This is a genomic window from Aeromonas sp. R7-5 (assembly GCF_040908015.1).
GTDB lineage: Bacteria > Pseudomonadota > Gammaproteobacteria > Enterobacterales > Aeromonadaceae > Aeromonas > Aeromonas caviae.
The window spans coordinates 223,983-280,104 of the sequence record NZ_JBFOCZ010000032.1; the positions used below are offsets into that span (position 1 = coordinate 223,983).

The window sequence follows — 56,122 nt, forward strand, 5'->3', positions numbered from 1 at the left end:
AGACTGCAGAGGAGGCATAGGGCGGGTCGGGTATTCATGATGACCTCACATTAGCTCTTTGTGCTGAAAACCGAATTCCAGCAGGGATGTTTCATTGACCGGGGCGAAGAGCCCATCCTTGCCTCTGACAGAGAGCGGGGGAGAGGGGTTGGCAAGGGGGGCATCGGGACGATAGCCCGCGCCGATGACGGCGAGGAGGATGCCGTTCCAGCTCTCCTTGAACTCCTTGAAGGTGATCACCCGGTTGCCGAGGGCCGGGTCTGCCAGATAGACGCGATCATGGCGATCGATGGCCCGCAGCACGGCAAAGTGCTGATAGCCGCGAATGTTGAGCAGGACGATGGTGGGTACCCTCACCTGGCGCAGTTTTTCATCGCCCAGTCGATACCCTCTGACCCGCATGCCGAGCATTTGCAGGTACTGCTTCATGTCGAGCATGGAGAAGCCGTAGTGCTTGACCTGCTCCGGGTCTGCCATGGCAAGCATGCCATCCATGACCCAGCGTTCATTGGTTGCATGGCCGTAGGCGTAGCGCAAGATGGTGGCGACGGCGGCGGCCCCGCAACTGAAATCCGTATGTTGGCGCTCGATGTTGGCGTACCGGCGCTCCAGAATGCTCTGTACCGGTTTGTTGAGATCCCCCAGCGCCGGGAGATGCTCCCCCAGTGGCACCGAGCCTGCCCAGACGGCAGGACAGCACAGCAACAGCAACAGCCAGCGCATTCAGACCTCCAGTGTCAGGGAAAAAGGGGGCACTGGGCCCCCTCGCATCGACTTACTTGGCAAACCCTGCGGCCAGCGAGAGATTGTTCGCTTGCAGGTTGTTGGTCCCCGAGGAGACGTTCACCCCGATGTTGCCCACGGCACCGTTGAAGGCGCCGCCATCGATGGTTGCCCGGTTGAAGGTTTCGCGGCTGGTGTAGGTGTTGACCACGGGAATATACCCGACGGCGTACCCACTGAGCTTGATGTCACCCTCTTCCTTGAACTCGAACTTGCCATCATCTTTCGGGTTGTTGTTGCCGTACCTGTCGTTGTCATTGTCGTGGTCATGTCCTTTCTTGACATCATGACCGGTACCGCCCCCCTCGTAATCGCCCCAAGCCTTGAGACCGAGGAACACACCCGCCTTGTCAACTGTCTTGGTTGCACTCAGGCTTTGGTTTTCGGTCATGTTCTTGGAGACGCTCTGGCTGTTGGCCACGGTGGCCACGGCCATGTTGCCGGTGGACACGGACGCTGCCATGTTGTTGGCCTGGACGTTACCCGAGCCCGAGGTCACGTTGACCCCGATGTTGCCTGCGGCATCCTTGAAGGCCCCATCGCCCACACCGGCCTTGTTCTGATGGCCGTGATTGGTCGTCCAGTTGTTGCTGGCGCTCTGGGTGGAGAAGACCTCGGCATCCGACGATCCGCCAGGGGCGCCATGTTGTTGTTGACCACGACCCATGATGAACTCGGCATCGACCTCGTCATAGGCGGCCAGGGAAGCGCTGTTGCCCTGTACGTTGGAGTCACCGGCTGCGACGTTGGCGCCGATGTTACCGGATGCACCCTTGAACGAGCCGTCGATCTTGCTCGTGTTCTCCGTTCTTGTATTGGCGGTGCCTATCATGGAACTGGACTGCTGGTTGTCCACGACGGCCATGCCGAGTTTGTTGACGTTGATGTAGCCGCCGACATTGACCCTGCCTTCGTATTCCACATCGACCTCTGCCTTGACCTTCTTGGTCAAGGTTGCCCCTGTCTCATCTCTGTCACCGCGGTAATCGGCGGATGCAGTGCCCGACATGGCCATGATGACCGCGGCGGCTAATGAGCTATAAATAAGTCCACGCATAATGAGTCTCTCCATTGAACTTTCAGCGGAAGATATGCCCATCGGCTGATACCCCCGGGCCTGGCTTCCTATCCCTGCGGCATCATGGGGATGCCGTTACTGCGCCAGCCAGGGGCAGGGAAACCATGTTGACTGACTGGTTTCCCTGTCCCGTGACCTGGTTCACCTGAATGACCCCCTTGCTGCCCGTGAGGGCGGTGTCATCCAGATAGATGCTGGTAGTGGTGTTGGCGGGGGGCTTTCCCCCTGGGGTCTTCGCGACGCTGGAGCTGAGATTGATGTCGGTCACGACACCCAGGCCGCTGTCATCGAGGGACAGGGCGAAGGCGTTCAGTTGCTGGTTGCCCTCACCCGCCCCCTGATTGATGCCGACCAGTCCCCGGTTCTGGCTCAGGGCCGAGCCCAGGATGGCGACGCTCTGGCTGCCGTTCAGATTGGTGGTGGATTGATTCAGCTGGCCAAATTGAATGACGGCAGGACCCGAAATGGCGATGGCTGCAAGATTGCCTTGCTGGTTGTTATTACCGGCAACCATATTGACGCCCATGGAACCACGAATATTGCTCAATGCCTGAGCACCGAGATCGACCCGGTTTTGTGCCAATGAGGGGGTGGCAAATGCCAGAAAAGGAAATGTTGCCAATGCAATATATGTCTTCATGTTCTGTCTCCATCTGCCAGGAGGGCTTATTGGAGAGAGCAACGACCATGCCAATTGGCAATGTTTTGATTTTTAACTGTTTTTTATTTGATATGATTGTTTTTATGTCTCAATGTTGAGAGCGACATATTATGTCGCCAAGTAAGCGCTTATTTATCAAAGGGTTTATTTTTTCTCACCGATATTTTTGCCGTCTCAATATTGTGGTGCCATCAGTCTAAAGGCGGGATGGTTTATAGTTATCATCGTCTGGCCATATTAAACGGCGCCATTTGATGATAAAGGGCGTTATCTGGATAAGTCGTCAGCGTCAGACTCCCTCGTGCAGTGGTGATAACAAGGAGTTGTCCCTATGACAGAAACGGCATTGTTGCTCATCAATTCATGTGCCGTACTGGAAAGCCTGCTGGAACAAGGCGAGTGGCAGGTGGAGCAGGCAAGCTCCCTGGTGGTGGCAGAGAAAAAACTGCAGGAAAAGGACTATCCCCTGGTGCTGGTGGTGATCGAGCATCAGCAGCACGAAGCCCTCTACAACCTGATAGCACAGCACTCCGGCGCCTTGTGGATCGGCCTCATCCAGCGGGACTGTCTCGCCAGCGAAGCCCTTCGCAATTTGCTGGCAGCCTGTTTTCATGATTTTCACACCTTTCCCCTGGACAGAGACAGGCTCTCCCACAGCCTGGGACATGCCCTGGGGATGGCGCGCCTCATCCGGCGACACCGCCCCCGACTGCAACCCCAGCTTCGTTTCATCCAGGGGGAGAGCGCCCCCATTCGCCAGTTGCGCGACCAGATCGTGCGGTTGCAGCATTGCCGCCTGCCCGTACTGGTGACGGGACCGAGCGGCACGGGCAAGGAGCTGGTGGCCCGGGAGCTGCACTACAGCACGTTCGGGGAGGAGAGCCCTTTCGTGGCGGTCAATTGCGGGGCCATGCCCCATCAGCTCATCCAGTCCGAGCTGTTCGGCCACGTCAAGGGGGCCTTCACCGGGGCACAGCACCACAAGATAGGCAAGATAGAGGCCGCCGATGGCGGCACCCTGTTTCTCGACGAGATAGGGGAGTTGCCACTGGAGGATCAGGCAACCCTGCTGCGCTTCTTGCAGGAGCAGTGCATAGAGGCGGTGGGCAGCCACCTGTCGCGTCGTGTGGATGTGCGGATCATCGCGGCCACCAATATCGATGTGGAACAGGCGGTGGCCAGCGGCGGCTTTCGCATGGATCTCTACTACCGGATCAACGTGGTGCGCCTGCGCACCCCGGCCTTGTGCGAGCGGGCGGAAGACATCCAGCTCCTTGCCGATGGCATTCTGGCGGAAGTGCGGGGCGGGCGGGTGCTCAGCTTCACCCGCAAGGCGCGCCAGGCCATGCAGTCCTATGGCTGGCCGGGGAATGTGAGGGAGCTGCGCAACCGGGTGCAGCGGGCGGCGGTCATGTGCAGCGGCCCCTTCATCGAAGCTGATGACATGGAGCTGACCAACATGGACAGCCTGCTGCTCGACGGCTCGCTCAAGGCGGTGCGCGAAGCGGCGGAGCGTCAGGCCTTGCAACGGACGCTGGCCCGCTTCCCCGATCAGCTCGAGGAGGTGGCCCGCACGCTCGACATCTCCCGGGCCACCCTCTATCGCCTGCTGGACAAGCACGATCTGCTGTGAGGGGACGGCAGTATCGCCCTGTCATGCAAAAAGCCCGGGCAGCAGGCCCGGGCTGCTTGTCTGGCCCCGTCGTGGGGGCTCGTGACTTCCGATGAGCTTCAGGCCATCTCCATGGCCAGGTGACAGAGTCGCCGCGCAGTCTCCTCCTCGCTCTTGACTATCTGATGCACGCCGCGCACGCGCAGATGATGCACCTCCTCGTGCTGGTGGGCACAGGCGGCGATGCGCATCAGGGCGCCGTATTCCTGCGCCCTGATGGCTATCTCACCGGCCAGCAGGCTGTCATCCAGGGTGATCAGCAGCCAGCTGGCGTTGGGCAGCGCCGCCGTCAGCAGATCCTGCTGGATGGGATGGCCCGCCAGACAGGTGATCCCCATGGCGCGCCAGGGGGCCAGCAGTCGCTCATCGGTGTCGATCACCACCATCTCCCTGCCTTGTTCATGCAACTGCAAGATGAGGTGCTGACCTATCTCGTCGGCGCCCACTACCACCACATGGCCCTGCAAGGGGCAGAGGTGAGGTGACTCATCGGTGCGTGGCTCGGGATGGCGCCTCAGCCAACGCTCCACCTGGTTGAAGACCAGCGGATTGAGCACAATGGAGAAACAGGCGCCGACCAGCACCAGATCCCGGGCGACCCCGGGGACCAGTTCGAGCATGACCCCGAGACCCATCAGGATGAAGGAGAACTCCCCCACCTGGGCCAGGCTGGCGGAGATGGTCAGCGCCGTGCGCTGGCTGTGGCCAAAGAGCCGCACGATGGCGAAGGCGGCCACCGATTTGCCGATCACGATGACGAACAGGGTGGCCAGCACGGCCAGGGGCTCGCGCAGCAGGATGACGGGGTCGAACAGCATGCCCACGGAGACGAAGAAGAGCACGGCGAAGGCGTCCTGCAGGGGCAGGGTGTCGTTGGCCGCCTTGTGGCTCAGATGGGAGCTGTTCATCACGACGCCGGCGAAGAAGGCGCCGAGGGCAAAGGAGACGCCAAACAGCTTGACGGCGCCAAAAGCGATGCCCAGGGAACAGGAGAGGACGGCCAGGGTGAACAGCTCGCGGGAGCCGGTGGCGGCGGTGCGGGCCAGCAGCCAGGGGATGAGGCGTCGCCCGCCGATGACCATCAGGGCGATGAAGGCAGCCACCTTGGCCAGGGTCAGGCCGATATCCGCCATCACCTGGGCCGGGGTCAGTGCCTCGCCCCCCTGCTGCAGGTTGGCGAGGATGGGGAGCAGTACCAGGGCCAGCACCATCACCAGATCCTCCACGATGAGCCAGCCGATGGCGATGCGTCCCTCGTTGGTGTCGAGCTGGCCACGACTCTCCAGGGCGCGCAGCAGCACCACGGTACTGGCGGTGGAGAGGGCCAGGCCAAACACCAGGCCGGCGGTCACGGTCCAGTCGAGCAGTTGGGAGAGGCCAAGGCCGAGCAGGGTTGCAAGGGTTATCTGGACGATGGCTCCCGGGATGGCGATGTGTTTCACCGACAGCAGGTCTTTTACGGAAAAGTGCAGCCCGACACCAAACATCAGCAGGATGACGCCGATTTCGGCCAGCTCGGGGGCGAGCCGCAGGTCGGCGACATAGCCCGGCGTAAAGGGGCCGCATACCACGCCGGCCGCGAGGTAGCCCACCATGGGGGAGATGCGCAGGCGGCTTGCCAGCATGCCGAAGAGGTAGGCCAGCACGAGGCCGCCCACCAGGGTGGTGATAAGGGGGAGTGAGTGGTCCATGTCGTCACCTCGCTAATGGCAGTCAGGGGCTACCAGATCACCCGAAGGCAAAGAGGGCAGCTGTCAATGAGCAGGGGGGCGAAAGAGACAGAAGTTAGCCGCATCAAGACATTTTCTTGAGGACAACAGATGCCGTTTCCATTGAAAAATAATGCATTTTTATGGCTTGGACAACATTATTCCAAGATTTAGAAGAATTTTGACGGGAAATGTCTGTAACGCATTGTTTTAAAGTGAAAGGCTGACTCCTGAATGCAATTTTTGGCAGGAAAAATCAATCTGCGATTGTTTTCTTCGCAGCGGTTCACCTTGCCGTCGGCGGCATGGAGGAGGCTGGCCTCCTCCATGGTGAACGAGGGTGCTGAAGGGGCATCACTCTCCCCTGGCGACACCCTCACGTCTGGGGTCTGCGGCCCCCAGCCAGCCGCCGGCATGGCGCTGGACGCCCTGCAGCCCGGAGGTCTGCTCGTTAAGCAGGACCTCGTGCCCTCTGGCTTTGAGCCCCTGGACCACGGCGTCGGGCGTGCGCCCCTGCTCCAGCTCGGTGGGGCCGTTGCGACTGCCGAAATTGGGCAGGTTGATGGCCTGCTGCAGGTCGAGCCCCCAATCCTGGGTGCCGAGCAGCGCCTTGCCCACGTAGTTGATGATGGCCGAGCCTCCCGGGGAGCCCAGGCTCATCTCGAGCTCGCCGCTTGCCTTGTCAAACACCAGCAGGGGAGACATGGAGGAGCGGGGGCGCTTGCCGGGCTCCACCCGGTTGGCCACCGGCAGGCCGGCGGCGTCCACCGAGGTGAAGGAGAAGTCGGTGAGCTGGTTGTTCAGCAGGTAGCCGTTGACCATCAGCCGCGAGCCGAAGCCATCCTCGATGGAGCTGGTCATGGCCACCGCCATGCCGCTCTTGTCCACGATGGAGATGTGGCTGGTGGAGGGCAGCTCCGGGGTGGCGTCCCGGCCCCTGGCCAGCGCCCGGGGCGGGTTGCCGGGCTGGGCGACGCCCATGGAGCGGTTGCCGATAAGGTGCCCCCGCTGCGCCAGATAGCCCTTGTCCAGCAGGCCTGTCACCGGCACGTCGACGACGTCGCCGTCGGCCACGTACTGGTTGCGATCGGCGAAGGCGAGGCGTGCCGCCTCGCTGTAGAGGTGAATGGCCTCGCTGGAGGCGGCCAGTTGACCCTGCTCCCCCTGTACCGGTTTGAGGGCGGCCATGTCCCGGCTCTCCAGCATGCCGAAGATCTGGCCGAGGGCCAGGGTGCCGGAGGAGGGGGTCGGGAAGCCGCAGATCTCGCTCTGGCGATAGTCAAAGCAGAGCCCGTCCCGCAGCTTGGCCCGGTAGCTGGCGAGATCGGCGGCGCTCAGCACCCCGGGGTTGGTCGGGTGGGCGTGCACCTTGGCCACCATGGCCTCGGCCAGCGGGCCGCGATAGAAGGCGTCGGGGCCGTCGCTGGCCAGGGTACGCAGCACCCTGGCCAGGGCCGGGTTGGTGAGCCGGGTACCGGCCGTCTTGGGAGTGCCGTCCGCCTGATAGAAGTAGGCGCGGGCGTCCGGATCCCCGGCCAGATAGGGATCTTTTGCCAGTAGGGTGGCGAGGCGGGGGCTTATCACGAACCCTTGCTCTGCGAGGGTGATGGCGGGTTCGAACAGCGTGGCCCAGGGCAGCTTGCCATAGCGCTCGTGGGCCAGGGCCAGGGCACGCACCGTGCCGGGGGCGCCGACGGAGCGCCCGCCCACCACCCCCTCATAGAAGGCCATGGGTTTGCCCTCCTTCATGAAGAGCTGATCGGTGGCAGCGGTGGGGGCTGTCTCCCGGCCATCCACCGCCGCCACCTGCTTGCCGTCCCACACCAGCATGAGGGAGCCGCCGCCGATGCCCGAGGATTGGGGTTCCACCAGGGTCAGCACCAGCTGGACGGCGATGGCTGCATCGACGGCGCTGCCCCCCGCCTTGATGATCTGGTAGCCCGCGTCCACCGCCAGCGGGTTGGCCGCCGCCACCATGAAGTCACGGCCCTGCCAGCCCGGTTTGTCAATCCAGCCGCTGGCCGCCTCCGGGGCGATCAGGGTCTGGGGAGGAGGGACATAGTGAAAGCCATCCTGGGAGGCGCAACCGCCAAGCAGGCCGAGGGCGACCAGCAGGCCGAGGGGTTTGAGGGACATGACAGGCTCCTTGTCGGTTTCTTGTTCACCTGCCGAAATGTGTCACACTTGGAGCTTGATTAAAAGTTTGTCTTAATACTCATATGGTTACAAAACTATCAAGGAGGCGCTCATGACACACCGGGGGACGCTGGCGAAACCTTGCATGGCGGGGCTGCTCTGCCTGTTGCTGACGGCCTGCGGGGAGCCGACCTTCAGACCGCTGGCCCAGGGGGAGACCCTGCTCGCGTTCGGGGACAGTCTGACCGAGGGGCGCGGGGTGAGCCCGTCCCAGAGCTACCCCAGCGTGCTGGCGAACCTGAGCGGCCATCCCGTGGTCAATGGCGGGGTGTCCGGAGAGCTGAGCCAGGCCGGCAGGGCCCGCCTGCCCGGGTTGCTGGCTCGGCACAGACCCGCTCTGGTCATCCTGCTGGAGGGGGGCAACGACATCCTGCGTGGCAGCGGGGAGGCGGCCCTCAAGGCCAATCTCGCCGCCATGATAGAGGCGGTGCAGGGGAGCGGGGCCCAGATCCTGCTTGTCGGGGTGCCCCGAAAATCCCTGTTTGCCGATGGCGCTCCCCTCTACGAGGAGCTGGCAGAGCAGTACGGGCTGGTGCTGGACAACGACATCATCGGCGAGTTGCTGCGAGACCCGGCCCTGAAATCCGATGCGGTGCATTTCAATGCCGAGGGTTACCGCACCCTGGCGCAGCGACTTCATCGACTGTTGCAGGAAAGGGGGGCACTCTAGCGAGGTGGCATGCTGCCGGGGCAGTGCGCCATGCTGCCGCAATCAATGGGCTCAGGGGATTGCGCGGCGGGAGGGCGGCGGCGCTACCCCGGAGGGGACCAGCCCGCGGCGACGATGCCGATGGAGATGAAAAAACCGCCGTGAAGGCGGTTTTTTGCAATCAGGCTGAGCCAATTTGCTTAGATGGACTGCTCTTCACCGCCCAGGGCAGCAAACAGGGCCGGGATGAACTGGGAGAGTTCGGCGGTGACCAGGGCGAAGTCGGCGTCCAGGCGGGCGGCGGGATCTTCACTGGTGACGTCGTCGTTCTGCTCGCGCAGCTCTTCGCTGAACTTGAGGCGCTTGATGGAGAGATCGTCCCCCAGCACGAAGCTCAGGGTTTCGCCCCAGTTGAGGGCCAGCTTGGTCACCAGCTTGTCGTTGGCCAGGTGATTCTTGATCTCCTCGCTCATCAGATCCTGCTGCTTGCAGCGGATGATGCCGCCGTGCTCCATGGCGCTGCGCAGCTCGGCTTCGTCCTCCAGGGTGAAGGCGGCGGGCAGGTTGCCCTCGTTGAGCCACTCGGTCATGGTGATCTCGGGCGGGTTCTTGAGGGCCACCGGCACTACCGGCAGGGAGCCGATGGATTTGCGCAAGAGCGCCAGCAGATCGTCCGCCTTCTTGGCGGAGCCTGCATCCACCACCATCAGGTTGTCGGCAGGATTTATCCAGGCGAAGGTCTGGCTGGTGCGGCTGAAGGCGCGAGGCAGCAGGGTGTGCATGATCTCCTCTTTCAGCGCCTCCTTCTCTTTCTTCTTGAGGGCACGGCCCTGCTCGAACTCGATCGCTTCTACCTTCTCCGCCAGTATCTCCTTGACCACGGTGCCGGGCAGCATCTTCTCTTCCTTGCGAGCGCACAGCAGGATGTGGCCAGAGGCGGCGTGGGTCAGGGTGGAGCCGAATTTGCCAAGGGGCTTGACCCACCCGAACCGGGAGATGTCCTGACTGCCGCAGGGGGTGAAGGCGCAGGCTTCCAGCTGGGTTTCCAGCTGCTCAACGGTCAGGTCGAAGGGGCGGGTAAAGCGGTAAATCTGCAGGTTTTTAAACCACATGGCGTCCTCGGTCTCTAGATTGTCCGGCGGGCATTGTACTAGAGAGGCGCTTTGTGATCAGCCAATCATTCTCGCTAAATAAAGGGCGATCGACCTCACAGGGCCCCACCTTGATCCCCCGGGAGCGGGGGCAACTCCCCTAGACTGCAAGTGTTCACATTGCTGACAAGGAGGCGACCATGTTGAGACAGAGTCGGCCGGAAGACATGGAAGAGATCGTCGAAATCTGGCTCCTGGCCTCCCTGCAGGCCCACGATTTCGTCGATGCCTCCTGCTGGTGGCAGGCTCAGGAGGAGCTGCGTACCCGCTACCTCGATCACGCCCGCATCTGGGTGTTCGAGGAGCGAGGGGACCTGCTCGGCTTCATGGCGCTGGTGGATGATTACCTGGCTGCACTCTTCGTGCGCCCCGATAGGCAGGGGCGGGGGGTGGGGCACGCCCTGTTGCAGGAAGCCAGATCCAGATGTGCCGAGCTGCATACCCGGGTCTTCGTGGAGAACGAGCCGGCGGTGCGTTTCTACCGCCGCCACGGCTTTGAAATCGGGGGGGAGGTGCCCGATCCCCTCACCGGTCATCTTCAGTACCAGATGCATTACCAAGCCGTCTGAATCTGACGTCTGGGGCTGCCCCGGTTGAAAACGGGGGGCTCCATCCTCATCTTGTCTCCATCCCGGGGCGCCCTCGCCCCCGCTCTCTTCTCCCTATCGAGCCGTTTTCCATGAAGATCCTGCACACCGCCGACTGGCACCTCGGTCATCAGCTTCACGGCCACGACCGCCGCTTCGAACACGACGCCTTCCTCGACTGGCTGGCCGACACCATCAAGACCCGCGACATCGATACCCTGCTGGTGGCGGGCGATCTGTTCGACACCGCCAACCCTCCCGCCAGTGCCTGGCAGCAGCTCTACCGCTTCCTGGCACGTCTGCGGGCCGAGCACCCGGCACTGGAGATGGTGCTCATCGGCGGCAACCACGACTCCCCCTCCAAGCTGGATGCCCCCCACGAGCTGCTGCGCGCCTTCGACCTGCATCTGGTGGGCAGCATCAGTCGGGACGACGAGGGGCGCCTCGAGACCGAGCGCCTGCTGGTGCCGCTGCGAGGCAAGAACGGCGAGGTGGCCGCCTGGTGCGCCGCCGTGCCGTTTCTGCGCAGCAGCGATCTGCGCCCGGAAGGGCTCAGCGAGGGGCAGGACAGACTCATCGAAGGGGTGCGCCAGGTCTATGAAGCGGTGCTGAGCGAGGGGCGGGCGCGCTGCCATCCGGACCAGGCCCTCATCGCCATGGGCCACGCCTATCTGGCGGCGGGCCAGCTCTCCGAGCTTTCCGAGCGGCGGGTGCTCGGCGGCAACCAGCATGCCCTGCCTGCCGAGCTGTTTGCCGCCGCCGACTACACGGCGCTGGGTCACCTGCACCTGGCCCAGAGTCCGGCCGAGGGAGTGCACTACAGCGGCTCGCCGCTGCCGCTCTCGCTGGCCGAGGCGAATTACAACCATCAGGTGCTGGAGGTGACGTTTGAGGGGGGCAAGCTGGCCCGCCTTGAGCGGATCCCGGTGCCCCGCGCGGTGGAGATGATCCGCCTGCCCCAGAGCGGCCTCGACGAGGCGCTCCAGGCCATCGAGGCGCTGGCGCTGCCCGCTTGCCCGCAGCAGGCGCAGCCCTTCCTCGAGGTGCGGCTGCTGCTGCCCAAACCCGAGGCCCGCATCCGCGAGCGCGTACTGGCCGCCATCGGCGACAAGCCGGTGCGTCTTGCCCGCATCACGACCAGTTATCAGGGCTCGGGCCAGGGGCTGGCGGACGGTGCCGGCCAGCGCCGGCTCGATGAGCTCTCCCCCACCGAGGTGTTTCGCCTCTGCTATCAGCGTCAGTTCGACGGGGAGCCGGAGGCCGAGCTGGTGGCGTCGTTTGAAGAGATCCTGGAGCAGGTGAAGGAGTCCAGCCAATGAAAATCTTGTCGCTGTCAGGGGAGAATCTGGCCAGCCTGACCGGTCAATTCACCATCGATTTTGCCGGTGGTGCCCTGGGGGCCGCCGGCCTGTTTGCCATCACCGGCAATACCGGCGCGGGCAAGAGTACCCTGCTCGATGCCATCTGTCTGGCACTCTACGACGAGATGCCGCGCTTTATCGCCAATCGCAAGAACGTGGCCGAAGTGGGCCGCATGGATGACGAGGAGAAGCTCAAGGCCAACGATGTGCGCGGCATCCTCAGCCGCGGCCACGCCAGCGGTTTTGCCGAGGTGCAGTTTCGCGGCTGTGACGGCCGCATCTGGCTGGCCCGCTGGGCGGTACGCCGTGCCCGCAACCGCGCCGAGGGGCGCTTTCAGGCCCAGGAGCGCAGCCTGACCGACGTGGCGTCGGGCCAGGTGTTCAGTGGCAGCAAGCGGGAGCTGCAGGATCGCATCGACGAGCTGGTGGGACTCTCCTGGGAGCAGTTTCGCCGCGCCGTCATCCTGCCGCAGGGGGAGTTTGCCGCCTTCCTCAAGTCGAGCGCCGACGAGCGTTCGGCCCTGCTCGAACGGATGACCGGCACCGAGCTCTACTCCGCTATTTCGGTCCAGACCCATGAGCGGGCGCGGGAGGAGCAGCAGAAACTGGCTGCCATCAGCCAGCGGCTCGGTGACGTGGCGCTGATGGACGAGGCGACCCGCGAGCAGTGGGTGAGCCAGCAGGTCAGCCTCGCCACCAGCCTCAAGCACGAGCAGCAGCAACAGCAGCTGATGCAGGACTTGCGCGATCTCAACGGCCGTATCGCTGCCCAGTTGCAGGCCTGTCAGGAGGGAGAGGCGGCCCTTGCCGCAGCCGAGGCGGCCCACGCTGCGGCCGCCCCCGAGCGGGAGGAGTTCGCCCGCGCCGAGCAGGCCCAGGTGGCCCGCGCCGATCACGACGAGCTGGCCCGCCTCACCCTGGAGGTGCAGCAGCAGGAGAAGGCGCTGGCCGAGCTTGGTCCCGCACTTGGGCAGCTGGAGGAGCAGACCCAGCAGAGCGCCCTCACCGAACAGCAACTGCTGGCGGAGAAGATCGCCGCCGAGCGCGAGTGGGGAGCCCTGCAGCCTGAACTCAAACGGGCGCAGGAGCTCGACACCCGCATTCGGGAAAAGCAGCAGCAATTGCAGAAGATCCAGCAGGAGGGGGCGCAGGAGCGGGAGGTGCAGCTTACCCTGGAGCAGGGCTGGCGCCAGCAGCGCCAGCAGGTGGAGCAGCTCAAGGCCCAGCACCTGCAGTGGGGCGCCTGGCTTGAGGAGCACAAGGAGCTGGCGCCGGTGGCCCGCCAGTGGCAGCCCCTGCTCACCGCCATGCAGGATTGGGCCGAGGATGCCGACAGGCTGCAGCAACTGCTCACCCTGCGCGAACACAAGCTGCGCGCCCTCCGGCAACTGCAACACCAGCTGGAGCAGGGGCAGCAGGAGCGCGACTACTGGCAGCGCGAGCAGGAGCGGCTGCAGCAGCAACAGCACGAGCTGCAGGAGCAGCAGTGGGAGGGGCGTCTGGCCAAGGCGCAGGAGCAGTGGCAAGGGCAGACCGAGCAGCTGGGCCAGCTGCGCCAGCTGCTGGAGCTGGCCGACTATGGCCGCAATCACGGCGAGCAGCATGGTCGCCTGCAGCAGGAGATCGCCCAGCTGGAGCAGGCGCTCGGCAAGCTGGCCATCCTCGGCGACGAGCTGACGCCGGCCCGCGAGCGGCTCGCCCTGCAACGGGACGAGGCGCGTCACGCGCTGGAGCAGTCCCGCGCCATCGCCAGTTTCGAGCAGCATCGCCACATTCTGCGCGACGGTGAACCTTGCCCGCTCTGCGGCGCCGAGGAGCACCCCTATCACCAGAGCCAGCCACAGGTGGCGGGCATTCTGGGGCAACTGGCGGAGCGCGCCCGCAGCCTGGAGCTTGAGTGGGATCGGCTCAATCACCAATACATTCAGTGCGAGAGTGAACGCCAGGAGCTGGCTCGCCAGCTGGCGGTGCGCCAGCAGCATCTGCCTGAGCTGGAGACGCGCGCCGAACAGCTGACCCAGCGCTGGCAGCAGCTCGGCGGTGCCGAGCTGCTGGGCCATCCGTTGCCGCTGCGTCAGAGCCCAATTGAGTGGAACGAGTTGATGAGTACCCTGCTCGGCCGCGGCCAGAGTCTGGAGCAGGGGCTGGCCCGCAGCCAGCAGCAACTGCGCGAGGCCCAGCTTGGCCAGCAGCAGTTGCAGGCCGTGCGCCAGCAGCTGAGCCAGCTGGCCAGCCAGCACCAGCAGTTCGAGCAGCAGTGGCAGGAGGCCGACCGCCAGCGCATCGCCCTGGAAGGGGAGGTGAAGGGGATGGGCGAGCAGGAAACGACCCTGCGCCAGCGCCTTGAGCAGGGGGGCAGCCGGCTCGACGAGCAGATGGGAGGCCAGCCCTGGCGTCAGTGGCTGGGCAGCCAGCAGTGGCGCGAGTGGCAGCGGGCCTGCGAGGCCTGGCTGCACGGCCAGAGTGAGTGGGAGCGGCTGACCGGCGAGATTGCCAGCCTCACCCCGGCCCTGAGTGCTCAGGAGGCGCGCTTGCAGACCCAGCGTGAGCTGCTGCACAAGCTCGAGCGCGACGACAAGGAGCATGAACAGCAACGGCAGGGGCTGGTCACCAGCCGTGCCACCTGTCTGGGGGGCGAGGAAATTGCCCTGGTCGAGAGCCGCTGGCAGCAGCGGCTGCAACAACTGGCCAGCGAGCTGGAGACGATGCAGGGGGCGGCTCGCGCCTTGCGTGAGCGCCAGACCGAGCTCAAGACCCGTCTCAACCATCTGGAGCAGGAGAAGCAGGTGAGCAGCCGGCGGCGGCGGGAGGTGCTGGGGCGCTGGGCTGCCCACGCCAGCAGCCTCGGCATCGCCGAATATGACCTGCGCCGCCTGCTGGCCATGAGTCCGGATGAGCTCAAGGGGCGCCGTGCCGCCTTGCAGGCGCTGGAGGATGCCCGCGCCGAGGCGCGAACCCGTTTGACCGAGCGGCAGCGGGCGCTGGCGCTGGAGGAGAGCAAGCGGGATCGTTACCGCGAGCATCACCCCGAGCTGGCCGCGTTGGCGCCACAGGAGCTCGACAGCCGGCTGACGGCGCTGGAGGCGCACTGCCACGCCCTCGACGAGCAGCTGTTCCAGTGCAAGAGCACGCTGGCCCAGGCCGAGGCAGCGGCCCTCAAGGCGGGCACCTTGCAGGAGGAGCTGGCTGCCCAGCAGGCGGTGGCGGATCATTGGCAGCGACTCTCCGATCTTATCGGCTCGGCCAGCGGCGCCAAGCTGCGCACCTTCGCCCAGAGCCTCACCCTGGAGCGGCTGCTGCTGGAGGCCAACGCCCAGCTCGCCGAGCTCTCCCCCCGCTATCGGCTGGAGCGGGTGCCCGGCACCGATCTGGCGCTGCAGGTGGTGGATCTCGACATGGGGGACGAGGTGCGCTCGGTGGACTCCCTCTCCGGCGGCGAGAGCTTCCTGGTGTCGCTGGCGCTGGCGCTGGCCCTCTCCTGCCTGTCGTCGCGCCAGACCCAGGTCGAATCGCTGTTCATCGATGAGGGCTTCGGTACGCTCGATCCCGACAGCCTGGATCTGGCGCTCTCATGCCTCGATTCCCTGCAGGCGGCCGGTCGCCAGATTGGGGTCATCTCCCACGTGCAGACCCTGGTGGAGCGGATCGGCGTGCAGGTGCGGGTGGAGGCCCTCGGCGGCGGCGAAAGCCGGGTGGTGTTGCCCGGCTGACGACGTGTCGCCCATGACCCTCCATGAACAAAAAGGCCCCTGTCACAGGGGCCTTTTTGTTGGCGTGCAACCCGTCGCTGGTTATTTGCGCTCGGGCAGCATATTGGTCAGGGTGTTGTCCTTGAGCACATGGTGGTGGTAGATGGCTGCCGCCGCGTGCAGGGCAATCAGGGCATAGCCAATGTTGGCCAGCGTCTCGTGCAGCTCCTTGATGGTACCCTTCAGGCCGTCGTCGGGGGCGATGAGGGCGGGGAGTGCCAGGCCGAAGAAGGGAATGGGCTTGCCCCCTGCGCTCAACAGCAGCCAGCCCAGCAGCGGGGTGAGGATCAGGAAGCCATAGAGCGCCAGATGGGCGAGCTTGGCCAGCGTGAGCATCAGGGGGGAGAGATCGGGCACGATACGCGGTGAAGGGCTACCCACGCGCACCAGCAGGCGCACGACCACCAGCGCCAGGATCAGCAGACCCACCATGAAGTGAAACTCCTTCATCAGGTCGCGGCCGGCCGACCCTTTGGGGAAGATGTCCCTGAACTCCATCAGCGCATAGACGGCGATCATCAGCAGCAGGGTCAACCAGTGCAGCCCTATGCTCAGGCTGCCATAACGTTGTTCGGTATTTCTCAGCATCGTTGTCTCCTCGCCACTTAAGCGGCTTATCTCTTTTCATCCCGTCTCATATCGAGCCAAAGGACCCGCAGGTATCCCTCTTGAGGGTACTCGGCTTGCTTATGCCCGTGTTGATCTCGATAACATTTCTGCCTTTTTGCCATCATGCTGACCTGTGCGGGAGCCCATGGAGTATCAGGAGATGGAAGGGGCAAAAAAAAACCGAAGCACCAGGCTTCGGTTTTTGGCGGTCGCTGGCGTCAGGCCAGGGCGCATTATTTCTTGATGCGGATCACCGGGGTTTCGCCCACGGTCACGGCGCCAGTCATCTTCACCAGCTCTTTGATCTCGTCCATGTTGGAGATGACCACAGGTGTCAGGGTAGACTTGGCTTTGGCTTCCAGAACGGCCAGATCGAACTCGATGATGGTGTCACCGCGCTTGACCTGTTGACCTTCCTGAGCGATACGGGTGAAACCTTCACCCTTCAGCTCGACGGTGTCGATACCGAAGTGAACGAACAGCTCGATACCAGAGTCGGACTCCAGAGAGAACGCGTGGTTGGTCTCGAAGATTTTGCCGATGGTGCCGTCGCACGGAGCAACCATCTTGTTGCCGGCCGGCTTGATGGCGATGCCGTCGCCGACGATCTTCTCGGCGAAGACGACGTCAGGCACATCTTCGATGGGGACGATTTCGCCGGACAGCGGAGCAAAGATTTCGATGCCGCCAGTGTCAGAACTGTCGTCGGAAACCAGTTTCTTCAGTTTGTCGAACAGACCCATAGTAAAAGCTCCTAGAGATGATTGTCGCTGTTTGCAGCCGATCTTAGCAGACTGCCTTCTGCTTAATAAAGTTATCTACGCACGCTTCGATTTCGGCGGCGGTGGCAAAGCTCAGCGCCTGGTCGGCCATGGCCTTCACATCTTCGAAGTTGGTGTTGCGGATAAGCTTCTTGATACGCGGTACAGAGATGGCGCTCATGGAGAACTCATCCAGACCCATACCCAGCAGCAGCAGGGTGGCGCGTTCGTCACCAGCCAGTTCACCGCACATACCGGTCCACTTGCCATTGTCATGGGAAGCGTCGATCACCATCTTGATCAGGGTCAGGACGGAGGGTGACAGCGGGTTGTACATGGCGGAAATCATCTCGTTACCACGGTCGACAGCCAGGGTGTACTGGGTCAGGTCGTTGGTACCGATACTGAAGAAATCCACTTCCTTGGCCAGATGATGAGCCATCACGGCCGCGGCCGGGGTCTCGATCATGATACCCACTTCAATGGATTCATCAAAGGCTTTGCCTTCGGCACGCAGTTCGGCTTTCAGCGTCTCCACGGTAGCCTTCAGGCTGCGGAACTCTTCGACGGAGATGATCATCGGGAACATGATGCGCAGTTTGCCGAAGGCAGACGCACGCAGGATGGCCCGCAGCTGGGCGTGCATGATGTCGGTGCGATCGAAGAAGATACGCACGGCACGCCAGCCCAGGAAGGGGTTCATCTCTTTCGGGAAATTCATGTAGGGCAGTTCTTTGTCGCCGCCGATGTCCATGGTACGGACGATAATCGGTTGATCCGGCATGGCTTCGGCCACTTCTTTGTAAGCCTTGAACTGCTCGTCTTCGGTCGGCAGCGCGTCACGGTCCATGAACAGGAACTCGGTACGATACAGACCCACGCCTTCGGCGCCGTTGCGAATGGCGCCTTCGGTATCCTTGACGGTCCCGATGTTGGCGCACACTTCGACCTGGTGGCCATCCAGAGTGATGGCAGGCAGGTCTTTGAGCTTGGCCAGCTCGTCCTTCTCTGCCTGGAACTGGGCCTGGAACTTCTTGGCTTCGTTCAACTGGTCGGCGGTCGGGTTGATGATGACCTGGTTGTTGATCGCATCCAGCACCAGCATGTCACCGTTCTTGACGCGCTCGGTGATGTCGTTGGTGCCCACGACGGCCGGCAGCTCCAGGGAGCGGGCCATGATGGAGGTGTGGGAGGTACGGCCACCGATGTCAGTGACGAACCCCAGCACGTATTTCAGGTTGATCTGAGCGGTTTCAGACGGGGTCAGGTCTTTGGCGACCAGGATGACCTCTTCGTCGATGGTGCTCAGGTTGACAACGGCGATGCCCAGTACGTTCTTGACCAGACGGGTGCCGATGTCACGGAAGTCGGTGGCGCGCTCACGAAGATAGGGGTCATCCAGATCGGCCATCATCTTGGCGTACTGTTCGATCACCTCGTGAACGGCTCTGTCGGCAGAGGCCTTGTGTTCTTTGATGAAGGATCTGATATCCCCTTCCAGCTCTTCATCTTCGAGCAGCATGATGTGGCCTTCGAAGATGGCCTCTTTTTCTTCACCGAAGGTGCGACCGGCCATCTCTTTGATGGCTTCCAGCTGTGCGGCTGACTTGGTGCGGGCTTCGAGGAAGCGGTTGATCTCGGCATCAATCTGTTCGGCGGGAATCTTGCCCTGATTGATAACGATTTCATCTTCTTTCAGAAGAAGCGCCTTGCCGAATGCGATACCGGGGGACGCAAGAATGCCAGATATCATAATCCTTCCTATTAAAACGACTGTGGGGGAGGAATAAAGCTGGATTACTCCAGCTCGTCCATCAGGGCAACCAGCTTCTCAACGGCTTTCTGAGCGTCCGGGCCGTCAGCCTGGATGGTCACGTTGGTGCCTTTGGTCAGACCCAGGGTCTGGAGCTTGAACAGGCTCTTGGCGCTGGCGGATTTGCCACCGGAGACCACAGTGATCTCGCTTTGGAATTCTTTGGCTTCTTTCACGAACTGAGCTGCAGGACGGGTGTGCAGGCCGTTTTCAGCAGTAATAACAACAGACTTCTCGTACATGGTTTCACCCCATATTATTGATATTGTTTGGAGAGATGGTCGCCAATGAGGCTTCCTGTCTCACCGTGTCAGTATGGATATGTTGTAAAGTAACGAAATCAGACCTGCAATGGTTTAATCCAGGTCAATTTTCTGTGCAGTATTCGGCGTCGTGGCCAGGTATTTTTTCGCTATCAGGCTGCAAGCCGCGTCAGGCCTGGCCTGAAATTATTTTATAACGAAAAATAACACTTTGTTACCTTGTGATACCTTGCCAGCAAACACCTCGTGACGCCGCACAGGATATGAGATTTATCACAGAATGTCTGCTTTTTTTGTCATATCCAAGTTTGTTATTTTACCCCAAAAAATAAGGGGCCGAGTGGCACTGATGGCTAGAGAGTTTAGCGCATAATGAAAACGGCGCTCCGAGGAGCGCCGTCGTTTTGGTGTTGGCTGATCAACTACTGCTGCAATTCCTGCTCGCTGAACACACCGGCGAAGAGGGCGCTGGAGAGGTAACGCTCGGCGGCGCTCGGCAGGATGACGACAATCGTTTTCCCTTCGAACTCCGGCTGCTCGGCCAGACGATTGGCAGCGACCACGGCAGCGCCGGAGCTGATACCGGCCAGGATCCCTTCCTCTTCCATCAGGCGGCGGGCCATCTCGATGGCTTCGTCACTGCTCACCTGCTCGACGCGGTCCAGCAGGCTCAAATCCAGGTTGCCCGGGATGAAGCCGGCGCCGATGCCCTGGATCTTGTGCGGACCCGGTTTGATCTCTTCACCCGCCAGTTTCTGGCTGATGACGGGGGATTCGCTGGGCTCGACCGCCACGGAGACGATGGCCTTGCCTTTGGTCTTCTTGATGTAGCGGGAGACCCCGGTGATGGTGCCGCCGGTGCCGACGCCCGCCACGAACACATCCACCTCGCCATCGGTGGCGTCCCAGATCTCGGGGCCAGTGGTCTGCTCGTGGATTTCCGGGTTGGCCGGGTTTTCAAACTGTTGCAGCAGCACGTACTTGCCCGGCTCGGATTCGAGGATCTCGTTGGCCTTGGCAATGGCGCCCTTCATGCCGAGGGGACCTTCGGTCAGCACCAGGTTGGCACCCAGGGCCTTGAGCAGCTTGCGGCGCTCCAGGCTCATGGTGGCCGGCATGGTCAGGGTGATGGGATAGCCGCGGGCTGCAGCCACGAATGCCAGGGCAATGCCCGTGTTGCCGCTGGTGGGCTCGATGATCTCCTTGCCCTTGGTCAGCACGCCGCGTTTCTCGGCATCCCAGATGAGGTTGGCACCGATCCGGCACTTGACGCTGAAGCTCGGGTTGCGGCTCTCGATCTTGGCCAGCACGCGGCCCTTGGTAACACGGTTGAGACGAACAAGCGGGGTGTTGCCTATGGTCTGGCTGTTGTCCTCAAAAATTTTGCTCATGGTGCTATCCCTGTGTTTGTTAAGGCGATGAAACAAGATTACCCTGTGGTTTCTGAATGAGAAGTGACGAATCGTTATAACAATATGTTATTACAACATATAGAACTTATTCTCTCTTGCCGAGGGGGCTCCCGCTGCCTGGGCATCCAATGGAAGGGATCTCATGGGATTTGCAGGAAGCGACCGCTATCTCGCATCACAGGCACTGAAGATGGCCGTCGATGCCGCCATCGTGCTGGAGAAGCCGCTGCTCATCAAGGGTGAGCCCGGTACGGGCAAGACGGTGCTGGCGGAGGCGGTGGCAGAATCCCTGGGCGCCGAGCTCATCAGCTGGCACATCAAGTCCACCACCAAGGCCCAGCAGGGGCTCTACGAATACGATGCCGTCGCCCGGCTGCGAGACTCCCAGCTCGGTGATCCCAGGGTCGGGGAGATAGGCCACTACATCCGCCGGGGCAAGCTGTGGCAGGCCTTCAGCGCAGAGCAGCGGCCAGTGCTGCTCATAGATGAAATCGACAAGGCGGACATCGAGTTTCCCAACGATCTGCTGCTGGAGCTGGATCGGATGGAGTTCGATGTCTACGAGACCGGCGAGCGCGTGAAGGCGCGCCAGCGCCCCGTGGTCATCATCACCTCCAACAACGAAAAAGAGCTGCCGGACGCCTTCCTGCGCCGCTGTTTCTTCCACTACATCCGCTTTCCCGACAAGGCCGAGATGCAGGCCATCGTCAAGCTCCACTACCCAAACCTCAAGGAGAGCTTGCTCGGTGAGGCGATGGATCTCTTCTTCGAGCTGCGTGCGGTAGAGGGGCTGCGCAAGAAGCCGTCCACCTCCGAGCTGCTGGACTGGATCCGGCTGTTGTTGGCCGACGACATCGCCCCCGAAGCCCTGCGCACCCGTGAGCCCGGCAAGCTGGTGCCCGCTCTCTACGGTGCCCTGCTCAAGACGGAGCAGGACTTGCACCTCTTCGAGAAGCTCGCCTTTCTGGCGCGCAGCGGCGGCTGAATGCTCATCGACTTCTTCCTTCACCTGCGCCGCCACAAGCTTCCTTGCAGCCTGCGGGAGTTGCTCGACCTGCACGGGGCGCTGGCAGCCAGACTGGCCAGCCTCGACATGGACGAGTTCTACCAGCTATCCCGCTGCCTGCTGGTGAAAGACGAGGCGCACTACGATCGCTTCGATCGCGCCTTCGCCGAGTATTACGAGGGGTTAGCCGCCATCCCCCTGTTGCCGGAGAGCCTGCCTGACGACTGGCTGCGCCAGGAGTTCGAGCGACTGTTAAGCCCGGAGGAGAAGGCGTTGCTCCAATCCCTTGGCGGGCTCGACCAGCTGCTGGCGACCCTCAATCAGCGGCTAAGCGAGCAGAAAGCGCGCCACGCGGGCGGCAACAAGTGGGTCGGCACCGGGGGCAGCAGCCCGTTCGGTCACGGCGGCTATCACCCGGAAGGGATCCGCATGGGGGGAGAGGGCCAGCACGGGCGGGCGACCAAGGTGTGGGAAGCGCGCCACTTTCGCAACTTCAGTGACGACTCGCCCCTGGGGCAGCGCGCCATCCAGCTCGCCCTGCGCAAGCTCAGACGCTGGGTGCGCCGGGGCAATCCCGACGAGCTGGATCTCGACGACACCATCCAAAGCTCGGCCAGGCAAGGTTGGCTCGATGTGAAGCTCAGACCCGAGCGACATAACGGGGTCAAACTGCTGGTCTTCTTCGACGTGGGGGGCTCCATGGATGCCCACGTGGCCGAGGTGCAGCGCCTCTTTTCGGCCCTGCGCCACGAGTTCAAGCACCTGGTGTTCTTCTATTTTCACAACTGCCTCTACGACTTCGTCTGGCAGGACAATGCCAGGCGCCTTGATGATCGGCTCGATACCCTGCGGCTGCTGCGCACCTACGGCAGCGACTACAGGGTGATGGTGGTGGGGGATGCGAAGATGGGCCCCTATGAAATCACCTGGCCAGGTGGCAGCGTAGAGTACTGGAACGAGGAGCCCGGCCAGGTGTGGCTCGGGCGCCTGCAACAACATTTCCCCAAGATGGTGTGGGTCAATCCGCTGCCAAGGCAGGAGTGGCTGTGGCACCCCTCCATCAAGTTGATGAACGAATTGATCGGCGGGCGTATGCACCCGCTGACCCTGGCGGGTCTGGCTGCGGCCATCGACCAGCTGTGACCCTCTGAACCCTAAAAAACAGACAAGCCGGGATTGCACCCGGCCAGGAGCAAAGATGACCTCTATCGTAATCAGTGGCTCAGGCCTCTATACCCCTCCCTTTGCCGTCAGCAATGAAGCGCTGGTGGCGGCCTTCAACCAGTACGTGGATCTCTACAACGAGGAGAACGCCTCCGCCATCGATGCAGGGCAGCTGCCTGCCAAACAGCACTCGAGCTGCGAGTTCATCGAGAAGGCCTCCGGCATCAAGAGCCGCTATCTGGTGAGCAGCGAGGGGGTGCTGGATCCCGACATCATGCAACCACTCATGGCGGAGCGCCCGGACGATCAGCCCTCCATCATGGTGGAGATGGCGGTGGCGGCCGCCGAGCAGGCGCTGATCGCCGCCGGTCGTGAACCGGGGGAGATCGATCTTGTCATCGTCGCCGCCTCCAACATGCCGCGCCCCTACCCGGCGCTGGCCATCGAATTGCAGCACTATCTCGGCGCCAGCGGCCTGGCATTCGACATGAACGTGGCCTGCTCTTCCGCCACCTTCGGGATCAAGACCGCCGCAGACATGCTGGCGGCAGGCACCGCCCGGCTGGCGCTGGTGGTCAATCCGGAGATCTGCTCGGGTCACCTCAACTTCCGCGATCGGGACAGTCACTTCATCTTCGGGGATGCCTGTACCGCCGTGCTGCTGGAGCGGGAGGCCGATTGCCAGGTGGCCAACCCCTGGCAACTGGTGGCGAGCAAGCTGGTGACCCAGTACTCCAACAACATCCGCAACAACTTCGGCTTCCTGAACCGGCTCAGCCCGCGCACCCGCTACGGCGACGACAAGCTGTTCCGCCAGCAGGGGCGCAAGGTGTTCAAGGAGGTGCTGCCCCTGGTGTGCGATCAGATAGCCTCCCAGCTGGCGGAGCAGGGATGGGCGGCCGATGGCTTGAGCCGGCTCTGGCTTCATCAGGCCAACCTCACCATGAACCAGTTCATCGGTCGCAAGTTGCTGGGCCATGACGCCAGCCAGCAGGAGGCGCCTGTCATCCTCGACCGCTACGGCAACACCAGCTCGGCGGGTTCCATCATCGCCTTCCACCTCTTCAATCAGGATCTGCCGAGCGGGGCTCGCGGGGTGCTCTGCTCCTTTGGGGCCGGTTACTCCATCGGCAGCCTGCTGCTGCAGCGGCGCTGAGCACCCTGTTTTGCCCATAAAAAAGCCACCCGGGAGGGTGGCTTTTTTCATGCTGCCATAGAGGCTTTTTCAAGCGGGTTCGATGGCAAGTACCTGACATTGCGGTTCTTTTATCTGAAATCGCACGTTCACATCGAACAATCTGACACCGTACACCTTGTCATCCGGCTTGCCCTTCTTGTAAGCAGGGCGGGGATCCTGAGCCAGCACCTCCCTCACCAGTTCACGCAGCTCCGGGTGGGTCTTGAGCCAGGGGGCGAGCTGCTGCTCGGCCTGGGCGCTGAAGCTCACCGCCAGCGGCGGGGTGGGGGCATCGGGGGCGAAACCGCCACGGGCGTGGGGCAGGCTGTCGGCATAGGGGACATAGGGCTTGATGTCGACGACGGGGGTGCCGTCGAGCAAGTCCACCGCGCCCAGCTCGAGCCAGAGCTTGCCGCGCTCACGTCCCACCCCGTGCAGCTCGACCACGGAGAGGCCAAGGGGGTTGGGACGGAAGGTGGAGCGGGTGGCAAAGACCCCGACCCGCTCATTACCGCCGAGGCGCGGCGGGCGCACCGTCGGGTGCCAGCCCTGATCCATGGTCTGGTGAAACACGAAGCTGATCCAGAGATGGGAGAATTGCTCGATGCCACGCAGCACATCGGGCTGATCATAGGGAGGAAGCAGTTCGAGGCGGGCGCGAGCCGCGCTGACCAGGCCGGGCTGGCGGGGTATGGCGAACTTCTCCTTGTAGGGAGAGCGGATGATCCCTAGGGTATCGATATCGAACTTCATGGCGGATCCTGGCTGAAAACCCGGGCAATGTAGCACAGGCACGCCGAAAACGCAGGGGGAGCACCAGGACGCAGCCCCTGTGATCCCGATCCCAGACCCGGTGCCCGGGGGCTGTGTCCTGGTGCCAACTTGCGTAGGGTGGGGCGGCAAAAGGGGTGGCGGGGGAGCGGGCAAGGAGCCTGCTCCCCGCACCATGACGATATGCCTGGCGGCATCAGGGCGTGCCTGGGACGTGTGCTCACCATGCCAGGCCATGGCCGTTTCGGCTGCCCGTGGAGAGGCTGCAAGGAGAGGGCGCCATAGAGGAGAGACAGGGATGAAATTGTTGATTATCGGCGGCACCGGCTTTCTGGGTCGCCACCTGACCACGCTTGCCCTGGATTGGGGGCACGAGGTGACGCTGTTCAATCGCGGCCACCGCCAGCACCCGGATTGGCGGGAGCTGACCCAGCTTCACGGGGACAGAGACGGGGACCTGGCCCCCTTGCGGGGCGAGGGGCGGCACTGGGATCTGGTCATCGACACCTGCTGCTATCGCCCCGAACAGGCTGAAGGACTTTCTGACGCCCTGCTGGGGCGCTGTGATCGGCTCATTTTCATCTCCACCATCAGTGTCTATCGCGATTTTTCCCAACCCGGCATGGATGAGTCGGCCCCCTTGCACGAGATGGCAGGAGCGCCCACCGACTACGGCCCCCTCAAGGTGCTGTGCGAGTCGGTGTATCGCGCCCGCTGGGGAGATCGCCTGTGCACCCTGCGCCCCGGCGTGCTCTGCGGCCCCTTTGACCCGACCGCTCGTCTTGCCTGGTGGGTGAGGCGGGTGCAGCGGGGCGGGCACTGGCTCTTGCCGGGGCTGGGGGAGGACAGGCTGCAATACCTGGATGTGCGCGACTGCGCCGAGTTCGTGCTGCGGGCTGCCGAGCAGCGACTCGCTGGGTGCTTCAACCTGATCAAGCCCGGCATCGCACTGAACGACTGGGTGGAGCGTCTCGCTGCCCGGCTGACGCCAGCGACCCCCTTGCAGCTCGAGTGGGCTCCCTGGCGTGACCTGATGGCGGCAGGGGTGGCGCCCTGGCAAAGCTATCCCACGCTGCTGCCAAACGAGCTGCCCGAGTATGCTGGGTATGGCACCATCAGCGCCGAGGCCGCCATCGTTCATGGGCTGAACTTTCGCCCCCTGGAGGAGACGGTTGACGATCTGGTGGTATGGCTTGCCAGCAACCCCCGGGGGCCGCTGCCGGGCATGACCCATGACGAGGAACAGGCCTTGCGACGACGAGTGGAGGTTTCCTTGTCATCGAATGCGTACTAGCCGACATCATAAAGAAGAGGGCACCCCGGGGTGCCCTCTTCTCATGTGGGGTGTTCATCCATGACGGGCGCTCAGCGCAGCAATGCCCCCGCCTCGGCCAGCAGGGTCCTCAGCACACTGCGATGGCAGCGGGACTCCTGTTCGCAGTAGCATCCCACCGAGAAATGGGTGGTGTGGGAGAGGGCGGCCAGCAGGGCCAGATCGTGCTTCGCGGCCGGGGCGGCCATCTCGGCCTTGTACTGCTTGCAGAAGGCGGTCCACCGGGCTGGGGTGTCGGCAGTCTGACCGAGTTTCATGGTCTCGGCGCTGGGGGCCAGATTGGGGAACCAGACGTCGTACCAATCCTGGCTGGCGAACGCCGCTTTGGGCACGCCGCGAGGGGGGCGACGCACGGTGCCGATGCGAAGCCCCTCATCCTCGAGGCGGGGGCTGCCGAGTCGCACGATGGCGATCGCCATGGCAGGACTTACTTCTCTTCGGCCACTTTCAGCGCCTGGCCGTAGCAGATCACCTGCTTCAGGCAGCCCGGCACGTCGCTGAACTCGGCGCACTTGTCGAAGCTGACGCCGTTGCCCCCCATGTCCGCCACGCGGCGGCGGGCCAGGGTACGGGCTTCACCGGCATTGGGCACCGCCTGATTGGCATCGCTCTGGCAGGATTCCCCCTCGACGGTGCCGAGATAGAGGTAGTTGAGGTCGGCGAGCTCGCTCTGCTCGTAGATCCGCACGCTCCCCGGCTTGAAGTACTCGTCGAAGTTTTCCTTGTCCAGATTGCTGTTGAAGGCGAAGTCGGCGCAACCGGAGGCAATCAGGGGCATCATCAGGATCAGGCGTTTCATATCGGCATCTTGTTGGGTGGCGAGTGGGCCATTATAGGGGGCAGTCGCCGATGGCGACCAGCCCCATTTTTAGCCATATCAATGGATTGTAGCGAGACGACCCCGGATCAGGCGGGGGCCAGTCGCCGGTGCAGGCTGCGGTAGTGATCATCTTCCAGTAGTTCCTGGTGGGGGGCACACAGACGGATGCGACCCTCTTCCATCAGGGCTACCCTGTCCATCCGTTCCAGCCCCAGCAGGCGGTGGGAGATGAGCAGCAGGGTGCGATCCGCCCCCAGGGTCAGCAGCAGATCCATGATCTCCCGTTCGGTCTGGGTATCGAGCCCTTCGGTGGGCTCGTCCAGCAGCCAGAGTGGTGCATCGTGGAGCAGGGCGCGGGCGATGCCGATGCGGCGGAGCTCCCCGCCGGAGAGCGGACGCCCGCCATCCCCGAGCCAGGCATCCAGCCCCTGTTCTGCCTGCTCACCCTCATCGCGCAGCAGAGTCCCGAGCCCCACCTGGGTGAGCACCTCGATGAGCCGTTCGTCGCTGGCTCCGGGGGCGGCCAGGGTGAGGTTGCCACGCAGGGTATCGGCAAACAGGTGGACCCGCTGGCTCACCACGGAGCAGGAGGCGCGCAGCGCCTCTTCGCTGTAATCGGTGAGGGGCTTGCCATCGAGCAGGATCTCCCCCGATAGGGCCGTCCACTCCCGGGTCAGCAACCCCATCAGGGTGGACTTGCCACAGCCGGTCTGCCCCAGCAGCGCCAGCTTCTCCCCGGCATGCAGTTGCAGGGTGCACCCTTGCAGCACGGGAGCATCCTGGCCTGGATAGGTGAAATGCAGGTCGCTTATCTGCACGGCACCCCGGGCAGCGGGGGCTTGCTGTGCGCCCCACTCCGGCGCCTTAGCCTCTTGCAGGATCTCGTTGAGACGGCGGGCGGAGGTGAGGCTGGTGGAGAGGTGCTGGAAGGCACCGGCTAGCGGCAGCAGCGCCTCGAAGCTCGCCAGGGTAGCGAACACCATGAGTGCCGTGATGGGGTCAGGGGCACTGCCACCGACGCCGTGACCGGCCAGCCAGAGCATCAGGGTCAGAGTCCAGCCGCTCAGCAACTGCACCGAGAAGGCGGCCAGGCCGCTGACGCGGGCCATGCGGGCCTGGGCCCGGATCAGGGCCTGCTCCGCCTGCTGCAATCCGGTGAGCGCCTCGGGAGCGGCGGCGAACATCTGCAGTTCGGCCTGGCCGTCCAGATAGTCCACCATACGGGTGCGCAGGTTGGACTTCTCGGCGATGAGCTGGCGGCCCGGCGCGCGCCCGGCAAAATAGAAGACCAGGGGCAAGGCCAGCATGCCAAAGAGTAGAATGGCTCCCAGCGTCAGCGCCAGGCGACCATCGAAGAAGGAGAGGAAGAAGACCAGCCCGGCGCAGCTCAACAGCGCCGCCCCAATGGGGGTGATGAGGCGCAGATAGACGTGATCCATGGCATCGATGTCGGCCACCAGACGGTTGAGCAGGTCAGCCTGGCGAAAACCGGCAAGGGAGCCGGGGGAGAGAGGGGAGAGCTTTTGCCAGAACCAGACCCGCAGCCGGGTCAGCACCCGGAAGGTGGCGTCGTGGCTCACGACCCGCTCGCCCCAGCGACTGGCGGTGCGCACGATGGAGAAGAAACGCACGCCCCCCGCAGGGGTCATGTAGTTGAAGGTGTCTCGGGTGGCGACCGCCAGCCCGGCGACGGCGGCGGCGGAGAGGAACCAGCCGGAGAGGGAGAGCAGGCCCATGCCGGCCACCAGGGTGACCAGGGCCAGCAGCAGGCCGATGGAGAGGCTGAGCCAGCGCTGGCGATAAAGGCGCAGGAACGGCAATAGATCAGTCATCGAGAGAGTCTCCGAAACCTTGGGATTGCAACAGGAGGCGGGCGAAGGGGCCCTGGGCCTCGCCGAGTGCGGCAAAACGTCCCTGCTCCACCAGCTTGCCGTGCGCCAGCACCAGGATGTTGTCCATCTGGCTGAGCTGATCGAGGCGGTGGGTGATCATCAGCAGGGTCTGACCTTGTGCGGCCTGTTCGAGGGCGCTCATGACGGCTCGCTCAGAATGGCGATCCAGGCTGGCAGTGGGTTCATCCAGCACCATCATCTGGGTCGTCTTGAGCAGGGTACGGGCAAGGGCGATGCGCTGGGCCTGGCCGACGGAGAGGCCGCCTGCCTGATCCCCGACCCGATAGTCCAGCCCTTTCTCGTTGACGAACTCCCAGGCCTGGGCGCGCTTGAGCGCGGATTCCAGCTCGGCGTCGCTGGCGGATGGTCTGGCCAGCAGCAGATTGTCCCGCAGGGAGCTGTGGAAGAGTTGGGGATTCTGGGAGAGCCAGCCTAGCTGCTGGCGCCACTGGCTGATGTCCAGGGTACGAAGCTCCACTCCGTTGACGCACAGGGAACCGCGATAGGGGGCAAAACCGAGCAGGGCATTGACCAGGGAGCTCTTGCCCGCGCCGCTGATGCCGACCAGGGCGGTGCGCGTGCCGGCTTCCAACGTGAAATCGAGGGGACCGACCAGCACCTTGCCCTCGGCGCTCAGCACTTCCAGGCTGCGGGCTTCTACCTTGACGGGGCCATCCGCATGGAAGGGGAGCGTCCCGGAGGCGGGTTCGCTCACGTCGGCCTCGAGAAATTCCAGCAGTTGTTCGGCGGCGCCAATGGCCTGTGCCTTGGCGTGATAGTGGGCACCGAGTTCCCGCAGCGGCGCGTAGAACTCGGGGGCGAGGAAGAGCACGAACAGGCCGGTAAAGAGGGTGACCTTGACGCCATAGCTGCCAAAGTTGAGGTGATCGATGTAGGAGAAACCGAAGTAGACGGCCACCAGGGCCACCGCGATGGCGGCGAAGAACTCCAGCACGGCCGTGCTCAGGAAGGCGAGGCGCAGCACCTCCATGGTGCGCTCGCGAAAATCTTCCGATGCATCGCGGATGGCCTCCCCTTCTGCCCGGGTACGCATGAAAAGCTGCAGGGTGCGCAGCCCCTTGAGGCGATCGAGGAAGTGGCCTGAGAGGCGCGCCAGCGACTGGAAGTTGCGGCGGTTGGCATCGGCGGCGCCCACTCCCACCAGGATCATGAAGAGGGGAATGAGGGGGGCAGTGCCGAGCAGAATGAGGCCCGCCGCCCAGTTGACCGGGAACACGGAGACCAGGATCACCAGGGGAATAAAGACGGCGATGGCCATCTGGGGCAGATAGCGGGAGAAGAAGTCCTGCATCTCTTCGATCTGCTCGAGCAGCAGGCTGGCCCAGCTACCGGCGGGACGACGCTGGATATAGGCAGGGCCGAGCCTGGCGAGGCGGGTGAGCACCAGCTCGCGGATGGCCTGGCGCACCGCACTGCCCGCCTTGAAACTCGCCACCTCGCGGCCATAGGCCAGGGCCGCCTTGGTCAGGGTCACCAGCAACAGACTGATGAAGAGGGGGGCGGAGTGCTCCGGCGTGGAGCCTTCGATGATGAAACCGTGCAGCAGGGTCGCCAGCAACCAGGCCTGCATCACCATCAGGACGCCCTGACCCAGCCCGAAGGCGATGGAGATGCCGATCCAGCGCCGACCATGGCCCGATTGTTTGCGCAACCAGCCATAGAGATGTTTCTGTCTGTTCTTGTCCATTACCACCCTCCTCAAACGAGTGGCGCAAGACTATCGTCGCCCCCACGGCTTGGCAACCTTGCAGAACCGGGCGGATAAACATCATTGTGTGAAAAATCGGCTTCATGCTCATTAGTTGGCCGAACAGCTTGATTTATGGCAAAAAATGCGAGGTCGGTGATTGCGCTCGGCTGCAAAATGCATATAGTAGAGGCCACTGACGCGGGTGTAGTTCAATGGTAGAACGGTAGCTTCCCAAGCTGCATACGTGGGTTCGATTCCCATCACCCGCTCCACATTCCAGATAGCGGCACGCGCCGTTGTCCATATCAGCCAGATGGCTGTCTGTCGTGGGGATTTCCCATCACATCAAGCAAGTTTTGATGCCTAGCGGGCATCGTATAATGGCTATTACCTCAGCCTTCCAAGCTGATGATGCGGGTTCGATTCCCGCTGCCCGCTCCAGTCTTCACACAAAAAGCCCACTCCTGCGAGTGGGCTTTTTGTTGTCAGTTTTTTGATGCCGGCGAGAGTGCCAGAGTGGCCAAGCTGAAAGGCGCAGACATGGAAAAGGCGCCGCAGGGCGCCTTTTCAACTCGGGAGTGGGGAGGATTACTCCTGTTCCAGCTCGCCGCAGAAGCGATAGCCTTCGCCATGGATGGTGGCGATGATCTCCGGGGTGTCGCCCACGCTCTCGAAGTGCTTGCGGATACGGCGGATGGTCACGTCCACGGTGCGGTCGTGGGGCTTGAGTTCGCGGCCCGTCATCTTCTTGAGCAGCTCGGCACGGGTCTGGATCTGGCCGGGGTTCTCGCAGAAATGCAGCATGGCGCGGAACTCGGAGCGGGGCAGCTTGAACATGTCGCCAGCCGGGCTGACCAGGGCGCGGCTGTTGATGTCCAAAGCCCAGCCATTGAACAGATAACGTTCCACCAGCTTCTTCTCTTCGCCACCAGCGGCCACGTTCATGGTGCGGCTCAGCAGGTTGCGGGCACGGATGGTCAGTTCACGGGGATTGAACGGCTTGGTGATGTAGTCATCTGCGCCGATCTCCAGCCCCAGGATCTTGTCCACTTCGTTGTCGCGACCGGTCAGGAACATCAGGGCGATGTTGTCATCTTCACGCAACTCGCGCGCCAGCAGCAGGCCGTTCTTGCCCGGCAGGTTGATGTCCATGATCACCAGGTTGATGGTGTGGCTGGTCAGGGCCTGGTGCATCTCGTCGCCGTTGTTGGCTTCCAGCACGATGTAGCCTTCGGCTTCGAAGATGCTCTTGAGGGTGTTGCGGGTGACCAGCTCGTCTTCGACGATCAGAATATGTGGTGTTTGCATGAGTATTCCCAGATTCTTATCAGTTAATTATCGAAATTTTAACACTCTTTGGCGTTATCCGACCGGTCCTGAAAATTTATTACGTCATCCTGGGTATGAATATCAGGTCGAATCATCGCGAATTTGGTAACTATGTCGGCAAGCATCCCTGTGCCGTACATGGGCTCTCAACAAGTCTGAACAAGAGAAGCCCGGAGAGGTAGTCCATTACAAAAGTTGCTGCATTTTATCAGTTAACAGGCGCATAACAACACTCTTTGCCGTCAGATAGCAACTTTTTAACTCAGCTTTGATATAAGTCAATCCCCGAGTTCGCTGCATCATACTTGGGCTGACCCGCTTTTTCGCCCTTAATAAATGTAATGGGATGTAACATGTGGTTGACATGACTTTGTGGGAAAACTACAGAAAAGTGTGCTTCATCGCCCCCTTTGCGCCTCCCAGCTGCCCAGCCTATGCCATTGTCACGGCCTGGAACCCGGCCAGCCGGTGGGTGGGGCTGCGCCGCAATGCCCGTCGCCAGCGAGCCCTTGTCCGGCAAGTGGGCGAGTGTCCCGTCATGGGAGAGGTCTGGGGGAGCGATGAGGATGAGCGCTGGCAGGAGGCGTCGCTGTTGTTGCCGCTTTCGCAGCCAGAGGCGATCCGGCTGGCCGCCCGATTTGGCCAGAATGCCCTCTATTGGGTGCGTGAAGGAGAGCTCTGGCTGGTGCCCGTGTTGCTGGAAGGGCCGCCCTGTCATCTGGGGGCGCTTGCGTCCCGCTGGCGGTTCAGGCCTTAGGGCTGACATGGCCCCCGCCATCCGGACAGGGCACCCGGCCGGTGGATTGTCAGCGCCCCGACATGATGAAAGAATGAGCGGACACATTTCACTCCATGGAAGGATGATGATCATGCTGGACCTGCTGCCCGACCTTTGCGATGAACATGGCGATGCCCTTAGGATCGCTGACCCCCTGTTTCAGGACTATGGCGGCAAGGCGCTGTTTTACGGCGAGGCCGTGACCCTCTCCTGCTTTGAAGACAACAGCCTGGTGCGTGATCTGGTCAATCGTCCCGGCCATGGCAAGGTGATGGTGATCGACGGGGGCGGCTCCCTGCGTCGGGCGCTGCTCGGGGATCAGCTGGCCATCAAGGCGGTGGAGCAGGGGTGGGAGGGGATCCTCATCAATGGTGCCGTGCGGGATGTGGGGACGCTGGCGACCCTGGCGCTGGGGGTCAAGGCCTTGGCCCCCTGCCCGGTAAAGACCGAAAAACGGGGCCTGGGCACGCTGGACACCGTGGTCTCTTTTGCCGGTGTGACCATAGCGCCCGGCGACTATGTCTACGCCGACCTCAACGGTGTGCTGGTGAGCGGCGCCAGGCTCCTCTGAACCTCAGAAGTTGAAGCCCACGCCCAGAGTGAGAAAGTGTTCCGTGCTGAAGGCACTGAGTCCGTAATTGGCGGTGATGGCCAGGGAGGGGGTCACCAGCAGGCTGCTGTTGAGCTCAACCAGGGTGCTGGCCTTGCTCACCTCCAGTTGCTTGAGCTGGCTGCCGATGTTGAGTGACGGGGAGAGGCGATAGCGCACCCCAGAGCTGATATTGAACCCGGCCTGCCCACTTTGGGGGCCGATGGCGGGGCCGGCCTCCATGTAGAGGCTGATGTCATCCTGAAGCGGGTATTGATAGCCGGTATTGATGAGCCAGAGGTCGAAGTTGTCGCCCAGGTGGCTCTGGTTGCCGAGCAATACGCCGGAATAGCTTTTGACGTAGAGCGGGGTGTCCGATTCGGTCTGGAGAAAACTCCAGTCGGCGGCCTGAGCCGAAAAGACGAGGCTGGATGCCATTGCGATGACGAGAGACTTGACCATTCGTTTCCCCTCCCTGGGTCCGAACAGGACTACAAGCATGGCACATGCCAGCGGGGAGTAAAGGGAACCCCGATCACAATAAAAGAGTTTTGATTGACGCTGCAGTCATGGTACACAGGCCCCTCACTCCGTGTCGTTACGACACGCTCCATCACGAGGTGAACTGATGAACAACAAACTGATCCTGCTGGCCGCTCTGGCCCTGGGAGGCTGCGCCATGACTACGGGTTCCACGCTGGCACAATTGCAGGCATCGACCTGGCAACTGCAAGGGGCGAGCGGTGATACCTTCACCCTGCAGGTCGCCGGTGACAAGGTGGCGGGCAAGGGCGGCTGCAACCGCTACTTTGGCGGCATCACAGAGCAGGGTGACGGCGTGTTGACGCTGGGCGCCATGGGGTCGACGCGCATGATGTGTGCGGGGGATCTGGCCGGCAAGGAGATGAACTACCTGCAGACCCTGGAGAAGGTGGCGAGCTTCCAGATCAGCGGCAAACAGCTGGTGCTAAAGGATGCCGACAAGGCCACCTTGCTGACCTTTGACGCCGTGAAATAAGCCGGAATCTCGTCAAAGGCTGTCGCAGGCGGCCCCTGCGCCAGCGTGCAGAAGAATGTGAAAAGGGACGCAATAGCGTCCCTTTTTGTGCCTGATGCCGGGTCATCCCCCTCGCTGGAAGCGAAACCGCTTCTTGCGCCGGTAGGGATAGACATCCTCGAACATCCCCTCCTTGATGTTGCTCTGCAGCATCTTCCAGTAGTTGGCGTCGAAGAGCTCCTTGTGCAACTGCATCATGATCTCCCGCACCTGAGGTTTTTGCAGCAGGAAAGTGGCGAACTCCTCCGGGAAGATGTCGTTGGGTGCCACCGAATACCAGGGTTCGGCGCTCCACTCGTCCTCCGGGTAGCGCGGCGGCGGGATCTGGCGGAAGTTGCACTCCGTCATATAGCAGATCTCGTCGTAGTCATAGAAGACCACCCTGCCGTGGCGAGTCACCCCGAAGTTCTTGAACAGCATGTCGCCGGGGAAGATGTTGGCCGCCGCGAGCTGGCGGATGGCGTTGCCGTACTCCTCCAGGGCGAGGCGGGTCTGCTGTTCGTCCGCCTGATCCAGATAGAGGTTCAGGGGGATCATCTTGCGCTCGGTGTAGAGGTGTTTGATCACCAGCTTGTCGGCGGTGAGGGTAAGCGCAGAGGGCGCCACCGCCTTGAGCTCGGTCAACAGCTCCGGCGAGATGCGATCGAGGGGAAACTCGAAGTTGGTGAACTCCTGGGTATCTGCCATGCGGCCCACTCTATCGTGCTGTTTTACCAGGCGGTATTTCTCCTTCACCTGCTCGTGGCTCACCTCCTTGGGCGGGGTGAACTCGTCTTTTATCACCTTGAACACCACATCGTAGGAGGGGAGGGTGAACACGCTCATCACCATCCCCTTGATGCCGGGCGCAATGACGAACTGCTCCCGGCTCTGGGCCAGGTGCTGCTGGTAGTGACGATAGAGCTCGGTCTTGCCGTGTTTCTGGCAGCCGATGGCGTTGTAGATTTCATAGTCCGGTTTGCGGGGCATGATCTGGCGAAGGAAGGCCACAAAGAGCGCCGGTACCGGGGCATAAACCATGAAGTAGGCGCGGGCGAAGCCGAACACGATGGAGGCCAGCTCCGGCTCGAAGATGACGGTGTCCACATAGATGCTCTGACCGGTGCTGAGCAAGGGCAGGATGAAGGGATAGACTTCTCCCTTCACCCGGATGAGCCCCACCAGATAGGCTCCCTTGTTGCGATAGAACACTTCCCTGAGCAGCTCGATGGCGAAGGGCTCCTCGTGCAGGATGGCCGGGCCGCTCTCTGCCAGATGGCGGTGGATGTCCATGATGTCCCGCTGCTTGTCTTCGAAAGGGAGGGTGAAGCTGTAATCCCCGAGCAGCTGGCTCAGGGTCTGGGGCAGGTGGGAGAGATCGGTGCGATAGATACGCAGCAAGGATCCCAGATCTGGCTTGTCACCCCGGCTCACGAAGGGGTGGATATAAAGGTTCTCGTCGCGGATGTTGCGATGGCGGAAGATGCGGCGATAGACGGAATTGAAGAAGGACTCCGCCACCTCGAAGTTCTCGCAGCGGGGCAGGAGATCGCTGAAGGCGCCTTTCACCTGCTTGAGCAGGGCCTGGGTCGGCAGCTGCTCCCCCATCATCTGTTTGATCTGCGCCGTGGTGGCGCCGACATGGTGATCATAGAGGCGGATGCGCTCTCGACCGGCGAGCTGCACCCCCAGCCAGTCGCTGTTCTCGAAACGGCTCTTGCTGCCCTGGGTTATCTCGAGAAAGCGGCTGTAAAACGACTCAAAACGTTGCAGGATCGTCTCGGCGACCGCCTGCTCCAATGGCTGCTGCATCTCTCTCTTCCTTGTGAACTGTCGGGCCCATGGCGTCAGTGCCCTGAGGCGGCGGACTCGCGTCCAAGGCCACTATGGCAACATCCAAACATCTGTTCAAGTGGCAATATTTCGGGATAAACGGTAGATTGCGCCCCTGTTTTGCCGACGGTTCGCCGCAGTTCGCGGCGTCGGCCTCATCCTGGAGAGAACCCGATGAAACTCTATTTTGTGCTGGTATCGCCAGCCCGTGCCGCCAACGTGGGGGCTGCTGCTCGCGCCATGAAGACCATGGGCTTCGATGCCATGCGACTGGTGGGGAGCCGGGTGCACGAAGAGGAGGAGGCGAGCTGGGTTGCCCACGGGGCGCAGGAGATCCTGACGGATGCGCAAGCCTTCGACACCCTGGAAGAGGCCCTGGCGGACATGGATCTGGTGGTCGCCACTACCGCCCGGCAGCGCGGCCGCTACCAGCACTACCTCACCCCGGCGGACATTCGCGACCAGATCCGGTCCAAGCCCTCCCTCGAGAAGGTGGCCATCGTGTTTGGCTGCGAGGAGTCCGGGCTCTCCAACGAACAGCTCGCCCAGGTGGATCTCATCAGCTACCTGCCTCTCAAGGTCTCATACCCGTCCCTGAACCTGGGTCAGGCGATCATGCTGTATGCCTATGAGCTGAGTCCGCTGCTCGATGACCAGAAAGTGAGCGACGAGCAGGACGTAGCAGAAAATTTCGAGAGTGCCGGGCAGGTTCGCGTGCTGAAATCAAAAACAGCAGAATTGCTTGGTGAACTCGGAGTTTTGCAGGATGAAAAACTGCATCAATGGGTGATGGACCGAGTGCCCATGCTGCCGCAGCGGGATCTCAATATGCTCCATCTGCTCTGCAAAGACCTTGCCCGCAAGTTTGGCAAGGAGGTTTAGGTTGACAGCCCCTCGCCGGGCGCGGTATTGCTAACAACCAGATTCGTTCAAGAGTGTTCGTCATGCAGCTATTCACCAACATCATCACCACCACCATTATTACCGGTACCACCACAGGTGGCACTGGGGCCGGTTGATGCGCTGACGAACAAGCACAGAAATCAGAAAAAGGCCCGTACCCACCCAGTACGGGCCTTTTTTGTTGGATTGTTTTTAGACCTATTAGCAGATCAATTTGCAGGGAATACAGGGAGATAGCGATGAGAGTGTTGAAATTTGGCGGGTCGTCACTGGCCGACGCAGAGCGTTTCTTGCGGGTTGCCGATATCGCGGTGAATACCCACGGCCAATCCCAGGTGGCCCTGGTGCTGTCGGCACCGGCCAAGGTGACCAATCACCTGGTCGCCCTGGTGGAACAGACCAGTCGCGGCATGGATGCAAGCAGTACCCTGTTCGAGATCAACGGCATCTTCTCCCGCCTGCTGGCGGGGCTCAAAGCCGCCTATCCGGCGCTGGATGACAAGGCGCTGCAGGCTCGTCTCACCGCCGAGCTGGATCAGGTCGAGCGGCTGATGCAGGGCATTCGTCTGCTGGGGCTGTGCCCGGACAACGTCCAGGCCCGCATCCTGAGCCGTGGCGAGAACCTCTCCATCGCCTTCATGCACGAGCTCTTGCGGGTGCGCGGCATCGAGCTGGATCTCATCGTGCCCGAGCAGTTGCTGGTCACCGATGGCGGCTACCTCGAAGCCCATGTGGACATCGAAGCCTCCCGGGTGCGCTTCGCCGCCAAGGGCCTGCGCTCTGATTGTCTCTACCTGATGCCGGGCTTCACCGGTGGCAGCGACAAGGGCGAGACCGTGCTGCTGGGCCGCAACGGCTCCGACTATTCCGCAGCCGTCTTGGCCGCCTGCGTCGATGCCGAGTGCTGCGAGATCTGGACCGACGTGGAGGGCTGCTACAACTGCGACCCGCGCCTGGTACCGGATGCCTACCTGCTCAAAACCCTCTCCTATAAAGAGGCGATGGAGCTCTCCTACTTCGGTGCCAAGGTGCTGCACCCGAAGACCATCGCCCCCGTGGCCCAGTTCCACATTCCCTGCCTCATCAAGAACAGCTTCAACCCTCAGGGTCCGGGTACCCTCATCGGGGTCGATCAGGGGGATGACGATCTGAAAGTGAAGGCGATCTCGGATCTCTCCGGCATGTGCATGTTCAACGTCTCCGGTCCCGGCATGAAGGGCATGGTGGGCATGGCCGGTCGCATCTTCTCCGCCGTCTCCCGCGCCGGGGTCAGCATCGTGCTGATCACCCAGTCGTCCTCCGAGTACAGCGTCAGCTTCTGTATCCACAGCTACGACAGCGACAAGACCCGCAAGGTGCTGGAGCGCGAGTTCGAGCTGGAGTTCAAAAACCAGTTGCTGGACCCGCTCGAGATCATGACCGATCTGGCCATCATCTCCCTCATCGGCGATGGCATGCGCACCTCCAAGGGGATGGCGGCGCGCTTCTTCACCTCCCTGGCCCAGGCCTCCATCAACATCGTCGCCATCGCACAAGGGTCGAGCGAGCGCTCCATCTCCGCGGTCGTGCGCTCCGGCAAGGTGGCGGAAGCCATCAAGGCGTGTCACCAGAACTTCTTTGGCAGCCAGCAGTTCATCGATCTCTTCGTGGTCGGGGTGGGCGGCGTCGGTGCGGCCCTGGTGGATCAGATTGCCCGCCAGCAGCCGGTACTGGCCGAGCAGGGCACTGGCCTGCGAGTAGTGGGTATCGCCAACAGCCGCCAGATGGCGGTCAACAAGGATGGTCTGGCCCTCGCCAACTGGCGTGAACAGCTGGTGGAAGCACAAGGCAGTTTCAGCCTGGAGGCGGTGAAGAAGCTGGTGGAAGAGAGCCACCTCATCAACCCGGTGATCGTCGATTGCACCTCGAGCGAAGCCGTGGCCGTCCAGTACGCCGATTTCCTGGGGGCCGGTTTCCACGTAGTCACCCCGAACAAGAAGGCCAACACCGGGTCGCTCGATTACTACAAGGCGCTGCGCCGCACCGCCCGCCAGACCCGTCGCAAGTTCCTGTACGAGACCAACGTGGGCGCGGGCCTGCCGGTCATCGAGAACCTGCAAAACCTCATCAAGGCCGGCGACAAGCTGCGCGCCTTCGACGGCATCCTGTCCGGGTCGCTCTCCTTCATCTTCGGCAAGCTGGACGAGGGGATGGCCTTCTCCGAGGCTACCCAGATCGCCCGCGGCAACGGCTTCACCGAGCCGGATCCCCGCGATGACCTGAATGGCATGGACGTGGCTCGCAAGCTTCTGATCCTGGCCCGCGAGGCCGGCATGGCGCTGGAGCTCTCCGATGTGGAGGTGGAGCAGGCACTGCCGCCGGGCTTTGACGTGAGCGGCGACGTGGAAGCCTTCATGGCCCGCCTGCCCGAGGCCGACGGCTGGTTCCGCGACCAGTTCGCGGCGGCCCAGCGTGAAGGCAAGGTGCTGCGTTACGTCGGCTCCATCGAGGGTGGCAAGTGCAAGGTAGCCATCAAGGCGGTGGGTGGCGACGAGCCCCTGTTCAAGGTAAAAGACGGGGAGAACGCGCTCGCCTTCTTCTCCACCTATTACCAGCCCATCCCCCTGGTACTGCGCGGCTATGGCGCAGGGACCGAAGTGACCGCCGCCGGTGTCTTCGCCGACGTGCTGCGCACCCAGAACTGGAAGCAGGAGCTGTAACATGAGTTCAGAGATGAACCCGAATGTAGAAATCGGCGGCAGCGTGGTGGCCTATGCCCCGGCCTCGAGCGCCAACCTGAGCGTGGGCTTTGACGTCCTGGGGGCGGCGCTCGCCCCCGTGGATGGCTCCCTGCTGGGGGACCGCGTCCAGGTCAAATCGGCAGAGGTGCCTTTCGCTCTCTCTTCCGTGGGCCGTTACGCCCACAAGTTGCCGGACGACCCGAAAAAGAACATCCTCCACGACTGCTGGGTCGCCTATGGCGAGGCGCTGGAGAAGCGCGGCCTGGGTCTCAAGCCGCTGGAAATGGTGCTGGAGAAGAACCTGCCGGTGGGCTCGGGCCTGGGATCGAGCGCCTGCAGCGTGGTGGCGGCGCTGGAAGGGCTCAACGCCTTCCACGGCGCGCCCCTGAATGAACACGACCTGCTGCTGTTGATGGGGGAGATGGAAGGGAAGATCTCCGGCTCCGTCCATTACGACAACGTGGCGCCCTGTTATCTGGGGGGCATGCAGCTGGTGCTGGAGGAGGGGGGCGTCATCAGCCAGGGCATCCCGGTGTTTGACGAGTGGTACTGGGTGGTCTGCTACCCGGGCACCGTGGTCTCCACCGCCGCCGCCCGCGCCATCCTGCCGGCCCAGTATCGCCGCCAGGACTGCCTCACCTATGGCCGCCGGCTTGCCGCCTTCGTGCATGCCAGCTACAGCCGCCAGGAAGGGCTGGCCGCCAGCGTCTTGAAAGACGTGATCGCCGAGCCTTATCGCGCGGCCCTGATTGAAGGTTTCAACGAGGTGCGGGCCCAGGGGGCCCAGAACGGGGCGCTGGCCACCGGCATCTCGGGGTCCGGTCCCACCGTGTTCGTGGTGATGAAGGATCTGGCCCAGGCCGAACGCATGAAAGAGTGGATGGAAGCGCACTTCGTGCGCAATGAAGATGGATTTGCCCGGGTCTGCAAACTGGACATGGCCGGGGCACGGGTAACAGGAAGCGAGCTATGAATCTTTACAACATCAAGGACAAGAGTGAACAGGTGAGCTTCGCGCAGGCGGTGCGTCAGGGTCTGGGCCGCGAGCAGGGGCTGTTCTTCCCAGAGACCCTGGAGCCGCTGGCCGACGTGGATGCCCTGCTGGATCTGCCGCTGGCCGAGCGCTCGGCCCGCATCCTGAGCCACCTGCTGGGTGACGAAGTACCGGCTGCCAAGGTGAGCGAGCTTATCGACGCTGCTTTCACCTTCCCGGCGCCCCTGGTGAAGCTCAAAGATGGCACCTATGCCCTCGAGCTGTTCCATGGCCCGACCCTGGCGTTCAAGGATTTCGGCGGCCGCTTTATGGCCCAGTGTCTGGCTGCGTTCAGAACCAATGACAAGATCACCATCCTCACTGCCACCTCCGGCGACACCGGCGCCGCCGTGGCCCACGCCTTCTACGGCCTGGAGGGGATTGAAGTGGTGATCCTCTACCCCAAGGGCAAGATAAGCCCGCTGCAGGAGGCGCTTTTCTGCACCCTCGGCGGCAACATCCGCACCCTCGCCATCGACGGTGACTTCGATGCCTGCCAGGCGCTGGTCAAAGATGCCTTCGACGATGAAGGGCTCAAGACAGCCATCGGCCTCAACTCCGCCAACTCCATCAACATCAGCCGCCTGCTGGCCCAGGTTTGCTACTACTTCGAAGCCGTGGCCCAGTTGCCGAAAGCCGATCGCGCCAAGGCGGTCATCAGCGTGCCGTCCGGCAACTTTGGCAACCTCACCGCGGGTCTCATCGCCAAGGCGCTGGGGCTGCCGGTGAAGCGCTTTATCGCCGCCACCAACGCCAACGATACCGTGCCGCGCTACCTGAAAACCGGCCAGTGGGAGCCGCACCAGACGGTCGCGACCCTGTCGAACGCCATGGACGTGAGCCGCCCCAACAACTGGCCGCGGGTGGAAGAGCTGTGCCGTCGCAAGGGCTGGGCGCTGGAAACCTTGGGCTCAGGGATGCGTGATGATGCCCAGACCCGCGATGCGTTGCAGCGCCTGCATCAGCTGGATTACCTGTGCGAGCCCCACGGGGCGATTGCCTGGGATCTGCTGAACGAGCAGCTTGGGCAAGACGAGGTCGGTGTATTCCTCTGCACCGCCCATCCGGCCAAGTTCAAGGAGTCGGTAGACGAGATCCTGAATCTGGATGTGCCGCTGCCGGGCCCGCTCGCCAAGCACGCCGCGCTGCCGCTCCTGTCTCACGATCTGCCCGCTGACTTTGGCCGCCTCAAGACCTTCCTGCTCGGTTAAGCCGTCATGAGACGCTGACGATCCCCCGCTTTTTCACGAAAGCGGGGGATTTTTTTATGTCCGGTATTGATGTCCGGTATAGGGTGGGGGAACCCGCCCTATACCCCTGAAACAAGGAGCACGGCATGAGCCCGCATCCCCTTCGTACCCTGATCGAGACCTGTGACGCCGCCATCTCCCGGCGCGACTTCGACGCCCTGATGACCTTCTACGCCGAAGACGCCGCCCTGGTGGTCAAACCCGGCATGGTGGTGCGCGGCATTCCCGCCATCCGCCGCGCCTTCACCGCCATCTCCGATTACTTTGACGGTCAGCTTGAGGTGACTCAGGGGGCCATGGAGGTGATCGAGGGGGCCGACAATTCCCTGGTGATCATGGAGACCCGGCTGCGCTACCCGGGCGGCGAGGGGTGGATCGATGAAACCCGGCGCGCTACCTATGTGTTTCGCAAAGAGCCCGATGGCCAGTGGCGCTGCACGGTGGACAACTCCTACGGCACCACGCTGCTGGGGGCGCAGCAGCCCGGCGATCGGCCTGTAACTGACTAGCGCAGTCACACTGGCTCGGCTAGCCAGATTGAGTAGCAAGAGCCAAGCCATGCAGGCCGGGGAACCCGAGCCGCACACAGGGCACCGCTCTGCCTGGGAGGGAGCATCACAGCGCAGCCCACCGCGCAACTCCCCGTTTTGGTTGTGCCTCACAACCTGCTGGCAGAAAGTGCACCGACAGTGATTGCTTCGACGTTTTTACGAATCTGGTTTGTACTCTCGTTGTTATGCTCGCCCCTGGCAGCACAACCCTGTCGGTGGGTCATGTCCGGCCCCCCGGAGCCCGTTGACCCGGCCTGCCGCGGCTGCTAATCAGGGGACTGCTTGACACCCTTCATGGACGAGCAGAGCCGCAGATGCCTCGACGGCGCGGCATATCGACAACAACAACACCACAGTGCAGGGAGCAAACCATCATGTGGCCGTACCGAAAAATAGTGACCCAGTCCCTCAAGACCCCCCTGATGATCGCCAGGATCATGTTTTACCTGGCCCTGTTATTGGTCTTCCCCCTGCCAATGATCATGCTATCGGACTCTCCGGCGGCAGAGATCGGGCGTTTCTCTTACATCCTGGTGACGTTTCCCATCGCCATTGGGCTGATGCTGATATCGAGCCTGATGGCCATCCTCATTGCCATGGTGGAGTCGCGTAACCAGCAGCCACCCCAGGGACGGTGGTAAGAGAGCCTGAGCCTTGCGAGCCATCCAATAAAAAACCATCCCAGGCGGGATGGTTTTTTTGTGTCCGATCACCCAGCACGGCGGCCTGATATCTTCTTAATTGGGAAACCCCTTTTTATTGCTACGTCTAAACACGCGACCCGCCGGGTAAACGGTGTTTGCCTGATCTTGAGCGGGTTCTTGTCGGCGCAGTGTGTGATGACAGATAAAGCCAGCCAAGTAATGGCTGGCTTAGAAAGGTGGGTGTCCTAGATTCCCTTTAATGTATAGGTATATGATTATTTACGTATATTCCGAATTAGCAGTAGCCCTGATTTAGCAAAAGCATTATCTGGTTCAACCTGTAGCCAAAATGTAAGCTTACCCTCAAGAGAGTCAATGTAAGCTGGGTTCTTTATTTTTAGCTTGGCAGCATGAGATAGATAACCAAATTTTTCAATATAATGTAGTTCTTTCCTTATTTCTCTTTTTTTATTGCGCGGTATAGTTAAGGTATCTCCCGACACAGACAGCCCGGTTATAATTCTTTTCCCTCTTTTTGTTAACAGCTGAGTCTTGCCGCTATTAGCCTCTAGCCCATATGAGGAGATTATTTCAGATACTATTTTTGAAAAATTTGATGGTATGTATTCACCAGAGAAATTCATATCGTCAGCATAGCGGGAGTAAACAAGGTTATATTTTTTAGATAGCCTAGTAAGTCTGTCATCTAAACTAAGAAGAAGAATGTTAGATAGATAGGGACTAGTGGCAGCACCCTGCGGTAAAACATTATCACAGCAGCAAATAGCCGATAGATAATATGAAACATTGTTTGGATAACCTAGTGAACTGAAGTAATTTATAACCCAGTTTATAGGTATAGACGGAAAAAAATCCTTTATGTCCATTTTTAGTATGCATTTTTTATTTAAATGAAGGGATGCATTTGTTATTATGGAACGATTGGTAATGAACCCATGGGCATTATCGTGAACTACTGACTTAGTTAAAATTTCTTTATATACCCATCTCTGACAATGCAATAGAGATGGCAGAGGTGCTAAAATCTCTCTCTTACCGCCTTTTCTTTTTTTAATTTCAAAATGACGATAGTATTCATCTGGATTATTTATTATTTTTAAAAACTCAGGGTACTTAATTCCTATTAGTTCAGATAAATGCTCTAACTCGAATATAATTGGTAGATCTTTACTCATTAGATGGCGTATAAAAACCTTGTATTCATTTATGAGTTCTAGTGATACCCCTCTATTATAGAAATAGTCAACCCAATGGTCCACTCTGGAATCAAGACCTGATTGCTCATCGAGATGTTTTTTAGTCATAATAAAAAAGCTTACAGAAACTACCTTCTATACTATGCAACTAGCTATGAGCACAGGAATATTTGCGTTTCGCAAATTTCCTGTGCTCATAGCCTGACACAAAGGACGAAGTCCTTTTGTCATACTCTAGGACTATTTGTCTTTTTAAATAGTCCTAGAGTGTTGGCTAACGCGGACCTGAATCCGGGGAGCGACTACACTCCATCGTACTAGCTTCTGTAAGCTTCTGTCTCCTATGTTACTTCTTTAAAAATTTAATGGCAAGTGGGAAAAAGTTAATGTCAAGTTTTGAAATGTTAGGTATGTAGGGTTCGTTAGTTTCGTGCTTTTTTCCTTGCATCTTGATAGGGATATCTCGCCATTTTCTTTCAGTTTTCACGGTTTTCTCTAAAAATGCTACACGAATGCCATCTTCACTCAAATATATTCTGTTTTCTTTTTCCTCAACTAATGATTTTGTTTTTAGAAGCCGTAGAGTGGAGGAGAACTCAGAGAAGCTGATCTTCATTCTTTTGAACAGAGTGAATGATTCGAGGCTTCTATTAGACATTAATAATATTCTAAGGAATGCTTGTTCGGTATTGTTTAGCTTCATTATGCATCGCTCATCGCTCTTGTGAGTAAAACATGTCTAATTGTGCTGTCTTTATTAAAAGGCCACCAAAAAATAGGAAATACATTGTTTGGTGTATTACCATCATCCCTTGAATATAGGGATTCAGACTCTCCATAACCTAAACTTGGCAAGTTATTATCACCATGTTGTTTTGACAGTATATCTTCAATATCTATCATAACTTTTTTCTTTATGTTGGAAATTTCCCCTGAGTTAAAATCCGAAATCCCTTTCTTTATCAAAACTAGAGCCTCAATATTTATTCCTGCAGCCTTCACTGCATCGAACCCATGTTGTGTTGCTACGATAACCTTTACTCGAACAGAGAAATCAACAATATTAGCATCATGAAACTGCCGACATATTGAACTTACTCGACCAATTACCGTTAAGCCGGTTCCAACAAACTCATCTACCAAAACTATGTTCTTGTGATTTTTTTTTGATTTGTATGTGGCGTATGCTTTTCCAAAAGTATTTACGTGCCTGTAGCTACGCCAACCATATTTTTCTAAAATTATTTTTAACCCATACAAAACAAGCTGAGAACTGTCTGCTGAGCTATCAGCCGCCATAGCTACAATTTGGGTAGAGCCATCGTCTAAATCAGGGTCAGTCACTATACTCTCAGCTAATTCTTCTAGTTTTTTTTGAAATTCACTTGCTGAGATATAAAAAAACCTATCTAAAAGCTCTATTAATAATTCTCGTTTATCATCGGCGTCACATTCATCAGCGAGCATAAAGGCTAGGGTCTCTACCTTTTTTTCTAACCATGGCTGTTTTTGTGTCAGGCGAAGTGCTTGAGTGAAAGTATCTTTTTTAAAGTTAAGCATAGAGGGGCTGAAATTATATTTATATGTGAAAGACAAATTACCTGTGTTTTTTAGATGTATATGTTTTTAATGCGACACTGGAACTTTAAAAGTTAGCTAATATATATAGTTTATGAGGGTTTGCTTATACAAAAATGTATTTTTATTATGAAGATTAAATTTTAATTTTGGTTATTAACTTCAAAGTTATCCCTCGCTCCACGCTACCGCCCCTGGATTACAGCTTCCAATGCGCTCCATCAACCAGCGGGCGGGGCCCGGATGGTGCTATAGGCGCCGAATGACCAGCATATCCTCAAGCCTCATACGTAAACCAGTCAAAAGTTGGCGCAACCGCAGGGAACGACTGGATTTTTTGCGCCAGCTCACCAATCGTCGTCTCTTGGTAAGACGATGGAGGTGAACAGAAGAAGCTGGGGCCTTGCGAGCACGGCGGCACTTTGGTTGTCATCAAGCGGGGGGACTATAGTGCAGCGAGGCAAGGGTGCCTCGTTTGGCCCGCGTGAGTGGGGGCCAACCACAATGGATAGAACGATGGGAGTGTGACATATGAAGCGGATCCTGATGGTGTTGAGCCTGTGTGTGACGGTCATGGGCATGGGAATGGGGGTAGCCCAGAGCGCGACCTCAGGCGCGCAGCAAGAGTGCGAGGCCCAGGCGGCGGTGAAGAAGCTGGCGGGCGCCGCCAAGACCAGCTTTGTGGGCAAGTGCGTCAAGGATGCCTCCGCCAGTGCCAAGGCGAGCCAGTGTGAGAAAGCGGCCGCCGACAAGAAGCTGGCCGGTGCTGCCAAGAACAGCTTTATCCAGAAGTGCGTGAAGACGAACGGGGCCGCCGACAAGGCGACCCAGTGCGAGAAGGCGGCAGCGGACAAGAAGCTCGCCGGGGCGGCCAAGAACAGCTTTATCCAGAAGTGCGTGAAAACCGCCTGAGCCGGTGAGGCACTGACACCAACGCCGGTTGAGGCAGTGACGAGAAAGGGGCCCAGGGCCCCTTTCTCTTTTGCTGGTACCGGGTGGGCAGAGCACGGCGAGCAGTTCGGCTTTGCCGCCAATCCCGCCTGTCTTGAGTGCGTTCCCGCTCGCTAGCCGCCTTTTTCACCGCCGGGCTGATCCTCTTTCGCCTGGGCTGCGTATTGGGAGCCCTTGGCGGCATCGCCGCTTTTCTATACACTGCGCGCCCCATTCGTTTCAGTCGTCCGACCACTTATGTCGGCGCTGGCGGTGCCGATACCCTCTGTGGGTGAGGCCGTGGTGCCCATGGGGATGGTCAACGAGGAAGAAGTGTCATGTTCAATCAGAAGCTCAAAGCGCAGTTGCAGGCATGTCAGATCCGGCTCGACGAGGAGCAGGGCATCATAGAGGCGATCAAGGCGGGTGCCGCTACCGTCATCTTCAGCCCGGAGGGGATCATCCAGGAGGCGAGCACCCCTTTCCTGGCCCTGATGGGATATGGTGCCACCGAACTGATTGGGCAGCCCCACAGCCAGCTCTGTCCAAGGGCCTGGGGGGAGTCCGGTGACTATCGCCAGTTCTGGCGGCGTCTCGCTCAGGGGGAGGTGCAGTCAGGCACCTTCGAGCGCGTGAACCGGCAGGGGGAGACGCGCTGGCTGGAGGCGACCTATTTCCCGGTGAAGCACCAGGGCCGGGTGACCCGGGTACTCAAGATTGCCAGCGACGTCACCGAACAGCACCAGCGGCTTGGGCGGCTCGAGGCGCTGACCGAGGCGTTGGACCGCTCCCGGGCCATGATCGAGTTCACCCCGAACGGCGACATCCTCCATGCCAATGCCAACTTCCTGAGCGTCATGGGTTACACCCTGGGGGAGATCGCGGGCAGGCACCACAGGATATTCTGTGACGAGGCCTTTCTGCGCGAGCAGCCCCGTTTCTGGGAAGAACTGGCCCGGGGCCAGTTCAAATCCGGCCTCTTCATGCGCCACGACAGCCGGGGGCAGGCCGTCTGGCTGGAGGCGACCTACAACCCCATCCGGGATGGCAGCGGCAAGGTGGTGCGGGTGGTGAAGTTCGCCAGCGACATCACCGCGCGCATCGAGCAGAACCACGCCACCCGGGAGGCCGCCCGCCTGGCACACAGCACCGCCCAGGAGACCCTGCACAGCGCAGAGGAGGGGGCGGGCTTGCTGCGTGCCGTGGTGCAGACCTCTTCCCTCATCGCCTCCCAGGTGGATGAGGCCATCGCCCTCATCGGCCAGCTCAACGAGCAGTCCAGAAGTATCGAGGCCATCGTCTCGACCATCAGCGCCATCGCCGATCAGACCAATCTGCTGGCCCTGAACGCCGCCATCGAGGCGGCGCGGGCAGGGGAGCAGGGGCGCGGGTTTGCGGTGGTGGCGGACGAGGTGCGCCAGCTGGCCGCCCGCACGTCACTCTCTACCGACGAGATCGCCAGGGTGGTGCAGAAGAACCGCGAGCTGACCGCCAGGGTGACCGACGACATGGCCGGGGTGGCGGGCAGCGCCGAACTCGGCAAGCAGCAGATCGCCGGCGTGGACAAGCTGATGAGCGAGATCCACCAGGAGGCGGACAGGGTCTCCCAGACGGTGTCGGCCCTCTCCATCTGAGGGGCTGACCGCAAGATTGCCAACAGAGTGAGCGATCGGACGGCCAGGCTGAACCCTGGCTGTATGAGGCCCCCCTTCGTCATTGTGCCGCCCGGCCCCCTTGTTTAGGCTGCCGCCTCCTTTTTATTGAGCAGGTAGACAACAATGGCAGTACGACAGAGAGGCAGGGCACTGGCCCTGCTGCTGGGAATGGGGGCGAGCCTGGGGCTCGGTGGTTGCATGGGCCAGATGGGCCTCTCTTCCATGGTGACCAAGGGCAACCTCAGTGTGGTGGACAACCGCTATGGCCGTGCCGGCGTCTTCGTGCTCTTTTCCCCCGTCTATGGCCTGGCGGCCACGGCGGATCTCTTCGTGTTCAACACCATCGAATTCTGGTCCGGCAAGAACCCCATTACCGGCAAGTCGCCCGCCCTGGTGGATCAGAAGAGCGATGCGATCATCAAGGTGAACCAGCACCTGGATCCTGCCCTCAACCAGGTGCCGCTGGCCCTGCTACCCCAAGGGGTGCGCGAGGTACAGGTGAGCTACCCGGACGAGCGCACCGCCCAGATGGAGATCCACTACATCGACGGTCAGCGCAGCCTGATGCGGGGAGAGATGCGCGGGGAGCGACTGGATCTCTATCTGGATGACAAACTGGTCTCGACCCTGAGCCGCGAGCAGCGCGATGCGGCGGCAAGCCGGGGAGCGGTGCAGGCATAATTTGTCGCGCCCCTGATCCTTTACTCCCGACAAATGCTATACATGCCTGCGGGCAAGTACGCCCCGATGTAGAGGGAGTGGGCTATGACGGTAAATGGATTGCGTTTGGCAGAGCTGATTGGTTCTCTCAGCCATGCCCTGGACATGACGGAAGGGCAGCCGAGAGGCCACTGCATCCGCTGCTGCTGGATAGGCTCTCGTCTGGGGGAGCAACTGGGACTGGATGCCCGGCAGCGCCACGACCTCTACTACACCCTGTTGCTCAAGGATCTGGGGTGCAGCAGCAATGCCGCCCGCATCTGCGAGCTCTATCTCACCGACGATCTTCACTTCAAGCGCGATTTCAAGCTGGTGGATGGCTCCCTCTCCGAGGTGGTCAACTTCGTGCTGGGCCACACCGGCTTGCAGGCGGATCTGCTGGGCCGTTTTCGCAGCCTGTTCCACATCTTTCGCAACGGGGATCAGATAGCCAACGAGCTGATCCTGACCCGCTGCCACCGGGGGGCGGACATCGCCCGCCAGTTGCGTTTCAGCGACGAGGTGGCCCATGGGATCCTCTCCCTGGATGAGCACTGGAGCGGCAAAGGGCGGCCGCAACAACTGGCGGGAGAGGCCATCCCGCTCTTCTCCCGCATCGCCCTGCTCTGTCAGGTGGTGGACGTGTTTCACGCCGCCGCCGGGCCGGACGCGGCGATGAGGGAGCTGCGCGAGCGCAGCGGCAACTGGTTTGATCCCGCCCTGGTCAGGGCCTTCGAGGCGCTGGCCGACGACGCCTTCTGGCAAGGGCTGGCGGATCCCGCGTTGGCGGAGCGGGTCTTCGCCCACCCGGCGGGGCAGGGGGAGGTGGCGCTGGATGAGGATTATCTGGACGAGATAGCGGCGGCCTTCGGCCAGGTGGTGGACTCCAAGAGCCCCTATACCGCGGGGCACAGCGGCAGGGTGGCGCTCTATACCGACATCCTCGCCGCCCAGATGGGGATGTCCGAGGCGCGGCGACGCTGGCTCAAGCGGGGTGCCCTGCTCCACGACGTGGGCAAGCTCGGGGTGAGCAACGCCATCCTCGACAAGCCGGGCAAGCTTGACGAGCAGGAGTGGGCGGCGGTGCAGATGCATGCCGCCTACACCGAGGAGATCCTGAGCCGCATCGGCGCCTTCGAGGAGCTGGCCCAGGTGGCTGGCGCCCACCATGAGCGACTCGACGGCAAGGGCTACCCCAAGGGGCTCAAGGGGGAGGCGATCACCCTGGAGACGCGCATCATCACCACCGCCGACATCTTCGATGCCATCACCGCCAAGCGCCCCTATCGGGATGCCATCCCGGTGCCGCGGGCCCTGGAGATGATGGCGGAAAACCTGGGCACGGCCATCGACCCCGACTGCTTTGCCGCCCTGAAGGCGGGGATAGAGGACTTCTCCCTCTACCTCACTCCGGAGCAGCCCCTGGCTCGTGCAAGCTAAGGCGCGAGCCCGAGACAAACAAGCCCCGCATCGGCGGGGCTTTTTTGTGGGCGGTTGCAGGCGGCGTGATCAGGGGCGGGCCGAGGGCTTGGCATAGGGTTGCAGCACCAGCCCCAGCAGGCGATGGAGGTGGGCGAGCTGCTCGATGAGATGGAGATTGAGCCAGAGGTAGCCGCCAAGGGTGGGGTCGTGTCCCTGGCCTGGTGCCTGGCTTGCGTCCCCATCGAGCCGGGCGGCGGCCTCTTGCAGGCGGCCGATGGCCTGGTCGGCCGCCGTGGTATCACCGCTCTTGAGCATGAGGGCGAGTTCGGTGAGCACCGACTCCGTCGCCTGCTGGCAGGCGCGAAGCCCGGGGTGGCTCTGCATCAGGAAGTGGCTCTGGCGATCCCGCCAATAGGTGTTGGCCAGCATCTCCAGGGTGCAGACGCTGTTGCGAAGGGTGGTCTGGGTCGCCTCGAACAGCGGGCTGCCAAGGCGGGTCTCCTTGACCGCCGGGGCCAGCAGGGGGCGCAGGCTGACTATCTTGGCGAGCAGGCGGGCATGGCTTCGGGTGAGCTTGGGGCGCTCCAGCACGTTGGGGGAGAGGTGGGTGTGGTAGAGCCGCCCGGCCTGCTGCAGGGTGTCGTGCATCTGCAGACGCCAGTGGGTATAGGCCCGCTGGGGGTAGATGCTGCAAAACAGCAGGGCCAGCACCGACCCCAGGATGACGTCGCCGCTGCGCCAGAGCGCGGTCTCGATGTCCCCTGGCACCCCGCCGACGATGACCCCCAGGGTTATGCCGATGAGCAGCCCCACATAGGGGCGCTTGCCGAGCGCCAGGTAGCCGCACAGGAACATGATGGCGCAGCACCAGGTCAGCATCAGGGGCAGGGAGTAGAGCTCCAGATAGAGGGCCACCACCCCGCAGGCGGCGCCAAAGACGGTGCCCACCACCCGTTGCAGGGCGCGCGACAGCACGTTGCCCCAGAACGAGATGGGGCCCATCACCACCACCAGGGTGATGAGGGGCCAGGTGCTCTCCGGCAGCTTGAGCTCCCGGGTCAGCAGGAAGGTGAGGGTGAAGGCCAGGGCGATGCGCAGGCCGTGGACCAGGCGGTAGCGGCCATAGATGAGCAGATCGAAGCGGGAGAGCGGGGCATTGAGGCGCAAGGGCGTTCTCTTATCTCGGGTCAGGGTTGTGAGGATAGCAAGGAGGACGGCATTTGCCTTGACCTGCGTCGTTTCTCCGGTTCATGGGGGCGCACCTGTCGGCAGGCGCACCATGACCCGCTCGCCGGGGGGAAGGGCCGCGCTACCCGGCGCCCGTTCGATGCGGCAGTTGGCACTGTCGTGGCCCCCATCCACCGGGCGCACCAGCAGGGTGCCCGCCTCGTCCTGACTGAGCAAGCCGGGCACAACGCCCTGCTCTGCCGATGGGGGCAGGGCCGCCAGCAGCCGGGCGCAGAGGCGAAGGGGCGGCGGGGCCTGACGGGGTTCGTGCGGGGGCAACCGGGCGCAGATGAAGTCGGCGATGGCCTCCAGATCCTCGAAGGGGAACCGGGGCAGGGTCGTGGCCTGGGGGGCGTCGCTCACGAGGGCGACGATGTCAGGATCCTCGGGGAAGAGCAGGGGCCGGCCGATGGCGGCGCGATACAGCTCCACCTTGGGAAAGCGCCTGTGCTTGAACCCCTCGACCAACAGCAGATCCAGGGCGCTCGTATCGAAGCGGGCCAGCAGCGCCTCGAAGGGGGGCTCCCCCTCCGGGGTCTCCCGGATCAGGGCGTGGCGCCGGTCGGAGGCCGCCATCACCTGGGTGGCACCCGCCTGGCGCAGGCGGTGGCTGTCCTTGCCGGGCTGGTCCATGTCAAAGGCGTGGTGGGTGTGCTTGAGCACCCCGAGGCGCAGACCGCGCGCCACCAGGCGCGGAATGAGGCGCTCCAGCAGGGTGGTCTTGCCGGTGCCGCTCCAGGCGACGAAGCCGAGCAGGGGCAGGGGGCTCATGGCGCACCCCCTTCCCGCAGCCTCGCCTCCCAGGCGGCGAGTTCGGCCGGGCTGTTGAGGTTGACGAAGGCGTCGGGCAGATCGGCAAAGGGCACTACCGCCATCCGGTGGCGGGCAAACCAGGCCCCGGTCTTGCGCTCCCCGTCCGCCAGCGCCTGGCTCAGGGAGGGGCGCAGGGCGCGGCGCAGCAGGGCGACCACGGGCTGGAGGTGCTCCCCGTCGTGGGCCACCACCAGATCGGTGTCCGGGGTGATGGCGGCGCGAAAGCGGGTCATCAGATCAAGGGGCAGGGCGGGGCCGTCACAGGGGACGAACAGCACCCAGTCGTGACGGGCCGCCGTCAGCCCCGCCAGCATGCCGGCCAGCGGCCCCTGGAAGTCGGCCTGCGCATCTCCGATAACGGGAGCAAGCTGCCGGTAGCGAGCCTGGCTGCGGTTGGCGTTGATCAGCACCTCGTCCACCTGGGGGCGCAGGCGGGTCAGCACGTGTTCGATCAGGGGAGTGCCCGCGAGGGGCACCCAGCCCTTGTCATCGCCCCCCATGCGGGTGGCGCGACCGCCCGCGAGGATGACGCCGCTGACGAGAAAAGCGGGGGAAGAGGAAGGGGTCATGGTGCTCCGTTGCTCGCAAAGGGATGCCCACAGGGGCGTGTCGGGATCTTGCGCCAAGGCGGGCGCGGGAGCAACCTTCGGCTGTCCCGGCAAAGGCGCCTTTGGCCGCAGGGTTTGTCCAAGCTCACAAAACCGGATCGGCAAACGTCATATGATCCCCAGCATTCTGAGCCTTGCTCTCCTGCCTGATGGCAACTTCATGTAAATCAAAGAGAATGACTATGGCTACCGGACAATATCTGCTGTGGAAAGATGCACAGGGTCACGATTTTCGCCCCGTTGCGCTGACGGGCACCAATCTGCTCAACGATCGCAACCTCAACAAGGGCACCGCCTTCACCGAACAGGAGCGGGCCGATTTTGAGCTGGGCGGCCTGCTGCCGCCCCAGGTGCAGACTTTCGAAGCCCAGCTGGAGCGGGTCTATGAGGCCTTCCTGAGCGCCTGCAGCGACATCGAGAAGTACCAGAACCTGCGAGCCTTGCAGGATCGCAACGAAACCCTGTTCTACGCCCTCCTGTCCCGCCACGTGGAGGAGATGACCCCCTACATCTACACCCCGACCGTGGGCAAGGCGTGCCAGGAGTTCAGCCACCGCTTCCAGAAGCCGCGCGGCCTCTACATCACCCCGAAGAACGTCGATGACATGGGCTCCCTCGCCCGCCACATGGATGCCAAGGCGGTGCGTATCATCGTCGTGACCGACAGCCAGGGGATCCTCGGCATCGGCGATCAGGGGGTGGGGGGCATGGGCATTCCCATCGGCAAGCTCGCCCTCTATACCCTGGGGGCCGGCATCCACCCCGCCTGCTGCCTGCCCATCGCGCTGGACGTGGGCACCGACAACCAGGCGCTGCTGGATGACCCCATGTACCTGGGGCAGCCCCACAGGCGCATTCGCGGCAAGGAGTACGACGACTTCATCGACAAGTTCGTGGCCGGGGTCAAGCGCCACTTCCCCAACGCCGTGCTGCAGTGGGAGGACTTCAGCAAGTCCAACGCCTTCAACAACCTGGCCCGCTATCAGCAGGCGCTGCCGTCGTTCAATGACGACATCCAGGGCACCGGGGCCGTGGTGCTGGCGGGTATCATTGGGGCCGTCAAATCCAAAGGGGAAACCCTGGGCCAGCAGCACTACCTGGTCTACGGGGCCGGGGCTGGCGGGGTCGGGGTGGCGGATCAGATCTGCGCGGGGATGATCCGCGAGGGGCTTGACCCGCAGGCGGCGCGGGATCGCATCTACATCCTGGATACCCAGGGGCTGGTGTGTGACAACCGCGAGGGGCTGGATGAGTACAAGCGCCGTTATGCCAAACCGGGCCTCTTGCTGGCCCAGTGGGATCTGCAGGGCAAGGCGGGGCTGACCGAGGTGCTGCGCCACGTGCCCATCACCGTGCTGCTCGGCACCAGCGGCGCCGGTGGCGCCTTCCAGGAGGAGCACATCCAGCTGATGCTGACCCACTGCGAGCGCCCCATGGTGTTCCCCCTCTCCAACCCCACCGCCAACTGCGAGGCCCTGCCGGAAGACATCTTCCGCTGGAGCCAGGGGCGCGCCATCGTCGCCACCGGCAGCCCGTTCAAGGACGTGCACTTCGAGGGGCAGGATTATCGCATCGGTCAGGGTAACAACGTCTTCATCTTCCCCGGCGTGGGGCTGGCGGCCATCGTCAGCCAGATCCGCGAGATAAGCCCGGACATCTTCACCACCGCCGCCTTTGCGCTGGCGGAGTGCGTGAGCGAGGCGGATCTCGCCCAGGGCACCGTCTACCCGAGGATCAGCGAGCTGCGCAACATCTCGGTGCACGTGGCGACCGCAGTGCTCAAGGATATCGTGCGCCGGGATCCCTCCCATCCGCTCATCGGTCAGGATCTGCAAGAGCACATCCTGAGCCATATGTGGGAGCCGGTCTACCTGCCCTATCGCCGGGTCTGAGGTGCGTCCTGCCCGCATGTGTCGCGGGCATGGCGATGCCATAGAAAAAGAGAGGGTGGCCCAGGCCACCCTCTCTGTTTTCCGCCCTGCTGTGTGTGCGGGGCAGGACGATGCCACCTATTGAGCGGGCGGGGGCACCAGGCGGTCATCGACGCTGCCATCGCCTCGAAGCTTGTTGCCATTGGCGTCGACGGCGTCCACGCCGTTGTCATCGACGCTGCCATCGCCTCGAAGCTTGTTGCCATTGGCGTCGACGGCGTCCACGCCGTTGTCGTCCACGCTGCCATCGCCTCGAAGCTTGTTGCCATTGGCATCGACGGCGTCCACGCCGTTGTCATCCACGCTGCCATCGCCTCGAAGCTTGTTGCCATTGGCGTCGACGGCGTCCACACCGTTGTCGTCCACCCGGCCACCGGCATGACGCTCCCCGCCTGCATGCTTGTCGCCACCGCCGTGGCGATCGCCGCCAGCGTGCTGGTCGCCACCGGCATGTTCGCCCTGACCACGGTCATCGCCGCCGTGGCCGCTGTCGTCCCCGCCATTGTTTCCGTTATGGCTACTATCGCCTTCATTTCCGCTATTGTTTCCACTGTGGCTACTATTGCCCCCACCGCTGCTGTTGCCGCCTCCGTTGCCGCTGTTGCCGCTGTTGCCGCCTCCGCTACCACTGTTGCCGCCGCCATCCCCCCCTTTGTTGTGCACGATCAGCCCATTGGCCACATAGCTGTGGCTGCCATCGAGGATCAAGTTGAACAGCGCCGTGGCGGGCGGGGCATCAACCCAGGAGAGGGAGGCCACCGGCAGTTCGACAGGGTGCGGCGCCAGCGCCAGGTTGCCCGCGCTGCCCCCCTCTGACCAACCCAGCAGGTGCATGCCGGTAAAGAGCGGCAGCACGGCGAGGGCCGGGTTTTCGGTGCGGGTCATGGCCGGTGCGATGGCCGCCCAGCCCCGGGTGGTGAGGAAGGGGTGCTCGGCGGTAAAGAAGGGGGGCAGATGATTGAGCCCGTAGAGCCTGCGCGCCCCCAGCGCCACCCGCTCGATGGCCTGGATGCGGTTGCTCTGCCCGTGCCTGTCCCGCACCCGATCG

General features: G+C 61.8%; 49 protein-coding genes, 2 tRNA genes, 1 pseudogene and 1 other annotated feature (2 of these 53 only partly in view). Of the genes and pseudogenes, 25 read left to right on the plus strand and 27 right to left on the minus strand.

The window, feature by feature from the left end:
- The 4 genes from AB5Y53_RS14110 to AB5Y53_RS14125 all read right to left on the minus strand — a co-directional run.
- Window positions 1–38: the 5' end (the start) of a hypothetical protein gene (locus tag AB5Y53_RS14110; RefSeq protein ID WP_010673556.1), read on the minus strand. The gene continues 622 nt to the left of window position 1, outside the view; 38 of the gene's 660 nt are visible here — the first part of the coding sequence; it begins with the start codon at window positions 36–38; its stop codon lies beyond the left edge, outside the window.
- A 7-nt stretch (window positions 39–45) separates the two neighbouring features.
- Window positions 46–723, minus strand: a complete 678-nt coding sequence (locus AB5Y53_RS14115; protein ID WP_039039335.1) for a C39 family peptidase — start codon at window positions 721–723, stop codon at window positions 46–48.
- Between the two features lie 52 nt (window positions 724–775).
- Window positions 776–1,735 carry a hypothetical protein gene (locus tag AB5Y53_RS14120; protein ID WP_081331937.1) on the minus strand — a complete coding sequence of 320 codons (960 nt, stop codon included), beginning with the start codon at window positions 1,733–1,735 and terminating at the stop codon, window positions 776–778.
- A gap of 187 nt (window positions 1,736–1,922) precedes the next feature.
- A complete protein-coding gene (locus tag AB5Y53_RS14125; RefSeq protein WP_223302574.1) occupies window positions 1,923–2,501 on the minus strand; it encodes a hypothetical protein in 579 nt (192 codons plus the stop codon).
- 352 nt (window positions 2,502–2,853) lie between these two features.
- Between AB5Y53_RS14125 and AB5Y53_RS14130 the strand changes: the two genes are divergently transcribed.
- Window positions 2,854–4,155, plus strand: a complete 1,302-nt coding sequence (locus tag AB5Y53_RS14130) for a sigma-54-dependent transcriptional regulator (RefSeq protein ID WP_368182335.1) — start codon at window positions 2,854–2,856, stop codon at window positions 4,153–4,155.
- Between the two features lie 98 nt (window positions 4,156–4,253).
- On the opposite strand, the gene ybaL is transcribed toward AB5Y53_RS14130, so the two are convergent.
- On the minus strand, window positions 4,254–5,885 hold the full coding sequence (gene ybaL, locus AB5Y53_RS14135; RefSeq protein ID WP_368182336.1) for a YbaL family putative K(+) efflux transporter: 1,632 nt from the start codon (window positions 5,883–5,885) through the stop codon (window positions 4,254–4,256).
- 372 nt (window positions 5,886–6,257) lie between these two features.
- Window positions 6,258–8,039 carry a gamma-glutamyltransferase gene (gene ggt, locus AB5Y53_RS14140; RefSeq protein ID WP_368182337.1) on the minus strand — a complete coding sequence of 594 codons (1,782 nt, stop codon included), beginning with the start codon at window positions 8,037–8,039 and terminating at the stop codon, window positions 6,258–6,260.
- Window positions 8,040–8,151: 112 nt separating this feature from the next.
- Between ggt and AB5Y53_RS14145 the strand changes: the two genes are divergently transcribed.
- On the plus strand, window positions 8,152–8,769 hold the full coding sequence (locus tag AB5Y53_RS14145) for an arylesterase (RefSeq protein ID WP_319908221.1): 618 nt from the start codon (window positions 8,152–8,154) through the stop codon (window positions 8,767–8,769).
- Between the two features lie 179 nt (window positions 8,770–8,948).
- On the opposite strand, the gene rdgC is transcribed toward AB5Y53_RS14145, so the two are convergent.
- Window positions 8,949–9,860 (minus strand): recombination-associated protein RdgC, encoded by a 912-nt coding sequence (rdgC, locus tag AB5Y53_RS14150; RefSeq protein WP_368182338.1) that lies wholly within the window; start codon window positions 9,858–9,860, stop codon window positions 8,949–8,951.
- Between the two features lie 179 nt (window positions 9,861–10,039).
- Here rdgC and AB5Y53_RS14155 point away from each other — a divergent pair, with 179 nt between their 5' ends.
- The 3 genes from AB5Y53_RS14155 to AB5Y53_RS14165 all read left to right on the plus strand — a co-directional run bounded on the left by AB5Y53_RS14155 (window position 10,040) and on the right by AB5Y53_RS14165 (window position 15,557).
- Complete coding sequence (locus AB5Y53_RS14155; RefSeq protein WP_010673565.1) at window positions 10,040–10,468, plus strand: GNAT family N-acetyltransferase; 429 nt, start codon at window positions 10,040–10,042, stop codon at window positions 10,466–10,468.
- A 110-nt stretch (window positions 10,469–10,578) separates the two neighbouring features.
- Window positions 10,579–11,805: an exonuclease SbcCD subunit D C-terminal domain-containing protein gene (locus tag AB5Y53_RS14160; RefSeq protein WP_368182340.1), complete on the plus strand. Its 1,227-nt coding sequence runs from the start codon at window positions 10,579–10,581 to the stop codon at window positions 11,803–11,805.
- Window positions 11,802–15,557 (plus strand): AAA family ATPase, encoded by a 3,756-nt coding sequence (locus tag AB5Y53_RS14165; RefSeq protein WP_368182341.1) that lies wholly within the window; start codon window positions 11,802–11,804, stop codon window positions 15,555–15,557. Before AB5Y53_RS14160 ends, AB5Y53_RS14165 begins: the two co-directional genes overlap by 4 nt.
- An 81-nt stretch (window positions 15,558–15,638) precedes the next feature.
- On the opposite strand, the gene AB5Y53_RS14170 is transcribed toward AB5Y53_RS14165, so the two are convergent.
- The 5 genes from AB5Y53_RS14170 to cysK form a co-directional block, all read right to left on the minus strand.
- Window positions 15,639–16,184 (minus strand): cytochrome b, encoded by a 546-nt coding sequence (locus AB5Y53_RS14170; protein WP_368182342.1) that lies wholly within the window; start codon window positions 16,182–16,184, stop codon window positions 15,639–15,641.
- 254 nt (window positions 16,185–16,438) lie between these two features.
- Window positions 16,439–16,948, minus strand: coding sequence for a PTS glucose transporter subunit IIA (gene crr, locus AB5Y53_RS14175; RefSeq protein ID WP_010673569.1), 510 nt, complete (start codon window positions 16,946–16,948; stop codon window positions 16,439–16,441).
- Between the two features lie 43 nt (window positions 16,949–16,991).
- Window positions 16,992–18,719, minus strand: coding sequence for a phosphoenolpyruvate-protein phosphotransferase PtsI (gene ptsI / locus AB5Y53_RS14180; RefSeq protein WP_041213301.1), 1,728 nt, complete (start codon window positions 18,717–18,719; stop codon window positions 16,992–16,994).
- A gap of 44 nt (window positions 18,720–18,763) precedes the next feature.
- Entirely contained in the window at window positions 18,764–19,021 is a 258-nt protein-coding gene (locus AB5Y53_RS14185) for an HPr family phosphocarrier protein (RefSeq protein WP_005303128.1), read from the minus strand.
- 443 nt (window positions 19,022–19,464) lie between these two features.
- Window positions 19,465–20,433, minus strand: a complete 969-nt coding sequence (gene cysK, locus AB5Y53_RS14190; protein WP_010673571.1) for a cysteine synthase A — start codon at window positions 20,431–20,433, stop codon at window positions 19,465–19,467.
- A 163-nt stretch (window positions 20,434–20,596) separates the two neighbouring features.
- Between cysK and AB5Y53_RS14195 the strand changes: the two genes are divergently transcribed.
- The 3 genes from AB5Y53_RS14195 to AB5Y53_RS14205 are packed head-to-tail and all read left to right on the plus strand — an operon-like array spanning window position 20,597 to window position 23,780.
- Window positions 20,597–21,439, plus strand: a complete 843-nt coding sequence (locus AB5Y53_RS14195) for an AAA family ATPase (RefSeq protein WP_368182343.1) — start codon at window positions 20,597–20,599, stop codon at window positions 21,437–21,439.
- A complete protein-coding gene (locus AB5Y53_RS14200; protein WP_368182345.1) occupies window positions 21,440–22,603 on the plus strand; it encodes a VWA domain-containing protein in 1,164 nt (387 codons plus the stop codon). It begins immediately after the preceding gene.
- 55 nt (window positions 22,604–22,658) lie between these two features.
- Window positions 22,659–23,780, plus strand: a complete 1,122-nt coding sequence (locus AB5Y53_RS14205) for a beta-ketoacyl-ACP synthase III (protein WP_039039348.1) — start codon at window positions 22,659–22,661, stop codon at window positions 23,778–23,780.
- A gap of 69 nt (window positions 23,781–23,849) precedes the next feature.
- Here the strand turns inward: AB5Y53_RS14205 and tsaA are convergent, their stop codons facing one another.
- Entirely contained in the window at window positions 23,850–24,554 is a 705-nt protein-coding gene (gene tsaA / locus AB5Y53_RS14210; RefSeq protein WP_368182346.1) for a tRNA (N6-threonylcarbamoyladenosine(37)-N6)-methyltransferase TrmO, read from the minus strand.
- A gap of 316 nt (window positions 24,555–24,870) precedes the next feature.
- Between tsaA and AB5Y53_RS14215 the strand changes: the two genes are divergently transcribed.
- Entirely contained in the window at window positions 24,871–25,866 is a 996-nt protein-coding gene (locus AB5Y53_RS14215) for an NAD-dependent epimerase/dehydratase family protein (protein WP_268452762.1), read from the plus strand.
- 71 nt (window positions 25,867–25,937) lie between these two features.
- Here AB5Y53_RS14215 and AB5Y53_RS14220 read toward each other — a convergent pair whose 3' ends face one another.
- From AB5Y53_RS14220 to cydD, 4 genes are all read right to left on the minus strand, one after another.
- The gene (locus AB5Y53_RS14220; RefSeq protein ID WP_041213294.1) at window positions 25,938–26,324 is read right to left on the minus strand and encodes a DUF488 domain-containing protein; all 387 of its coding nucleotides are present in this window, start codon (window positions 26,322–26,324) and stop codon (window positions 25,938–25,940) included.
- Window positions 26,325–26,332: 8 nt separating this feature from the next.
- Complete coding sequence (rcsF, locus tag AB5Y53_RS14225) at window positions 26,333–26,704, minus strand: Rcs stress response system protein RcsF (RefSeq protein WP_010673578.1); 372 nt, start codon at window positions 26,702–26,704, stop codon at window positions 26,333–26,335.
- Window positions 26,705–26,811: 107 nt separating this feature from the next.
- The gene (gene cydC, locus AB5Y53_RS14230) at window positions 26,812–28,557 is read right to left on the minus strand and encodes a cysteine/glutathione ABC transporter ATP-binding protein/permease CydC (RefSeq protein ID WP_368182347.1); all 1,746 of its coding nucleotides are present in this window, start codon (window positions 28,555–28,557) and stop codon (window positions 26,812–26,814) included.
- Entirely contained in the window at window positions 28,550–30,325 is a 1,776-nt protein-coding gene (gene cydD / locus AB5Y53_RS14235; RefSeq protein WP_368182348.1) for a cysteine/glutathione ABC transporter permease/ATP-binding protein CydD, read from the minus strand. The genes cydC and cydD overlap by 8 nt, the downstream gene beginning before the upstream one ends.
- A 201-nt stretch (window positions 30,326–30,526) precedes the next feature.
- Here cydD and AB5Y53_RS14240 point away from each other — a divergent pair.
- Window positions 30,527–30,600, plus strand: a tRNA-Gly gene (locus tag AB5Y53_RS14240).
- A gap of 94 nt (window positions 30,601–30,694) precedes the next feature.
- Window positions 30,695–30,769, plus strand: a tRNA-Gly gene (locus AB5Y53_RS14245).
- A 147-nt stretch (window positions 30,770–30,916) separates the two neighbouring features.
- Here AB5Y53_RS14245 and arcA read toward each other — a convergent pair.
- Window positions 30,917–31,636, minus strand: a complete 720-nt coding sequence (gene arcA / locus AB5Y53_RS14250) for a two-component system response regulator ArcA (protein ID WP_010673581.1) — start codon at window positions 31,634–31,636, stop codon at window positions 30,917–30,919.
- Between the two features lie 385 nt (window positions 31,637–32,021).
- On the opposite strand from arcA, the gene AB5Y53_RS14255 reads away from it, so the two are divergent.
- Window positions 32,022–32,414, plus strand: a complete 393-nt coding sequence (locus AB5Y53_RS14255) for a DUF3293 domain-containing protein (RefSeq protein ID WP_368182349.1) — start codon at window positions 32,022–32,024, stop codon at window positions 32,412–32,414.
- A gap of 112 nt (window positions 32,415–32,526) precedes the next feature.
- Window positions 32,527–33,006, plus strand: coding sequence for a putative 4-hydroxy-4-methyl-2-oxoglutarate aldolase (locus tag AB5Y53_RS14260; protein ID WP_048208766.1), 480 nt, complete (start codon window positions 32,527–32,529; stop codon window positions 33,004–33,006).
- A gap of 3 nt (window positions 33,007–33,009) precedes the next feature.
- On the opposite strand, the gene AB5Y53_RS14265 is transcribed toward AB5Y53_RS14260, so the two are convergent.
- A complete protein-coding gene (locus AB5Y53_RS14265; RefSeq protein WP_368182350.1) occupies window positions 33,010–33,486 on the minus strand; it encodes a hypothetical protein in 477 nt (158 codons plus the stop codon).
- A gap of 166 nt (window positions 33,487–33,652) precedes the next feature.
- Here AB5Y53_RS14265 and AB5Y53_RS14270 point away from each other — a divergent pair, with 166 nt between their 5' ends.
- Window positions 33,653–34,042, plus strand: coding sequence for an META domain-containing protein (locus AB5Y53_RS14270; RefSeq protein ID WP_039039356.1), 390 nt, complete (start codon window positions 33,653–33,655; stop codon window positions 34,040–34,042).
- A gap of 102 nt (window positions 34,043–34,144) precedes the next feature.
- On the opposite strand, the gene aceK is transcribed toward AB5Y53_RS14270, so the two are convergent.
- Complete coding sequence (gene aceK, locus AB5Y53_RS14275; protein ID WP_010673586.1) at window positions 34,145–35,872, minus strand: bifunctional isocitrate dehydrogenase kinase/phosphatase; 1,728 nt, start codon at window positions 35,870–35,872, stop codon at window positions 34,145–34,147.
- A gap of 195 nt (window positions 35,873–36,067) precedes the next feature.
- On the opposite strand from aceK, the gene AB5Y53_RS14280 reads away from it, so the two are divergent.
- From AB5Y53_RS14280 to AB5Y53_RS14305, 6 genes are all read left to right on the plus strand, one after another.
- Window positions 36,068–36,775, plus strand: coding sequence for a tRNA/rRNA methyltransferase (locus tag AB5Y53_RS14280; protein WP_323952380.1), 708 nt, complete (start codon window positions 36,068–36,070; stop codon window positions 36,773–36,775).
- 72 nt (window positions 36,776–36,847) lie between these two features.
- Window positions 36,848–36,978 (plus strand) — a sequence feature (Thr leader region).
- A 57-nt stretch (window positions 36,979–37,035) separates the two neighbouring features.
- Window positions 37,036–39,495: a bifunctional aspartate kinase/homoserine dehydrogenase I gene (thrA, locus tag AB5Y53_RS14285; RefSeq protein WP_104451710.1), complete on the plus strand. Its 2,460-nt coding sequence runs from the start codon at window positions 37,036–37,038 to the stop codon at window positions 39,493–39,495.
- 1 nt (window position 39,496) lies between these two features.
- Window positions 39,497–40,489, plus strand: coding sequence for a homoserine kinase (gene thrB, locus AB5Y53_RS14290; RefSeq protein WP_029314022.1), 993 nt, complete (start codon window positions 39,497–39,499; stop codon window positions 40,487–40,489).
- A complete protein-coding gene (gene thrC / locus AB5Y53_RS14295) occupies window positions 40,486–41,760 on the plus strand; it encodes a threonine synthase (protein ID WP_324021520.1) in 1,275 nt (424 codons plus the stop codon). The genes thrB and thrC overlap by 4 nt, the downstream gene beginning before the upstream one ends.
- A 125-nt stretch (window positions 41,761–41,885) precedes the next feature.
- Complete coding sequence (locus AB5Y53_RS14300) at window positions 41,886–42,308, plus strand: DUF4440 domain-containing protein (RefSeq protein WP_368182351.1); 423 nt, start codon at window positions 41,886–41,888, stop codon at window positions 42,306–42,308.
- 416 nt (window positions 42,309–42,724) lie between these two features.
- Complete coding sequence (locus AB5Y53_RS14305; protein WP_041214771.1) at window positions 42,725–42,991, plus strand: hypothetical protein; 267 nt, start codon at window positions 42,725–42,727, stop codon at window positions 42,989–42,991.
- Between the two features lie 278 nt (window positions 42,992–43,269).
- Here the strand turns inward: AB5Y53_RS14305 and AB5Y53_RS14310 are convergent, their stop codons facing one another.
- The 3 genes from AB5Y53_RS14310 to AB5Y53_RS14320 form a co-directional block, all read right to left on the minus strand.
- Window positions 43,270–44,319 (minus strand): retron St85 family RNA-directed DNA polymerase, encoded by a 1,050-nt coding sequence (locus tag AB5Y53_RS14310; protein WP_368182352.1) that lies wholly within the window; start codon window positions 44,317–44,319, stop codon window positions 43,270–43,272.
- A gap of 238 nt (window positions 44,320–44,557) precedes the next feature.
- A complete protein-coding gene (locus AB5Y53_RS14315; protein WP_053288252.1) occupies window positions 44,558–44,914 on the minus strand; it encodes a hypothetical protein in 357 nt (118 codons plus the stop codon).
- Window positions 44,914–45,771, minus strand: a complete 858-nt coding sequence (locus tag AB5Y53_RS14320; RefSeq protein WP_368182354.1) for a hypothetical protein — start codon at window positions 45,769–45,771, stop codon at window positions 44,914–44,916. Before AB5Y53_RS14320 ends, AB5Y53_RS14315 begins: the two co-directional genes overlap by 1 nt.
- Window positions 45,772–46,320: 549 nt before the next feature.
- Here AB5Y53_RS14320 and AB5Y53_RS14325 point away from each other — a divergent pair.
- The 4 genes from AB5Y53_RS14325 (at window position 46,321) to AB5Y53_RS14340 (ending at window position 50,513) form a co-directional block, all read left to right on the plus strand.
- The gene (locus tag AB5Y53_RS14325; protein ID WP_301481848.1) at window positions 46,321–46,701 is read left to right on the plus strand and encodes a hypothetical protein; all 381 of its coding nucleotides are present in this window, start codon (window positions 46,321–46,323) and stop codon (window positions 46,699–46,701) included.
- A 356-nt stretch (window positions 46,702–47,057) separates the two neighbouring features.
- Window positions 47,058–48,353, plus strand: coding sequence for a methyl-accepting chemotaxis protein (locus AB5Y53_RS14330; protein ID WP_368182355.1), 1,296 nt, complete (start codon window positions 47,058–47,060; stop codon window positions 48,351–48,353).
- Between the two features lie 144 nt (window positions 48,354–48,497).
- Window positions 48,498–49,055, plus strand: a complete 558-nt coding sequence (locus AB5Y53_RS14335) for a DUF3332 domain-containing protein (protein ID WP_368182356.1) — start codon at window positions 48,498–48,500, stop codon at window positions 49,053–49,055.
- Between the two features lie 84 nt (window positions 49,056–49,139).
- On the plus strand, window positions 49,140–50,513 hold the full coding sequence (locus AB5Y53_RS14340) for an HD-GYP domain-containing protein (protein ID WP_368182358.1): 1,374 nt from the start codon (window positions 49,140–49,142) through the stop codon (window positions 50,511–50,513).
- A 69-nt stretch (window positions 50,514–50,582) separates the two neighbouring features.
- Here AB5Y53_RS14340 and AB5Y53_RS14345 read toward each other — a convergent pair whose 3' ends face one another.
- The 3 genes and pseudogenes from AB5Y53_RS14345 to mobA all read right to left on the minus strand — a co-directional run bounded on the left by AB5Y53_RS14345 (window position 50,583) and on the right by mobA (window position 53,104).
- Window positions 50,583–51,662: an FUSC family protein gene (locus tag AB5Y53_RS14345; protein WP_216944484.1), complete on the minus strand. Its 1,080-nt coding sequence runs from the start codon at window positions 51,660–51,662 to the stop codon at window positions 50,583–50,585.
- A 345-nt stretch (window positions 51,663–52,007) separates the two neighbouring features.
- A pseudogene (gene mobB, locus AB5Y53_RS14350) lies at window positions 52,008–52,493 on the minus strand (molybdopterin-guanine dinucleotide biosynthesis protein B); the annotation flags it as partial.
- A complete protein-coding gene (gene mobA, locus AB5Y53_RS14355) occupies window positions 52,490–53,104 on the minus strand; it encodes a molybdenum cofactor guanylyltransferase MobA (protein WP_045523963.1) in 615 nt (204 codons plus the stop codon). The gene mobA and the pseudogene mobB, both read right to left, overlap by 4 nt.
- A gap of 221 nt (window positions 53,105–53,325) precedes the next feature.
- Here mobA and AB5Y53_RS14360 point away from each other — a divergent pair, with 221 nt between their 5' ends.
- Window positions 53,326–55,035, plus strand: coding sequence for an NAD-dependent malic enzyme (locus AB5Y53_RS14360; RefSeq protein ID WP_368182359.1), 1,710 nt, complete (start codon window positions 53,326–53,328; stop codon window positions 55,033–55,035).
- Window positions 55,036–55,152: 117 nt separating this feature from the next.
- Here the strand turns inward: AB5Y53_RS14360 and AB5Y53_RS14365 are convergent, their stop codons facing one another.
- A protein-coding gene (locus AB5Y53_RS14365) for a hypothetical protein (protein ID WP_368182360.1) crosses the window boundary here: on the minus strand, window positions 55,153–56,122 show its 3' portion. It continues 209 nt past the right edge of the window; 970 of the gene's 1,179 nt are visible here — the last part of the coding sequence; its start codon lies beyond the right edge, outside the window; its stop codon occupies window positions 55,153–55,155.

What these genes read in the sequence shown, in the direction of transcription:
- AB5Y53_RS14270 (WP_039039356.1), top strand. Translation starts at nt 33,653, where the DNA reads ATGAACAACAAACTGATCCTGCTGGCCGCTCTGGCCCTGGGAGGCTGC.
- AB5Y53_RS14265 (WP_368182350.1), bottom strand. Translation starts at nt 33,486, where the DNA reads ATGGTCAAGTCTCTCGTCATCGCAATGGCATCCAGCCTCGTCTTTTCG.
- AB5Y53_RS14335 (WP_368182356.1), top strand. Translation starts at nt 48,498, where the DNA reads ATGGCAGTACGACAGAGAGGCAGGGCACTGGCCCTGCTGCTGGGAATG.
- AB5Y53_RS14280 (WP_323952380.1), top strand. Translation starts at nt 36,068, where the DNA reads ATGAAACTCTATTTTGTGCTGGTATCGCCAGCCCGTGCCGCCAACGTG.
- thrB (WP_029314022.1), top strand. Translation starts at nt 39,497, where the DNA reads ATGAGTTCAGAGATGAACCCGAATGTAGAAATCGGCGGCAGCGTGGTG.
- mobA (WP_045523963.1), bottom strand. Translation starts at nt 53,104, where the DNA reads ATGACCCCTTCCTCTTCCCCCGCTTTTCTCGTCAGCGGCGTCATCCTC.
- AB5Y53_RS14325 (WP_301481848.1), top strand. Translation starts at nt 46,321, where the DNA reads ATGAAGCGGATCCTGATGGTGTTGAGCCTGTGTGTGACGGTCATGGGC.
- AB5Y53_RS14300 (WP_368182351.1), top strand. Translation starts at nt 41,886, where the DNA reads ATGAGCCCGCATCCCCTTCGTACCCTGATCGAGACCTGTGACGCCGCC.
- aceK (WP_010673586.1), bottom strand. Translation starts at nt 35,872, where the DNA reads ATGCAGCAGCCATTGGAGCAGGCGGTCGCCGAGACGATCCTGCAACGT.
- AB5Y53_RS14260 (WP_048208766.1), top strand. Translation starts at nt 32,527, where the DNA reads ATGCTGGACCTGCTGCCCGACCTTTGCGATGAACATGGCGATGCCCTT.
- ptsI (WP_041213301.1), bottom strand. Translation starts at nt 18,719, where the DNA reads ATGATATCTGGCATTCTTGCGTCCCCCGGTATCGCATTCGGCAAGGCG.
- AB5Y53_RS14155 (WP_010673565.1), top strand. Translation starts at nt 10,040, where the DNA reads ATGTTGAGACAGAGTCGGCCGGAAGACATGGAAGAGATCGTCGAAATC.
- cysK (WP_010673571.1), bottom strand. Translation starts at nt 20,433, where the DNA reads ATGAGCAAAATTTTTGAGGACAACAGCCAGACCATAGGCAACACCCCG.
- arcA (WP_010673581.1), bottom strand. Translation starts at nt 31,636, where the DNA reads ATGCAAACACCACATATTCTGATCGTCGAAGACGAGCTGGTCACCCGC.
- AB5Y53_RS14215 (WP_268452762.1), top strand. Translation starts at nt 24,871, where the DNA reads ATGAAATTGTTGATTATCGGCGGCACCGGCTTTCTGGGTCGCCACCTG.
- cydC (WP_368182347.1), bottom strand. Translation starts at nt 28,557, where the DNA reads ATGACTGATCTATTGCCGTTCCTGCGCCTTTATCGCCAGCGCTGGCTC.
- AB5Y53_RS14130 (WP_368182335.1), top strand. Translation starts at nt 2,854, where the DNA reads ATGACAGAAACGGCATTGTTGCTCATCAATTCATGTGCCGTACTGGAA.
- AB5Y53_RS14340 (WP_368182358.1), top strand. Translation starts at nt 49,140, where the DNA reads ATGACGGTAAATGGATTGCGTTTGGCAGAGCTGATTGGTTCTCTCAGC.
- tsaA (WP_368182346.1), bottom strand. Translation starts at nt 24,554, where the DNA reads ATGAAGTTCGATATCGATACCCTAGGGATCATCCGCTCTCCCTACAAG.
- AB5Y53_RS14115 (WP_039039335.1), bottom strand. Translation starts at nt 723, where the DNA reads ATGCGCTGGCTGTTGCTGTTGCTGTGCTGTCCTGCCGTCTGGGCAGGC.
- AB5Y53_RS14145 (WP_319908221.1), top strand. Translation starts at nt 8,152, where the DNA reads ATGACACACCGGGGGACGCTGGCGAAACCTTGCATGGCGGGGCTGCTC.
- crr (WP_010673569.1), bottom strand. Translation starts at nt 16,948, where the DNA reads ATGGGTCTGTTCGACAAACTGAAGAAACTGGTTTCCGACGACAGTTCT.
- AB5Y53_RS14255 (WP_368182349.1), top strand. Translation starts at nt 32,022, where the DNA reads ATGACTTTGTGGGAAAACTACAGAAAAGTGTGCTTCATCGCCCCCTTT.
- AB5Y53_RS14160 (WP_368182340.1), top strand. Translation starts at nt 10,579, where the DNA reads ATGAAGATCCTGCACACCGCCGACTGGCACCTCGGTCATCAGCTTCAC.
- AB5Y53_RS14305 (WP_041214771.1), top strand. Translation starts at nt 42,725, where the DNA reads ATGTGGCCGTACCGAAAAATAGTGACCCAGTCCCTCAAGACCCCCCTG.
- AB5Y53_RS14125 (WP_223302574.1), bottom strand. Translation starts at nt 2,501, where the DNA reads ATGAAGACATATATTGCATTGGCAACATTTCCTTTTCTGGCATTTGCC.
- AB5Y53_RS14170 (WP_368182342.1), bottom strand. Translation starts at nt 16,184, where the DNA reads ATGCTGAGAAATACCGAACAACGTTATGGCAGCCTGAGCATAGGGCTG.
- cydD (WP_368182348.1), bottom strand. Translation starts at nt 30,325, where the DNA reads ATGGACAAGAACAGACAGAAACATCTCTATGGCTGGTTGCGCAAACAA.
- AB5Y53_RS14220 (WP_041213294.1), bottom strand. Translation starts at nt 26,324, where the DNA reads ATGGCGATCGCCATCGTGCGACTCGGCAGCCCCCGCCTCGAGGATGAG.
- ybaL (WP_368182336.1), bottom strand. Translation starts at nt 5,885, where the DNA reads ATGGACCACTCACTCCCCCTTATCACCACCCTGGTGGGCGGCCTCGTG.
- AB5Y53_RS14165 (WP_368182341.1), top strand. Translation starts at nt 11,802, where the DNA reads ATGAAAATCTTGTCGCTGTCAGGGGAGAATCTGGCCAGCCTGACCGGT.
- thrA (WP_104451710.1), top strand. Translation starts at nt 37,036, where the DNA reads ATGAGAGTGTTGAAATTTGGCGGGTCGTCACTGGCCGACGCAGAGCGT.
- AB5Y53_RS14195 (WP_368182343.1), top strand. Translation starts at nt 20,597, where the DNA reads ATGGGATTTGCAGGAAGCGACCGCTATCTCGCATCACAGGCACTGAAG.
- AB5Y53_RS14330 (WP_368182355.1), top strand. Translation starts at nt 47,058, where the DNA reads ATGTTCAATCAGAAGCTCAAAGCGCAGTTGCAGGCATGTCAGATCCGG.
- AB5Y53_RS14310 (WP_368182352.1), bottom strand. Translation starts at nt 44,319, where the DNA reads ATGACTAAAAAACATCTCGATGAGCAATCAGGTCTTGATTCCAGAGTG.
- thrC (WP_324021520.1), top strand. Translation starts at nt 40,486, where the DNA reads ATGAATCTTTACAACATCAAGGACAAGAGTGAACAGGTGAGCTTCGCG.
- AB5Y53_RS14360 (WP_368182359.1), top strand. Translation starts at nt 53,326, where the DNA reads ATGGCTACCGGACAATATCTGCTGTGGAAAGATGCACAGGGTCACGAT.
- ggt (WP_368182337.1), bottom strand. Translation starts at nt 8,039, where the DNA reads ATGTCCCTCAAACCCCTCGGCCTGCTGGTCGCCCTCGGCCTGCTTGGC.
- AB5Y53_RS14205 (WP_039039348.1), top strand. Translation starts at nt 22,659, where the DNA reads ATGACCTCTATCGTAATCAGTGGCTCAGGCCTCTATACCCCTCCCTTT.
- rcsF (WP_010673578.1), bottom strand. Translation starts at nt 26,704, where the DNA reads ATGAAACGCCTGATCCTGATGATGCCCCTGATTGCCTCCGGTTGCGCC.
- AB5Y53_RS14320 (WP_368182354.1), bottom strand. Translation starts at nt 45,771, where the DNA reads ATGCTTAACTTTAAAAAAGATACTTTCACTCAAGCACTTCGCCTGACA.
- AB5Y53_RS14185 (WP_005303128.1), bottom strand. Translation starts at nt 19,021, where the DNA reads ATGTACGAGAAGTCTGTTGTTATTACTGCTGAAAACGGCCTGCACACC.
- AB5Y53_RS14315 (WP_053288252.1), bottom strand. Translation starts at nt 44,914, where the DNA reads ATGAAGCTAAACAATACCGAACAAGCATTCCTTAGAATATTATTAATG.
- rdgC (WP_368182338.1), bottom strand. Translation starts at nt 9,860, where the DNA reads ATGTGGTTTAAAAACCTGCAGATTTACCGCTTTACCCGCCCCTTCGAC.
- AB5Y53_RS14200 (WP_368182345.1), top strand. Translation starts at nt 21,440, where the DNA reads ATGCTCATCGACTTCTTCCTTCACCTGCGCCGCCACAAGCTTCCTTGC.